This is a genomic window from uncultured Sphingomonas sp. (assembly GCF_964244265.1).
Classification (GTDB): domain Bacteria; phylum Pseudomonadota; class Alphaproteobacteria; order Sphingomonadales; family Sphingomonadaceae; genus Sphingomonas.
Genome location: NZ_CAXTHV010000010.1, coordinates 1 through 56604, shown reverse-complemented (window position 1 = coordinate 56604; position 56604 = coordinate 1). Strand labels below are relative to the sequence as shown.

51 protein-coding genes and 1 pseudogene (1 of these 52 only partly in view) are annotated in these 56604 nt (G+C 67.4%); 24 read left to right on the top strand and 28 right to left on the bottom strand.

Annotation, left to right across the window (positions count from 1 at the left end; translation table 11 throughout):
* Positions 1–258: the start of an oxygen-dependent coproporphyrinogen oxidase gene (gene hemF / locus ACFE7K_RS05940; protein WP_375397251.1), read on the bottom strand. Its footprint begins 585 nt before the window's first position; 258 of the gene's 843 nt are visible here — the first part of the coding sequence; its start codon is at positions 256–258; the stop codon falls past the left edge of the window.
* Positions 259–376: 118 nt separating this feature from the next.
* Positions 377–823 (bottom strand): tRNA (cytidine(34)-2'-O)-methyltransferase, encoded by a 447-nt coding sequence (locus ACFE7K_RS05935; protein WP_375397289.1) that lies wholly within the window; start codon positions 821–823, stop codon positions 377–379.
* 174 nt (positions 824–997) lie between these two features.
* Here ACFE7K_RS05935 and petA point away from each other — a divergent pair, with 174 nt between their 5' ends.
* From petA to ACFE7K_RS05910, 5 genes are all read left to right on the top strand, one after another.
* Positions 998–1582, top strand: a complete 585-nt coding sequence (gene petA, locus ACFE7K_RS05930; RefSeq protein ID WP_375397250.1) for a ubiquinol-cytochrome c reductase iron-sulfur subunit — start codon at positions 998–1000, stop codon at positions 1580–1582.
* 14 nt (positions 1583–1596) lie between these two features.
* Complete coding sequence (locus tag ACFE7K_RS05925) at positions 1597–2886, top strand: cytochrome bc complex cytochrome b subunit (protein WP_375397249.1); 1290 nt, start codon at positions 1597–1599, stop codon at positions 2884–2886.
* Between the two features lie 24 nt (positions 2887–2910).
* Entirely contained in the window at positions 2911–3774 is an 864-nt protein-coding gene (locus ACFE7K_RS05920) for a cytochrome c1 (RefSeq protein WP_375397248.1), read from the top strand.
* Between the two features lie 111 nt (positions 3775–3885).
* On the top strand, positions 3886–4422 hold the full coding sequence (locus tag ACFE7K_RS05915; RefSeq protein ID WP_375397247.1) for an adenine phosphoribosyltransferase: 537 nt from the start codon (positions 3886–3888) through the stop codon (positions 4420–4422).
* A 102-nt stretch (positions 4423–4524) separates the two neighbouring features.
* Positions 4525–4902 carry a hypothetical protein gene (locus ACFE7K_RS05910; protein ID WP_375397246.1) on the top strand — a complete coding sequence of 126 codons (378 nt, stop codon included), beginning with the start codon at positions 4525–4527 and terminating at the stop codon, positions 4900–4902.
* A gap of 20 nt (positions 4903–4922) precedes the next feature.
* Here the strand turns inward: ACFE7K_RS05910 and ACFE7K_RS05905 are convergent, their stop codons facing one another.
* From ACFE7K_RS05905 to ychF, 3 genes are all read right to left on the bottom strand, one after another.
* The gene (locus ACFE7K_RS05905; protein WP_375397245.1) at positions 4923–6143 is read right to left on the bottom strand and encodes a hypothetical protein; all 1221 of its coding nucleotides are present in this window, start codon (positions 6141–6143) and stop codon (positions 4923–4925) included.
* 216 nt (positions 6144–6359) lie between these two features.
* Entirely contained in the window at positions 6360–6674 is a 315-nt protein-coding gene (locus ACFE7K_RS05900; protein WP_375397244.1) for a hypothetical protein, read from the bottom strand.
* A 58-nt stretch (positions 6675–6732) separates the two neighbouring features.
* The gene (gene ychF / locus ACFE7K_RS05895; RefSeq protein ID WP_375397243.1) at positions 6733–7830 is read right to left on the bottom strand and encodes a redox-regulated ATPase YchF; all 1098 of its coding nucleotides are present in this window, start codon (positions 7828–7830) and stop codon (positions 6733–6735) included.
* Between the two features lie 410 nt (positions 7831–8240).
* Here ychF and ACFE7K_RS05890 point away from each other — a divergent pair, with 410 nt between their 5' ends.
* Positions 8241–8636, top strand: coding sequence for a hypothetical protein (locus tag ACFE7K_RS05890; RefSeq protein WP_375397242.1), 396 nt, complete (start codon positions 8241–8243; stop codon positions 8634–8636).
* A gap of 44 nt (positions 8637–8680) precedes the next feature.
* On the opposite strand, the gene ACFE7K_RS05885 is transcribed toward ACFE7K_RS05890, so the two are convergent.
* The 6 genes from ACFE7K_RS05885 to ACFE7K_RS05860 form a co-directional block, all read right to left on the bottom strand.
* Positions 8681–9259 (bottom strand): TIGR02466 family protein, encoded by a 579-nt coding sequence (locus tag ACFE7K_RS05885; RefSeq protein ID WP_375397241.1) that lies wholly within the window; start codon positions 9257–9259, stop codon positions 8681–8683.
* 46 nt (positions 9260–9305) lie between these two features.
* A complete protein-coding gene (gene cyoD / locus ACFE7K_RS05880; RefSeq protein ID WP_375397240.1) occupies positions 9306–9686 on the bottom strand; it encodes a cytochrome o ubiquinol oxidase subunit IV in 381 nt (126 codons plus the stop codon).
* Positions 9683–10318, bottom strand: coding sequence for a cytochrome o ubiquinol oxidase subunit III (gene cyoC, locus ACFE7K_RS05875; RefSeq protein WP_375397239.1), 636 nt, complete (start codon positions 10316–10318; stop codon positions 9683–9685). Before cyoC ends, cyoD begins: the two co-directional genes overlap by 4 nt.
* Positions 10315–12318: a cytochrome o ubiquinol oxidase subunit I gene (gene cyoB / locus ACFE7K_RS05870; RefSeq protein WP_375397288.1), complete on the bottom strand. Its 2004-nt coding sequence runs from the start codon at positions 12316–12318 to the stop codon at positions 10315–10317. The genes cyoC and cyoB overlap by 4 nt, the downstream gene beginning before the upstream one ends.
* Positions 12318–13190, bottom strand: a complete 873-nt coding sequence (gene cyoA, locus ACFE7K_RS05865; protein ID WP_375397238.1) for a ubiquinol oxidase subunit II — start codon at positions 13188–13190, stop codon at positions 12318–12320. The genes cyoB and cyoA overlap by 1 nt, the downstream gene beginning before the upstream one ends.
* A 71-nt stretch (positions 13191–13261) precedes the next feature.
* The gene (locus ACFE7K_RS05860; protein ID WP_375397237.1) at positions 13262–14071 is read right to left on the bottom strand and encodes an ABC transporter permease; all 810 of its coding nucleotides are present in this window, start codon (positions 14069–14071) and stop codon (positions 13262–13264) included.
* A 108-nt stretch (positions 14072–14179) separates the two neighbouring features.
* Between ACFE7K_RS05860 and ACFE7K_RS05855 the strand changes: the two genes are divergently transcribed.
* Together ACFE7K_RS05855 and dacB are read left to right on the top strand one after the other, a co-directional pair.
* Complete coding sequence (locus ACFE7K_RS05855; RefSeq protein WP_375397236.1) at positions 14180–14845, top strand: GcrA family cell cycle regulator; 666 nt, start codon at positions 14180–14182, stop codon at positions 14843–14845.
* 16 nt (positions 14846–14861) lie between these two features.
* Positions 14862–16301, top strand: coding sequence for a D-alanyl-D-alanine carboxypeptidase/D-alanyl-D-alanine-endopeptidase (gene dacB / locus ACFE7K_RS05850; protein ID WP_375397235.1), 1440 nt, complete (start codon positions 14862–14864; stop codon positions 16299–16301).
* On the opposite strand, the gene ACFE7K_RS05845 is transcribed toward dacB, so the two are convergent.
* Positions 16298–17329: a serine hydrolase domain-containing protein gene (locus ACFE7K_RS05845; RefSeq protein ID WP_375397234.1), complete on the bottom strand. Its 1032-nt coding sequence runs from the start codon at positions 17327–17329 to the stop codon at positions 16298–16300. The two genes, dacB and ACFE7K_RS05845, sit on opposite strands and share 4 nt — an antisense overlap.
* Positions 17326–18864, bottom strand: coding sequence for a permease (locus tag ACFE7K_RS05840; RefSeq protein ID WP_375397233.1), 1539 nt, complete (start codon positions 18862–18864; stop codon positions 17326–17328). The genes ACFE7K_RS05845 and ACFE7K_RS05840 overlap by 4 nt, the downstream gene beginning before the upstream one ends.
* 251 nt (positions 18865–19115) lie before the next feature.
* Between ACFE7K_RS05840 and ACFE7K_RS05835 the strand changes: the two genes are divergently transcribed.
* Positions 19116–22151, top strand: a complete 3036-nt coding sequence (locus ACFE7K_RS05835; RefSeq protein ID WP_375397232.1) for a TonB-dependent receptor domain-containing protein — start codon at positions 19116–19118, stop codon at positions 22149–22151.
* A gap of 78 nt (positions 22152–22229) precedes the next feature.
* Here ACFE7K_RS05835 and ACFE7K_RS05830 read toward each other — a convergent pair whose 3' ends face one another.
* Positions 22230–23480, bottom strand: coding sequence for a dicarboxylate/amino acid:cation symporter (locus ACFE7K_RS05830; protein ID WP_375397287.1), 1251 nt, complete (start codon positions 23478–23480; stop codon positions 22230–22232).
* 216 nt (positions 23481–23696) lie between these two features.
* On the opposite strand from ACFE7K_RS05830, the gene ACFE7K_RS05825 reads away from it, so the two are divergent.
* The 3 genes from ACFE7K_RS05825 (at position 23697) to ACFE7K_RS05815 (ending at position 26611) form a co-directional block, all read left to right on the top strand.
* The gene (locus tag ACFE7K_RS05825) at positions 23697–25436 is read left to right on the top strand and encodes a DEAD/DEAH box helicase (protein ID WP_375397231.1); all 1740 of its coding nucleotides are present in this window, start codon (positions 23697–23699) and stop codon (positions 25434–25436) included.
* Complete coding sequence (locus ACFE7K_RS05820) at positions 25433–25906, top strand: YaiI/YqxD family protein (RefSeq protein WP_375397230.1); 474 nt, start codon at positions 25433–25435, stop codon at positions 25904–25906. Before ACFE7K_RS05825 ends, ACFE7K_RS05820 begins: the two co-directional genes overlap by 4 nt.
* Positions 25907–26029: 123 nt before the next feature.
* A complete protein-coding gene (locus ACFE7K_RS05815) occupies positions 26030–26611 on the top strand; it encodes a DUF1993 family protein (RefSeq protein WP_375397229.1) in 582 nt (193 codons plus the stop codon).
* A gap of 149 nt (positions 26612–26760) precedes the next feature.
* Here the strand turns inward: ACFE7K_RS05815 and ACFE7K_RS05810 are convergent, their stop codons facing one another.
* Positions 26761–28632 (bottom strand): ABC-F family ATP-binding cassette domain-containing protein, encoded by a 1872-nt coding sequence (locus tag ACFE7K_RS05810; protein ID WP_375397228.1) that lies wholly within the window; start codon positions 28630–28632, stop codon positions 26761–26763.
* Positions 28633–28826: 194 nt separating this feature from the next.
* Between ACFE7K_RS05810 and purE the strand changes: the two genes are divergently transcribed.
* Positions 28827–29309, top strand: a complete 483-nt coding sequence (purE, locus tag ACFE7K_RS05805) for a 5-(carboxyamino)imidazole ribonucleotide mutase (protein WP_375397227.1) — start codon at positions 28827–28829, stop codon at positions 29307–29309.
* A complete protein-coding gene (locus ACFE7K_RS05800) occupies positions 29306–30391 on the top strand; it encodes a 5-(carboxyamino)imidazole ribonucleotide synthase (RefSeq protein ID WP_375397226.1) in 1086 nt (361 codons plus the stop codon). The genes purE and ACFE7K_RS05800 overlap by 4 nt, the downstream gene beginning before the upstream one ends.
* Here the strand turns inward: ACFE7K_RS05800 and ACFE7K_RS05795 are convergent.
* On the bottom strand, positions 30384–30686 hold the full coding sequence (locus tag ACFE7K_RS05795) for a hypothetical protein (protein WP_375397225.1): 303 nt from the start codon (positions 30684–30686) through the stop codon (positions 30384–30386). The genes ACFE7K_RS05800 and ACFE7K_RS05795 overlap by 8 nt on opposite strands.
* 161 nt (positions 30687–30847) lie before the next feature.
* Between ACFE7K_RS05795 and clpB the strand changes: the two genes are divergently transcribed.
* Positions 30848–33427, top strand: a complete 2580-nt coding sequence (clpB, locus tag ACFE7K_RS05790) for an ATP-dependent chaperone ClpB (RefSeq protein WP_375397224.1) — start codon at positions 30848–30850, stop codon at positions 33425–33427.
* Positions 33428–33506: 79 nt separating this feature from the next.
* Here clpB and ACFE7K_RS05785 read toward each other — a convergent pair whose 3' ends face one another.
* The 4 genes from ACFE7K_RS05785 to xseA form a co-directional block, all read right to left on the bottom strand.
* On the bottom strand, positions 33507–36548 hold the full coding sequence (locus ACFE7K_RS05785; protein ID WP_375397223.1) for a TonB-dependent receptor plug domain-containing protein: 3042 nt from the start codon (positions 36546–36548) through the stop codon (positions 33507–33509).
* Positions 36549–36821: 273 nt separating this feature from the next.
* Complete coding sequence (locus tag ACFE7K_RS05780) at positions 36822–37730, bottom strand: M23 family metallopeptidase (RefSeq protein WP_375397222.1); 909 nt, start codon at positions 37728–37730, stop codon at positions 36822–36824.
* Positions 37727–37927 carry a DUF2093 domain-containing protein gene (locus tag ACFE7K_RS05775; RefSeq protein ID WP_375397221.1) on the bottom strand — a complete coding sequence of 67 codons (201 nt, stop codon included), beginning with the start codon at positions 37925–37927 and terminating at the stop codon, positions 37727–37729. The genes ACFE7K_RS05780 and ACFE7K_RS05775 overlap by 4 nt, the downstream gene beginning before the upstream one ends.
* Before the next feature lie 43 nt (positions 37928–37970).
* A complete protein-coding gene (xseA, locus tag ACFE7K_RS05770; protein ID WP_375397220.1) occupies positions 37971–39356 on the bottom strand; it encodes an exodeoxyribonuclease VII large subunit in 1386 nt (461 codons plus the stop codon).
* A gap of 62 nt (positions 39357–39418) precedes the next feature.
* On the opposite strand from xseA, the gene ACFE7K_RS05765 reads away from it, so the two are divergent.
* The 4 genes from ACFE7K_RS05765 to ACFE7K_RS05750 all read left to right on the top strand — a co-directional run bounded on the left by ACFE7K_RS05765 (position 39419) and on the right by ACFE7K_RS05750 (position 43986).
* Positions 39419–40105 (top strand): hypothetical protein, encoded by a 687-nt coding sequence (locus ACFE7K_RS05765; protein WP_375397219.1) that lies wholly within the window; start codon positions 39419–39421, stop codon positions 40103–40105.
* 125 nt (positions 40106–40230) lie between these two features.
* Positions 40231–41538 (top strand): phosphoribosylamine--glycine ligase, encoded by a 1308-nt coding sequence (gene purD / locus ACFE7K_RS05760; RefSeq protein ID WP_375397286.1) that lies wholly within the window; start codon positions 40231–40233, stop codon positions 41536–41538.
* A gap of 43 nt (positions 41539–41581) precedes the next feature.
* Entirely contained in the window at positions 41582–43339 is a 1758-nt protein-coding gene (locus ACFE7K_RS05755; RefSeq protein WP_375397218.1) for a von Willebrand factor type A domain-containing protein, read from the top strand.
* Between the two features lie 101 nt (positions 43340–43440).
* On the top strand, positions 43441–43986 hold the full coding sequence (locus ACFE7K_RS05750) for a hypothetical protein (protein ID WP_375397217.1): 546 nt from the start codon (positions 43441–43443) through the stop codon (positions 43984–43986).
* A gap of 25 nt (positions 43987–44011) precedes the next feature.
* Here the strand turns inward: ACFE7K_RS05750 and ACFE7K_RS05745 are convergent, their stop codons facing one another.
* The 4 genes from ACFE7K_RS05745 to ACFE7K_RS05730 all read right to left on the bottom strand — a co-directional run bounded on the left by ACFE7K_RS05745 (position 44012) and on the right by ACFE7K_RS05730 (position 47321).
* Positions 44012–45316 (bottom strand): hemolysin family protein, encoded by a 1305-nt coding sequence (locus tag ACFE7K_RS05745; RefSeq protein ID WP_375397216.1) that lies wholly within the window; start codon positions 45314–45316, stop codon positions 44012–44014.
* A 127-nt stretch (positions 45317–45443) separates the two neighbouring features.
* A complete protein-coding gene (locus tag ACFE7K_RS05740; RefSeq protein WP_375397215.1) occupies positions 45444–46514 on the bottom strand; it encodes a hypothetical protein in 1071 nt (356 codons plus the stop codon).
* Positions 46515–46599: 85 nt separating this feature from the next.
* The gene (locus tag ACFE7K_RS05735) at positions 46600–47028 is read right to left on the bottom strand and encodes a nucleoside deaminase (protein WP_375397214.1); all 429 of its coding nucleotides are present in this window, start codon (positions 47026–47028) and stop codon (positions 46600–46602) included.
* Between the two features lie 44 nt (positions 47029–47072).
* Positions 47073–47321, bottom strand: coding sequence for a hypothetical protein (locus tag ACFE7K_RS05730; protein WP_375397213.1), 249 nt, complete (start codon positions 47319–47321; stop codon positions 47073–47075).
* Between the two features lie 149 nt (positions 47322–47470).
* On the opposite strand from ACFE7K_RS05730, the gene rpmB reads away from it, so the two are divergent.
* Positions 47471–47770 carry a 50S ribosomal protein L28 gene (gene rpmB / locus ACFE7K_RS05725; RefSeq protein ID WP_375397212.1) on the top strand — a complete coding sequence of 100 codons (300 nt, stop codon included), beginning with the start codon at positions 47471–47473 and terminating at the stop codon, positions 47768–47770.
* A gap of 22 nt (positions 47771–47792) precedes the next feature.
* Here rpmB and ACFE7K_RS05720 read toward each other — a convergent pair whose 3' ends face one another.
* From ACFE7K_RS05720 to ACFE7K_RS05705, 4 genes are all read right to left on the bottom strand, one after another.
* Positions 47793–48770, bottom strand: a complete 978-nt coding sequence (locus ACFE7K_RS05720; protein WP_375397211.1) for an esterase-like activity of phytase family protein — start codon at positions 48768–48770, stop codon at positions 47793–47795.
* A 304-nt stretch (positions 48771–49074) separates the two neighbouring features.
* Positions 49075–49797, bottom strand: a complete 723-nt coding sequence (gene phbB, locus ACFE7K_RS05715; RefSeq protein ID WP_375397210.1) for an acetoacetyl-CoA reductase — start codon at positions 49795–49797, stop codon at positions 49075–49077.
* 49 nt (positions 49798–49846) lie between these two features.
* On the bottom strand, positions 49847–50854 hold the full coding sequence (gene hemH, locus ACFE7K_RS05710; protein WP_375397209.1) for a ferrochelatase: 1008 nt from the start codon (positions 50852–50854) through the stop codon (positions 49847–49849).
* Positions 50851–53031, bottom strand: a complete 2181-nt coding sequence (locus ACFE7K_RS05705) for a molybdopterin cofactor-binding domain-containing protein (protein ID WP_375397285.1) — start codon at positions 53029–53031, stop codon at positions 50851–50853. Before ACFE7K_RS05705 ends, hemH begins: the two co-directional genes overlap by 4 nt.
* Positions 53032–53229: 198 nt before the next feature.
* Between ACFE7K_RS05705 and lgt the strand changes: the two genes are divergently transcribed.
* The 4 genes and pseudogenes from lgt to pgeF all read left to right on the top strand — a co-directional run bounded on the left by lgt (position 53230) and on the right by pgeF (position 56491).
* A complete protein-coding gene (gene lgt / locus ACFE7K_RS05700) occupies positions 53230–54150 on the top strand; it encodes a prolipoprotein diacylglyceryl transferase (protein ID WP_375397208.1) in 921 nt (306 codons plus the stop codon).
* Position 54151: 1 nt separating this feature from the next.
* Complete coding sequence (locus ACFE7K_RS05695; RefSeq protein WP_375397207.1) at positions 54152–55213, top strand: class I SAM-dependent methyltransferase; 1062 nt, start codon at positions 54152–54154, stop codon at positions 55211–55213.
* On the top strand, positions 55210–55719 hold the full coding sequence (locus tag ACFE7K_RS05690; RefSeq protein ID WP_375397206.1) for a GNAT family N-acetyltransferase: 510 nt from the start codon (positions 55210–55212) through the stop codon (positions 55717–55719). The genes ACFE7K_RS05695 and ACFE7K_RS05690 overlap by 4 nt, the downstream gene beginning before the upstream one ends.
* Positions 55716–56491, top strand: a pseudogene (pgeF, locus tag ACFE7K_RS05685) (peptidoglycan editing factor PgeF). The gene ACFE7K_RS05690 and the pseudogene pgeF overlap by 4 nt, the downstream one beginning before the upstream one ends.
* Positions 56492–56604: the final 113 nt, after the last annotated feature.

The window sequence follows — 56604 nt, the reverse complement described above, 5'->3', positions numbered from 1 at the left end:
GCCGAAATCGCGGTCCAACGCGCCGCCGACGGTAGAGACGTTGACCCCGACCTTCTCGAACACGCGGCCCTTCATCACCCCGCGCACGCCGCCCCCGCCATCCGCGCCTGAGGGCTCCTCGCGGTCCCACGCGATATAGTCGAACTTTGCATCCGACCCCGCCTCGCGTTCAATCGCCTCGAACTCCGCGCAAATGAGGTCACGGAGGTGTTCGAACCACGTGCGGGCGGCGGTCTGATCGGCGTCGAGGGGGAGCATCGCGCTTCCTTGCCGCCGCCGCGGCATGGAGTCGAGCGGTCAGCGTCTGTTTGAAAACGCGCTGAAGGCGCGTTTTACGGTGCTCAAAACTCGCTTTGTCGCGCTTTCAAACGGTCTCTCAGGCCGGCCAGCCCGTCTGGCGGAGCGCCTCGCCCAGTGCCATCGCCGCCGCGACCGAGACGTTGAGCGATCGGAACCCGGCGCGCAGCGGGATCACCACGCGCAGGTCGGCGCGGACATGGACGGGATCGGGCACGCCAGCACTCTCGCTGCCCAGCAATACTATGTCGTGGGGGTCGAACAGGGTCTGGTCCAGTCGTGTCGCGCCGCGCGTGGTCATCAGCACCAGCCGGCCGCTCGCCTGGCGTTCGAACGCGGCCCAGTCCAGGTGTCGCGTGACCTGAACGTCTCGGACATAATCCATCCCCGCGCGCGCCAGCGAGCGGTCCCCGAACGCGAAGCCCATCGGCTCGATCAGGTCGACGCCGATTCCCAGGCATGCCGCGGTGCGCAGGATCGTGCCGACATTGCCAGCTATGTCTGGTTGATAGAGCGCGACGCGCATCGCATGTCCCGTCCGGGCGGCCAAGTGCCGCGACCTGTGTCAAAAACCCGTTGGCAAAGCATCGTGCCCATGTCTATCAGGCCCGCAACCTCCATGGCACCGGAGGCATTGCGCGGGGCAGCTTTTTCCCCGATCCGGCGAGCAGCTGACGAAGACGAGTGCAAGGGCAGGTGAATGGCAACTGTTGACGATGCTGTGCCGGCGGGTGAATCGCCCGACCCCTATCACGAAGTGGTATCCGATCCACGGCGCCGAGACTTCCTGAATATCGCCGCCGTCGCTTTCCCGGTCGCCGGTGTGGTCGCGGTGGTCGCACCCCTGGTCTATCAGATGAACCCGTCGGCCGACGTGCTGGCGCAATCGTCGACCGAGATCGATCTGTCGAAGATCGAGCCGGGACAAGGCGTGATCACCTCGTTCCGCAAGCAGCCGCTGTTCGTCCGCAACCTGACGCCCAAGGAAATCGCCGAGGCCGAAGCGGTGCCGGCAGCGAGCCTGCGCGATCCGCAAACGCTGGAGCAGCGGACCAAGGAAGGCCACAAGAACTGGCTGATCACGCTGGCGGTGTGCACTCATCTGGGCTGCATCCCGCTGGGCATCAGTGAAGGTGAGAATCGCGGCAAGTTCGGCGGTTATTTCTGCCCGTGCCACGGGTCACAATACGACACCGCCGCCCGTATCCGCCAGGGACCGGCACCAAAGAACCTCCCCGTTCCCGATTACAAGTTCACGTCCCCGACCAGCGTCCTGGTCGGCTGAGGGATAATAGAAAGATGAGCTTTCCCTGGGCCAAGCAGTATGAGCCGAAGGTGCCGCTGATGCGGTGGATCGACGAGAAGCTGCCGTTGCCGCGCCTGGTCTACAACGCCGTGGGCGCCGGCTATCCGGTGCCGCGCAACCTCAATTATTTCTGGAACTTCGGCGTGCTTGCCGGCGCCGCGCTGGCGGTCCAGATCATCACTGGCATCGTCCTGGCCATGCACTATCACTCGGCCGCGGGCGGGGCGTTCGATTCAGTCAACGGCACGATCATGCGCGACGTCAATGCCGGCTGGTTCCTGCGCTATGCGCATGCCAACGGCGCGTCGATGTTCTTCATCGTAGTCTACACGCACATCTTCCGCGGCCTGTATTACGGGTCTTACAAGGCGCCGCGTGAAATGATTTGGCTGCTCGGCGTCACCATTTTCCTGCTGATGATGGCTACTGCGTTCATGGGTTACGTCCTGCCCTGGGGCCAGATGAGCTTCTGGGGTGCGCAGGTCATCACCGGCTTCTTCTCGGCGATCCCCGGCGTCGGCGAGACCATCCGCATCTGGCTGCTTGGCGGCTATGCGCCCGACGATGCCGCGCTCAACCGTTTCTTTTCGCTACACTATCTGCTGCCGTTTGTGATCGCCGCAGTCATCATCCTCCACATCTGGGCGCTGCATATTCCGGGGTCGAACAACCCGACCGGGGTCGACGTCAAGGGCGAGCAGGATACGGTGCCGTTCCACCCTTATTACACCGCCAAGGACGGCTTCGGTCTGGGCATCTTCCTGCTGATCTTTGCCGGGCTGGTGTTCTTCTCCCCAGATTATCTGGGGCATCCGGACAATTACATTCCTGCCAATCCGCTTTCGACGCCCGCGCATATCGTGCCGGAATGGTATTTCTGGCCGTTCTACGCGATCCTGCGCGCGTTCACGTCGGATTTCATCCTGCCCGCCAAATTATGGGGCGTGCTGGCGATGTTCGGCTCGATCTTGCTCCTGTTCTTCCTGCCGTGGCTCGACCAGTCGCCAGTGCGATCAAACAATTTCCGCCCGGCAGCGCGGATCGCCTTCTGGGTACTGGTCGCCGACGTGCTGGTCCTAGGCTGGTGCGGGGGGTCGCCTGCCGACCCGATCTACGTGATCCTCAGCCAGGTATGTGCGGCCTATTACTTCCTGCATTTCCTGGTGATTCTGCCGATCATCTCTCGCGCCGAGCGCCCGCGTCCCCTGCCTACCTCGATCACCGAGGCGGTGTTGAAGGGTAAGGGCGGGACTAGCCCGGTCGATACCGCGCTGGCGCACTGAGCGAACAAGGGACACGAGAAAGACATGGTTCGCTGGATCGCCTTCATCGTCGGCATCGCCTTTGCCGGCGTCGTCGCCATCGCACTGTTCTCATCGATCTACGGCCTGGCAACAGACCCTACGCCGAAGCTATGGTCCGGCGCGCCGCAAAGCGCCGAGACCGAATTTCACAAGCACCCAAAGGATCTGTCTCTCGAATCCGATGGCGTGACTGGCAAGTTCGATCGCCGCCAACTGCAGCGCGGTCTCCAAGTGTACAAGGAGGTCTGCTCAGCCTGCCACTCGCTCAAGTTCGCGTCGTTCCGCGACCTGAAGGGCATCGGCTACAGCGATGCGCAGGTGAAGGCGATCGCCGCTGGCTGGTCGATCGAGACCCCCGCCCCCAATCCCGAAACGGGTGAGATGGCGACGCGCAAGAGCCTGCCGTCGGACCGCTTTCCGCTGGTGTTCGCCAACGACATTGCGGCGCGCGCGGCCAACAACAACGCGGTACCGCCGGACCTTACCTACATCACCAAGTCACGGCACGGCGGCGCGGCGTACATCTACTCGCTGCTGACCGGCTACGCCATGCAACCGGCCGACCTGCTTGCCAAGTTCCCCGACGTGAAGACACCCAAGGGGCTGTACTATAATCCCTATTTCGCCAACCTCAACATTGCCATGCCACCGCCCCTGAAGCAGGACGGCCAGGTCCAGTACCAGGATGGTACCAGATCGACGGTCGACCAGATGGCCAAGGACGTCGCCGCCTTCCTGGTCTGGACCGCTGAGCCCAATCTGGAAACGCGGCACCAGGCGGGGTTCGCGGCGATCATCTTCCTGCTGATCTTCTCGGCGCTATGCTGGGGCGCGTACCAGAACATCTGGCGCGGGGTGAAGCACTAGGGGGCGCTTTGACAACTCGCCGGGGCGCGTTTGAAACGGACGCTAGGGCCGCATCGCGGCCGGACGATCCACCCGTCAATGGATCGGTACGCCGAAACCTGGGAGTGCGCGATGGCCGCCAATGACGACCTGAAGGCCCTCGTGCGCACCATTCCCGACTTTCCCCGACCCGGGATCATGTTCCGCGACATCACCACGCTGCTGCTCGATGCGCACGGTTTTGCCGAAACCGTCCGCCGCATGGCCGCCGCTACCGCCGGCTCGGTCGACATGGTTGCGGGGATCGAGGCCCGGGGGTTCCTGTTCGCCGCCGCGCTCGCCATGCGGTTGGCGGCGGGCGTGCTCCTGATCCGCAAGGACGGCAAGCTGCCCGGCGCGACGATCGCCGAAGACTATGCGCTGGAATACGGTACCGACCGCATCGCGCTGCATCACGACGCGATCGTCCCCGGCCAGCGCGTGCTCCTAGTCGACGACCTGATCGCGACCGGCGGCACTGCGCGCGCGGCGATTCGACTGCTGCGCAAGGCAGGCGCCGTCGTCGAGCAGGCCCAGTTCGTCATTGACCTGCCCGATCTAGGCGGCGCCGCGGCGCTTGCCACGGACAATTTGACGGTCTCCACGCTGTTCGCCTTTGCGGGGCATTGATCGTCGTCGCCACGTACGACCGACAAGGAACCGTCATCTGCCGGCTACGTTCTTCCCGTTGCGGCGCGTCTTGCCGCTCGCTCCTCGTATCGGAGACAGGTCATGAAGATCCGCACGATTGTTTTCGCCGCGGTCCCGTTCCTGGCACTTGCTGCGTGTAGCCAGGGCTATGGCTATTCGGACGTATCGGTCGGCTATGGTACTGCCGGCTATTATGGCGATTTCTACGATGGCGCGTACGGCGCGCCTTATTATGGATGGAATAGCGGCTATTATTATCCGGGGTCGGGTTATTACGTCTATGACCAGCAGCGCCGCCCGATGCGCTGGACCGATGGCCAGCGCCGTTACTGGCAAGGCCGCGGTAACAATTGGCGTGGCCAGGGTGCGCGTAACGAAGAATGGCGCGGCTTCGATCGCGGCCCGTCGCGTGGTGGCGGTGACGGCTATCGTGGCCAGCGCGGGCGCCAGCGGCGCTGAACGTTTCCGGTTTTGATTCGTCAGGGCATTGTCATCGGTTTCATCGCCGTCATTTCGCTGCCCGCCGATCCCGTAAGGCTGAGCTTGACGAACATGGTCCATCCCGTCGGCGTCCTGCCATAGATGGGGTTCAGAGCGGCCGGCTTGACCAAAACGAAGCCGCTGGCACCGATGGCGGCGGCCAGCGGGCCGGCGAGCCGCAGACGATGCGCATAGCCCAGCTCGCCCCGCGTGATGCGGAACGTGCGGCCCGCCAGCGGGCCGGGCGTGTCCCCGAACAACTCGTCATTGGCGACATTCTCGATGCGACCGAAGAGCGCGTGATTACGGCCGATGTTCCAATTCGCCTCGCCGATCCAAGCGGTCAGCGACGGGCCCGGCAGTTTCGACTTGATGGAAAAGCCGGCCAGCGCGGACAGGCCGCCGCGCGCATATTGGACGGTGGCGATGGTCCGCGCCTCGTCGATCGCGGGCTCCAACGCCTCGGGGCTGGTCAGGCGTCCATGGCTGATCTGTAGTGCCCAGTAAGGCGACGGCGTCCAGGTCGCGCGCAGGCTCCACGAATCGAGCCTCGGCCGCTCGATGTCCCAGCGGCGCTGGTCCGGCTCGCGCCCGCGAAACGCGGACCCCTCGACCTGCCAGCGATTATCATAGAAGCCCGCGGTGACCACGCCATAGGTGATGTGGGTGCTGTCGAACCAATGGTGCGTGATCGGCGCGAGCGGCAGGAACTGTGCCGACCGGCGATGCATGAACGCGCTTGGGCCGAGCGCCGGCTCGGCGACCGGCCCGCCGTACACGAAGCCGGTGACGCCCCCACCCAACGGCGCGTCGAGCCGAGCCGACAATTCCATGAACAGATCGTGGGGGTGCTGCCGGTCGACCAGGGGCCTGACGCCGTCGGCGGTCTCCCCGGTCGCGAACAGGCTGGGATAACCCTTGGCGCCCATCAGCGGCTCTAGGCTGAGCATCCCGCGCAAGGCCAGCGTTGCGCCGCCCAGGTCACGGCTGCCCTCGATCATCGCCATCGATTCGACGAACGCCTCGCGACGCCCGCGTGGCCCCGATTGTTCGGTATAGGCGCCCCAGGCAAAACCGTGGACCATCACCGTCCAGCCGCCAGCCAGGAGGTGCAGGCCCGGCATCATGCCTTCAGCGGCGGGGAGCCGCGCCGTGCCCGAGCCGCTACCGGCAGCGGACGATCCGGTCATGGCCATGTCGCCCATGGCGTCGAACGTCATGGAGGGTGATGGCGCAGGCGCAGGCGCAGGCATCGGCGCATTCGAGGACGGAGAGGGTGAGGGACTGGCGGCGGGTTTGTCCGGCATCGTCATGCCGGGCATCGATTGGCCGGAGACGGCAAGGGCAGCCCGCCCGCGGCGATGGCCGCGAACAATAGAGGACGGTTCATGTGCATGCTCCAGGAAAGGGGGTTACGGCGGCCGGTCGGCCGGCGGTCAGCCGATTCTGGGCGGGGGCGGTGCAGGTCTCGCGTCGCGGCCCTGGACGAAGTGCGCGGTCGTTCGCGTCGGTGCCAGCGCGCGTGCCGGCATTGGCGTGACCAGCCGCGAGCCGGTCCAGTCCCCCGCCGGGATGCAGCCGATGCAGAAATGGCACGATGCCGCCTCACGAGGCATCTTGCCGGGAACGGCCATCCTGTGACCGGCGCCCCCGGCAAGCGTCGCCTCGGCATTCATGGCATGGCAGGACGGCACGGCAACTGCCGGTGACGTGCCGAGCATCAGCAGGACAGCGATGAGCAAGCGCCACATACGCCCGCCATAGCGCACAACCGCCGCGCGCGCCAATCCGTCCACAGCTGAAGAGCGCTCAACTGTGAAGGAAATGCATTACGTCGCCGTCCTGGACGATGTAATTCTTGCCCTCGGCGCGCAGCTTGCCGGCCTCACGCGCGCGTGCCTCGCCGCCCAGCGCGACGAAATCCTCGAACGCGATCGTCTCAACGCGGATGAAGCCCCTTTCAAAATCGCTGTGGATCGCGCCCGCCGCCTCGGGCGCCGACGCCCCGGCATGTACGGTCCAGGCGCGCGCCTCCTTGGGCCCGACGGTGAAGAAGGTGAGCAACTTGAGCAGTCCATATCCGGCGGTGATGACCCGCGCCAGCCCAGTCTCCTCCAGTCCGAGTTCAGCCAGGAAGTCGCCGCGTTCGTCGGCCGGCATTGTCGCGATCTCCGCCTCGATGGCAGCGGAAACGACTACCGCCTCGGCGCCCTCTGCCCTGGCCTTAGCGAATACCCGTGCTGAACGCGCGTTGCCCGTCGCGGCGTCACCCTCATCGACGTTGCAGACATAGAGTATCGGCTTGGCGGTTAGCAGCTGGGCCTGGGCGAAAACGCGGCCCTCCTCGATGTCGCGAGGCTCCGTCAGCCGGGCGGCCTTGCCGGCGCGCAGCAAGTCGAGCGCCTGGCCGAGTACGGCAGCGGCGACCTTTGCTTCCTTGTCCCCCTGCGCCGCCTTCTTGGCGAAATTGGGCAGCCGCTTCTCCAGGCTGTCGAGATCAGCGAGCATCAACTCGATCTCGACCGTCTCGGCATCGGCGATAGGATCGACGCGGCCCTCGACATGGGTGACGTCGCCATCCTCGAAACAGCGCAGGACGTGGACGATCGCGTCGACCTCGCGGATGTTGCCCAGGAACTGGTTGCCGAGCCCTTCGCCCTTGGACGCGCCGCGCACCAGCCCGGCGATGTCGACGAATGACAGCTGGGTCTCGATCACCTTTGCCGACCTGGCGATCGCGGCGAGCTTGTCCAGCCGCGCGTCGGGCACGCCGACATTCCCGACATTAGGCTCGATCGTACAGAAAGGATAATTCGCCGCCTGCGCCGCAGCGGTCTCGGTCAGCGCGTTGAAGAGCGTCGACTTGCCCACATTGGGCAAGCCGACGATGCCGCATTTGAAGCCCATGGTCGCTCGCTTTGCAATCGAAAGGCGGCCATCTAGGCAGTGCGCGCGTCGAAATCCACCCATGGCTGAAGCATGGCTAGGCTGGATGGAGCAAGGATGGCTCAGTCCGAGCGTTAACCGCCTTATTCGATCGTCAGGCTCATAGGTTATTGTATCGCTAACCAAATTGTGGCATATTTGTGTTGGTCGATCGGGGGCCGTGATCGACTTGACCGGGGGGTTGGCAGATGATTCGAACGATTATTGCAGGCATCGTGGCTTGTACGTGTCTGTGGGCCGTTCAGCCGCTAACCGCGCAGATGCGGCGCCTGTCCCCTCTGCCACCCGTCCGCGCCTCCGCGCTCAAGCCGCATTCAGCCCGGCTGGGCGCGCGATTGCCGATCCGGGGAACCTTCCAGCCGTTGGGAGGAATGATTCGCCCGCGCTTCAGCGGGGGCATGGCGGACATCTATCCAGTGGCGTCTTCGGGTTGGCGCTTCTCCGTGGGATCCCGCTATTTCTCCAAGACCAACTTCTGGGTCGCGGCGGAACAGGCGACCAACGGCAAGCTGGTCGACGTGCGCGGCCCGCGCGGCGGTCGTGGGCTGGCGCGTGGATTCAGCCGCTTCACCCCCGCAGCAACGATGGGCTATGATTTCGAACTGGTTGCGGGCCTAGTTGCCGGTATCGAAGGCGGCGCGCTGATGGGGCGCGCCTATGCGATACCTCGTCCCGGCAGCGCCTATCGGGCCGGTGAAGGCGGCGGCACCGGTATGCGTGGCAAGCTCAACCCCATCGCCAACGTGGCGCTGCACTACGCCTTCTGAAGATCGGCCCTTCTGACTGTCGGCGGCGGTCGGGCGGCGTCCGGTTATCGATAGTTGAAGCTTATGCTGATCCGTTCGGCCCTGGCATTGTTCGGCATCACTTCATGGCGCAGCCAGCTTTCCCATAGCAGCACGCTTCCCTGCCGTGGCGCAACATGGACGAACGTGTCGGGCCGCGATGGCGCCGCCATCATCAGCGGCAGGCGCGGATCCTCCAGCCGCAGCGCGCCCGATCCCGACGGCACTGCCAGATAGACGGTACCTGACACTACGCTGTGCGGGTGGATGTGCCCCGAATGCGTGCCACCGGGCCTGAGGATATTGACCCACAGACTGTCGAGCTTCAGCTTCTTGCCCAATTCGAACCCACAATCGCACGCGAACGCCGCGACATGGCGGTCGAGCAGCCGAACGAGGCCAGCGATCCGCGGATCGCGGCGCGGCAAGTCGTTCAGCGAGGCATAGGAAGTATAGCCGCGATACCCATGCGCGCGCGACCAGCGCCGCCCGGCGCGATCGTCGCGGGCAAGATCGCGGCAGGCATCGGCCAAGTCGGCAACCAGCGCATCGTCGTCCAGCGACCCTTCGTACAATTGCGTAGCGAAGAGCATGCGCGAGGCCATGGCGCCGTTTTGGCCGCAGGGTCCGCACTTGCCAAGGCGCTAACTCCTAACGCTGCATCCGGCTGAGATCGCTCATCGGCATCATCGCGTGATTGAGATGGGCCATGATCCAGATCGATCCGATCAGCACCAGCCCGACGATCAGCAGCCCGAACGCCAACGCCAAGACATTGTTGGTGTTGTCGGGACCGGTCGTGATGTGGAGGAAGAATACCAGGTGCATCCCCATCTGGCCAATCGCCAGCGCGACCAGCGCAACGGGCACCGCGGGCCCCCAGACCAGCCCGGTCATCGGCAGGACGAACGCCGCCGCGGTCAGCAGCGCGGCCAGCGACAGCCCGATCGCATAGCCGCCGATCGCCTTGCCCACCGATGTCCCGTCCTTGTCCCCGGGAGCCTTTCCGACCCGCGCCATATCGTCGCTCATGCGTTCGCTCCCAGCAGGTAGACCATCGTGAACAGCGCCACCCAGATGATGTCGAGCGCATGCCAGAACAGCATGAAGCACGCGATACGGCGCCGGATGTCGTCGCGAAATCCCTTGGCCTGGACCTGCGCCATCATCGTCGTCAGCCATACCAGCCCGAGCATCACGTGCAGCCCATGACAACCCACCAGTGCGAAGAAGGCCGACAGGAACGCGCTGCGCTGCGGCCCGTGGCCAGCGGCGATCAAATGGGTGAACTCGTACAATTCGATCGCCAGGAACGTCGCGCCGAGCAGCGCGGTGACCGCCATCGCCGCCTGGAACCAGGCGCGCGAACCTGCCGTCGCCGCGACGCCAGCCAGCCCGCAGGCGAAGGACGACAGCAGCAGTGCGGCGGTCTCGACCGCGACCAGCGGCAGATCGAAGATGTCGCGCCCCGCAGGGCCCCCGGCGGTTGCCGGCGTCAGCACCGCATAAGCGGCGAAGAAGCCGGAAAACAGGATGAAGTCCGACAACAGGAAAATCCAGAAGCCGTAAGCGACGACGATCTTCTGCGGCGCGGGGCCGCGCTCGCTGATCGGGACGTCGTCGCCATGTCCGAGCTTGTGGGGGTCGGCGGCCTGGGCGCTCATGCCGATCCCTCGCGCAGGTCGAGCAGGGTCGTCTGACCGGGACGGCGACGGCGGTCGATCCGTTCGACTTCAGCGGCGGGGATCGTTCGGTCGCTCTGGTCGCGCCAGGCAAATACCACGAAGGTCGCCCATGCGCCGACAAAACCGACCCCGAGCAGCCACCAGATGTGCCAAACCAGGGCAAAGCCCATCAAGCTCGCGAAGAACGCGCAGATGATCCCAGTCGCCGAATTGCGCGGCAGGTGGATGTCCTCATAGGCCGGCAGATCGCCTGGCTGGCGTTGTTCACGCGCCTTCGCCTTTGTCCCCCAATAGGCATCCTCGCCTTCGACATTGGGTATGATCGCATAGTTGAAGGCATGGGGAGGCGACGTCGTGCTCCATTCCAGCGTCCGCCCGTCCCACGGGTCGCCGCTGGTATCGGCAAGCCGCTCGCGGTCGCGGATGCTCCTCCAGATCTGGATGATCTGGCAGGCGATGCCCGCGGCGATCAGCACCGCGCCGGCCCCGGCGACGAGCAGCCACGGATGCCAGCCGGGCACGTCATACCGCTGCAGCCGGCGGGTCATTCCCATCAGGCCAAGCACGTAAAGCGGCATGAAGGCGACGTAGAAGCCGGTGATCCACAACCAGAAGGCGCGCTTGCCCCAGGTCTCGTCGAGCTGAAAGCCGAACGCCTTGGGCCACCAGTAAGCGAGGCCCGCAAACGCCCCGAACAGCACGCCGCCGATCACCACATTGTGGAAATGCGCGACCAGGAAGACCGAATTGTGCAGCTGGAAATCGGCCGGCGGCACCGCCATCAATACGCCCGTCATCCCGCCGATCACGAACGTCACCATGAACCCGACCGCCCATAGCATCGGCGTCGAAAAGCGGATCCGCCCGCCGTACATCGTGAACAGCCAATTGAAGACCTTCACCCCGGTGGGTACCGCGATGATCATCGTCGTCACGCCGAAAAAGCCGTTGACGTCGGCGCCCGCGCCCATCGTGAAGAAATGGTGCAGCCAGACCATGAACGACAGGATGCAGATCGCCATCGTCGCCAGCACCATCGAGCGGTAGCCGAACAGCGGCTTGCCCGAAAAGGTCGCGACCACCTCGCTGAAAATGCCGAAGGCCGGCAGGATCAGGATGTACACCTCCGGATGGCCCCAGGCCCAGACCAGGTTGATGAACATCATCGCGTTGCCGCCAGCTTCGTTGGTGAAAAAGTGAAAGCCGAGATAGCGGTCGAGCGTCAGCATGCCCAGCGTCGCGGTCAGGATCGGAAAGGCGGCGACGATCAGGAGACTGCTGGCCAAAGCGGTCCAGCAGAACATCGGCATGCGCAGATAGCCCATGCCGGGCGCGCGCATCTTGAGGATGGTGGTGACGAAATTGACGCCCGTCAGCAGCGTGCCGACCCCCGATATCTGGATCGCCCAGAGGTAGTAATCGACCCCGACCCCGGGTGAGAAACGCAATTCGGACAGCGGCGGGTAGACCACCCAGCCGGTCTGCGCGAACTCGCCGATGAACAGGCTGATGTTGATCAGCAGCGCGCCGCTCGCGGTCAGCCAGAAGCTGACCGAATTGAGCGTCGGAAAGGCGACGTCGCGAATACCGAGCTGCAACGGCACGGCGAAGTTGATCAGCCCGATCATGAACGTCATCGCGACGAAGAAGATCATGATCGTGCCGTGCGCCGAGAACACCTGGGCATAATGATCGGGGGGCAGATAGCCGTCATTGCCGAACGCGATCGCCTGTTGCGAGCGCATCAGCAGCGCGTCCGAAAACCCGCGCAGCAGCATCACGCTCGCCAGGAGGCAATACATCACGCCGATCCGCTTGTGGTCGACGCTGGTGATCCATTCGCGCCAGAGGTAAGGAAAATGTCCCGCGCTCCAGACCCAGACGAGCATGCCGGAGATCGCCAGCGCGACGACCAGCGACGCGATCGTCGGCAAGGGCTGGTCGAGGGGAAGGGCATTCCAGCCGAGCTTGCCGAACATCACCTGGCTTTCCCGTCGACCGCGACTCGCGCCGTGCGCGTGCCGCTGTCCCTGACGACGGCGTCGAACAGGCCACCGGCGACCGCGCGATAGGTATAGGGCGCCACATTCTGGCTGTCCCTGAGCAGGGTCATGTAATTGCGGCCGTCGAGCACCGGCCCCTGCCGCCGGGCGCCGGCGATCCAGGTGGCGAACTGCCCGGTCGGGAGGGCATAGACGGTAAAGGCCATGCCCGGAAATCCCTTGCCGCTGTAATTGGCCGACAGGCCCCGATACGCGCCCGGCCGGTCGGCGCGCAGGTTGAGCACGGTGGTCATGCCGGCCATGGTATAGATCTGGCTGCCCAGCCGGGGGACGAAAAAGCTGTTCATGACGGTCGCCGAGGTCAGCCGGAAGCTCACCGCCTGCCCCGCGGGGACGACCAGCCGGTTGACGCTGGCGACGCCCAGGTCGGGATAGATGAACAGCCATTTCCAGTCGAGCGACACGACCTCGACCCGCAACGCCCGCCCGCCCGCGATCGGCCTGGCGGGATCGAGGTCGTGGCTGCTGATCCAGGCGATGCCGCCCAGGAAGATCACGACCAGCGCGGGCACAGCCCAGACCAGCAGTTCAAGCCGCCCCGAATAGGACCATTCAGACCGGTATCGCGCCTTGGCATTGCCGCTGCGAAACCACCACGCAAAGCCCAGGGTCGCGACGATCACCGGCACGACGATCGCCAGCATGATCGCCAGTGAATCGATCAGGATAAGATGTTCGCCCCCGGCGACCGGCCCGACGGGGTCGAACACGCCGGGCTCACAGGCAGACAGCAGCACCGCCGCACCAATTGCCGGCACGGTCCGCGGCAGCGGGCGCCGAATATGCATGCGTGGCCCTCCAGTCTCCAGTCGCCGCCTCTCCAACCGTTGGTGTCGGCGAGCGTTCCGGCCGGCCGCGATCAGTTCTTGATCTTCCAGCCGCGCGCCAGCAGCACATAGCACAGGATCGCCAGGCCGGTATCGAGCAGCAGGACCGCCACGCCGCCGACCAGGATCGGCGAATCGGACGTGCCCAGAAAACCATAGCGAAAGCCCGAGATCATGTAGAAGAAGGGATTGGCATGGCTGATCGCGCGGAACGCCGGCGCCAGGCGATCGACCGAATAAAAGGTGCCCGACAGCAGGCCCAACGGCACGACCACAAAATTGGTGACCGCGGCGGCATGGTCGAACTTGTCCGCCCAGATCGACGTCAGCACGCCCAGGAACGACAACAGCGCCGATCCCAGGAAGCCGAACCACAACACCGCCCACGGATGATACGGCCAGACCCCGACGCCATAAGCCGCCATCGCCAGCCACACGATCGCACCGACGATGAACGCCCGCGTCATCGCCCCTGCGACCAATGCCGCCAGCAGCTCGGCGGTCGATAGCGGCGGCATCAAATAATCGACGATCGTCCCCTGCATCTTGCCCGCCAGCAGCGAGAAGCTGGCATTGGCGAAGGCCGGACCCATCATGCCCTGGCTGATGATCAGGCCGGGGGCGATGAAGTCGGCGAAAGGCACCGCCACGCCGCCGACCATCACCGCGCGGCGCGCACCGGTGGCGAGGGTGAACACGATCAGGAACAGCAAGGTCGTGATCGCCGGTGCCCAGATCGTCTGGAGGTGCACCTTGAAGAAGCGGCGCACCTCCTTCACATAGAGCGTATACAGACCCTCCCAGTTGACGCTCCGGATCACGGGCACGCCGGGGGCGGTCATCAACGGCGGATTTTCGTCAGGAGTGGTGGGGGCATCCATTGGCCAAGCGGGTAGTCGCTGGAGCCGTCGCCCGCAACCGCACCCGGCATCAACACGGGAAGGATTTGCATGAGTTGGACCGATGACCGCATCGATACGCTGAGGACGATGTGGGAAAAGGGCATGACCGCCAGCCAGATCGCCGAGGCGCTGGGCGAGGTCAGCCGTAATGCCGTAATCGGCAAGGCGCACCGCCTGGGGCTTCAGGCGCGCCCGTCGCCGGTTAAGCCCAACGAGCCCGAAATCGTGGTCGCCCCTTCCGAACCGGAGCCAGCGCCGATTGCCGCCGCGCCGCCGCCGCCGCCGGCCCCCCGGCCCGCGCCGCCGGTCGAAGAGCCGCGCGAGGCGGCCGTCGAATCGCCGTCCGCCGCCGCCCCGGCGCCCGACGCGCCGCCCCAGCCGGTCATGCGGTCGGTCGGTCCGGGCGGGTTCCTGCGCCAAGCCCCCGGCGAGCAGCAGGCGCCGATCGCGCCAGCCCCGCCGCGCCGGCTGGTCCCGGCAAAGCCGTCGGCCGATGTCGCAGGCAAGACCGGGCTGCTCGACCTCAACGACCGCATCTGCAAATGGCCGCTCGGCCATCCCGGCGAACCCGACTTCCACTTTTGCGGCGAAAAGGTGAATCCGGGCTTCCCCTATTGCGTTGCTCATTGCGGCCATGCCTATCAGGCCCAGCTGCCCCGCCGCGATCGCCGCCCACCGCCGCCGCTGCCGTTCGGCGGCCCGCGCGTCCGGTAGGCGGGCCGATCGGCGCATGAACTTCCACCGCGCCGCCACGCTGCTTGCCCTGTTTGCCATCCTGCCGGGCGCGGCGGGGGACGGCGACCTGGCGGCGCGGATTGCCGGGCGGCTCGCCGCGGCCAGTCCCGGCACACGGTTCGGGCTGGTCGTTGCCGATGCCGACCAGCGCGACATCGTGGCGATCCTGCCCGATCAGCGCTTCATCCCCGCGTCCAACACCAAGATCTTCACCACTGCCGCGGCGTTCGCCACGCTGACCGGGCTCGACGAGCCCGACACGACGGGCGGCGCCTCGGTCCGGCTGGAGGGGCGCGACGTGGTGCTGGCGGGCCATGGCGACGCGCGGCTGTCGAGCGCCGACGATTGCGCGGTCGATTGCCTGGCGACCTTGGCAGATGCCGTCGCCGCCCGGGCGCGCATCGTCGGCGACGTGATCGGCGACGACAGCCTGTTCCCCGACGAGCGCTGGAGCCCCGGCATGAGCTGGAACAACATCCCGACGCGGTCGGGCACCGGCATCTCGGCGCTGACCCTGGACGACAATGAACTGGCGGTGACGGTTATCCCGGGGGCGGCGGGGACAGCGCCGACGGTGGCGGCGCCCGCTTACTACACGATCGACAATCGCCTGACGACGACCGCGACGGGCAAGAGCGCGTTGGGCTTCGACCGCGCGCCCAACGCCTATGCCGTGCGGCTGACGGGCATTGTCGCGGCGGGCGACGGGCCGGTGCGGCTGCGGATGGGGATCGACGACCCGGCGCGCTATGCGGCGTGGCGGCTGGCGGCGATGCTGCGCGCGCGGGGCGTGCGCGTGACCGGCGCGATCGGCGTGCGCCACCGCCCGCCGACCGCGGCCGACGATCCGGCGACGCGGGGCTCGGCGCCGGTCGCGCGGCCGAAGCGCGCGATCGCGCTGGCGACGCTGACCCCGCCGCCGATCGCCGCCGACATCGTGACGATCAACAAGGTCAGCCAGAACCTCCACGCCGAATTGCTGCTGCGGCGCATCGGACTGGCGGCGGGCAGCGGATCGATCGCCGACGGGCTGGTCGCGATACGCGGCATGCTGGCGCAAGCGGGGGTGCCGGCGGCGGGGGTCGACCTGTCCGACGGATCGGGCATGTCGAGCTATAACCGCGTTTCGCCCCGCGCGATGGTCACCCTGCTCGGCTGGATCGCACGCCAGCCCTGGGGCGCGCGATGGCGCGCGAGCCTGCCGGTCGGGGGCGTGGACGGCGCGATTGGCCGGGCGTTCAGGGGCACCGCGCTCGACGGCAGGCTGTTCGCCAAGACCGGTACGCTCAACGCGACCAACGCGCTGGCGGGGTACATGGTCGCGAAAAGCGGCCGCACGCTGACTTTCGCGCTCTACGCCAACGACGTGCCGGGCGATGCGGGGGCGACGCAGACGATGTACGCGGCGTTACTGGCGGTGGCGGAGGGAAGTTAGGGTGCAGACCCCGCGCGCCGGATCGACGCCGCTACCGCATCGCCCGTTGCTGGCCGCAGCGCGAAGATCGAGGCCGCCGCACCGCCGTGCCGCGTCGGATGGACACGGTTGGTGAGCAGCGCCCACGCCACGCCACGCCCGAAATCGACCCACAGCCCCGTGCCGGTAAAGCCGGTATGGCCGATCGTGTCCACCGAACACGCATCGCCGCCGGGCCAGCCGGAATGCGCTGCGTCCCAGCCGCAGGTGCGGTTGCCGTTGGCGCGTTCGCGGATCGCCGCCAGGATCGCGGGTGACGCGCCGCTGCCGTCCAGCAGCCCCCGGGCGAAGTCGAGCACGCCCGCGATGGTGCCGAACAATCCGGCATGGCCGGCCTCGCCGCCCAGCGCGGCGGCATTCTCGTCATGCACCTCGCCCTTCAGGATGCGCCCGCGCCAGGGGCAGTATTCGGTCGCCACCGCCGGCGCTCCCGGCGGCGGGCCGTAGCCCAGGCCCTCGCCCAGCGGCCAGGCCGACAGCGGCGCGCCGGTCAGCCGCTCGATCGCGATGCCGAGCAGGATGAAGTTGATGTCCGAATAGACTGCCGGCCCCAGCCGCCATTCGCGCTGGAGGACGAAGGCGCGCAGCCGGGCCGGATCGTCGCCATGGGTATAGATCGGCTCGACCGCGGGCAGCGGCGTGGCGTGCGCCAGGCACGCGCGGAAGGTCAGCGTGCGCTCGACCGCGCCGGCGACGTCATATTGGCGCAGATCGGGGATCGCGTCGGTCAGCGGACGGTCGAGGTCGATCCGGCCCTGCCCGGCGAGCGCCAGGATCATCGGCGTCGTGGCGATGACCTTGGTCAGCGAGGCGAGGTCGAACCAGTGATCCGCGGTCAGCATGTCGGGCGCGGGCACCACCGCCGCGTGCCCCGCCAGGCGCACCGCCCGCTCGCCGCCGGCCGTCACCATTCCCAGGGTCGCGCCAGGCACCAGCCCGCCGGCGACCGCCGCGGCGGCGGGCGCGAACGCGGCGTCGATGTCGATCACGCGTCGTCCGGCCGCGGCTTGACCCCGGCCAGCACCGGCAGGAAGAGCAATGCGGCAAGACTGATCACGCCCGAGGCCAGGAAGAAGATGTCGAACCCGTTGAGCCCCACCCGGTCGAGCTGGCTGACCATCGTCCCGCCCGCACCCGACAGCAGCCGCGACAGCAGGAACGCGAAGCCAGATAGAAAGGCATATTGCGCGCCCGGATATCTGGGGTTAACCAGCATCGACAGATAGACCACGAACACCGCGCCCGCCATGCCGTTGCCGAACTGGTCGAGGCCGGTCGCGACATAGAGCGTCAGCTCGTCGCGCGGCATATGCGCCAGCCAGACGAAACCGAAATTGCCGATCGCCGCGAACACCGCGCCGATGCTGAGCGTCACGCCCGACCGCCAGCGCGTCACCATCCAGCCGCCCAGCCCGACCCCGACCACGCTGGACGCCAGCGCGACCAGGCCGTCGGCGCGCCCGATCTCGCTCTTGGTATAGCCCAGGCCCAGGATCATCGGCTTGGACAGATTGAGAGCCAGCACGTCGCCCATCCGATAGACCGATACGAAGCTCAACAGCATGATCGCCATGAAGCCGTAGCGCCAGAAGAAGTCGACATAGGGCCCGATCGCCGCCGACGCCCGGATCGGGTCGGTGGCGCGCGCCGCGCGGATCCTGGGCAGCGCCACCGCCATGATCAGGAAGGGCAGCATCGAGATCACCAGGACCCACGGCGTGACGTTGGTGTCCGCGCTGATCCCGGCCCCGGCCGCCGCGTTCAGGACCAGCCAGCCGATTACCGCGGTCGCCAGCGCCGCGACGCCCAGGATGATGGCGCCGGCGATCAGCCCGGTGGCCAATGCGGTCCAGCGGCCGCCCGCATGCCCAGGATCGGGGCGCATGCCGGCCAGGATCGGGAACGGCACGAACGCCGCCGCCGCGATCAGCAGATAGGCCCCCGTCCATCCCCATTGGGGAATATCTGCGACCAGCAGCGCGCCACTGCCGGCCGCGACCATCGCGGTGCGATAGCCCCACAGGTTCGCCGCAGCGATCGGGCCCTGCTCCTCCGGGGTCGGCGCCAGCTCGATCCGCCAGGCATCGGCGGCGATTTCCAGCGTGGTGGTCCAGAACGCCAGCAACACCGCGAACAAGGCGGTGACCGCCAGGCTGCCGTCCGATGCGGTGACCGTCATCGCCAGCATCGAGGTGAAGATGCCAAGCTGCGCGAGCATGATCCACCCGCGCCTTTTTCCCCAGAACCGCCCGAATCCGGGGACGTCATAGCGGTCGAGCAACGGCGCCCAGAGGAACTTGAAGGTCGGCAGCAATTGCACCCAGGCGAAGAAACCGATCACCGCCAGCGCGACGCCGTGCTCCTTCAGCCGTGCCGACAGCACGGTCGAGAACATGTAGAAGGGCAGCCCCGCCGAAAAGCCGAGCAGGACATAGAGCGCCATGCGCGAAACGCCGGTGCGCACCGCCGCCGGCGCCGCCGGCTCGGCGCTCGCGACGGGCTGTGGCAATACGACCGATGACATCGGGACTCCCTCGCCGGCCAAGCTGTCGCCGATGGCGGCCGGCGTCAATGGCAGCACTGTTGCACCGGCGCAACGCTTGGCCGCCGATCGACCGCCGCGCGCTGCAACGTCGTCGTGCCACGTCAAAGAATCGATGGCGGGATGCAACAAAAGTGTCTCTTATGATGCCGCGTCGCGCCGGGGGAGCGCGACTTTGGGGGGCTGAATACATGCGCGGATCAGGGGTAAAGTCGTTGCTGGCATCGGCGAGCATGCTCGCCGCGTTCATTGCCGTGGCGCCGGGCGTGGCGCACGCCCAGACCGCGTCGACCGACGACCAGACCACGCCGCCGGCCGCAACGCCGACCGGCGCGGCGACGCCGATCAGCGCCGATCCCGCCAACCGGGGTGACGGCACCGGCGACATTCTGGTAACCGGATCGCGCATCAAGCAGGATCCGAACAACAGCGCGCTGCCGCTGCAGATCATCACCACCCGCGATCTCAGCCGCGAGGGCATAAGCAATCCCGAACAACTGATCTCGTTCCTGGCGAGCAACGGCAACGGCGCCGACAATCTTGCATCGAATTCCGACGTGGTCAGCGGTGCGGCGCGCGGCACCAACGGACTGTCGGCGGCGAACCTGCGCGGCCAGGGCAGCGCGTCGACGCTGGTCCTGCTCAACGGCCGCCGGGTCGCCGCGCACGGGTTGCAAGGATCGGCGGTCGACGTGAACCAGATCCCGTTTGCCGCGATCGACCGCATCGAGATCCTCAAGGACGGCGCGTCGGCGATCTACGGCACCGACGCGATCGGCGGCGTGATCAACTTCATCACCAAAACCAACTTTACCGGCATCGACCTCAACGGCTTCACCGACATCACGCAGGAGGGCGACAGTCCGATCTATCGCCTGTCGGGCACGGTCGGGTTCGGCAAGCTCGACGAACAGGGCTTCAACTTGATGGGCGCGGTCAGCAAGAGCTGGAACGGGGCGCTGTTCGGCCAGGATCGCGACTTCGTAAACGGCAACCAGCCCAGGCGCGGGCTGTCGATCGACACGCGCGGCACGCCGATCGCCACCGCCTTTCCGATCAACCCGACCGCCGCCGGCGTCGGTATCACTCAGACCGGCACGCTGCTCGGCGGCACGACCGGTGCGACGTCGCTCGCCGCCAATCCCGGCTTCTTCATTCCCGGAACCACGATTCCGGCCTCGGGCGGCGTAAATTACCTGCGGCTGCCCGGCGGAGCAGGCTGCGATTCGGTCGATGGCGGGATGAATTACGATTCGGCGCTGTGGGCGACGCCCACCGCCGCGCTTGCCTGTTCATGGGACACCGGCCGGGCGGCCACGCTGCAACAACCGATCGATACGCTGACCTATTATGGCCGCGCCACGGCGCGGATCGGCGGACGGCACGAAATCTATCTTGAGGTCACGGGATCGGACGCCAAGTCGAGCAAGATCTTCTCGAACAACCAATACAGCGCCAACAACACCACGCTGCCGATCGCCTATCCGCTCAACGCGCTGACCGCGACGACGTATAACGACGTTTATTCCCGCCTGGTTGCAACCTTGCCCGCAATCGCCGGCAATTACGGCAAGCCGATCGCCTTCCGGTACCGCTGCATTGCCTGTGGCCCGCGCGAGTACCAGACCGACACGAAGACGTTCCGTGCCGCGCTGGGCGTCGACGGACCGTTGTTCGCGGGCTGGGATTATAATGCGGGCGCGTCCTATGCCAGCAGCACCGCCAGCTCGGTGCTCGGCTCGGGCTATCAATATCGCGGCACCTTCGCGAGCGCCGCGGCCGCCGCAGCTTCGGGTATCGCCGGCGCGGTGGCGGGCGGTGCCGACCCGCGCGCGCCGACCGCACCCGGCGCCAGCGCGCCCGGCATCGTCGGCCTGTTCAACAGCGGCATCATCAACCCGTTCTCGCTGACGCAGACACCCCAGGCGCTTGCCGCGCTCGACGCAATCTCGGCGCGCGGGGTAAAGCTCTATGGCGGCAAATACGAGGTGCGCCAGTTCGACGCGTCGGTGTCGGGCGGCCTGTTCAGCCTGCCCGGCGGCACGGTGCGCGTGGCGCTCGGGGTGGATTATCGGCGCGAAAGCTACAAGTTCGACGGGTCATCGGCAGGCGCCATCTCGTCACCCGACATCTTCAACGTCGCGTTCGACAATATCAATGCGCTGAGCAAGGTGACACGCGACGTCAAGGCAGCCTTTGGCGAAATCCTGTTCCCGATCTTCAAGCCGCTTGAAATCAGCGTCGCGGGCCGGGTCGACGATTATACCGGCTTCGGCTCTACCTTCAATCCAAAGGTCACCGCCAAATTCCAGCCGGTCGACTGGCTATTGTTCCGCGGGTCGTACAATACCGGTTTTCGGGTGCCGACCTTCAATCAGATATTCAACGGCGTCACGCAATCGCCAAACCCGGGCAATACCTTGGTAGACCCGACCACCTGCCCCGGCGGCGCGGTCAATCCGGCGGTCGCGGGCTGTGCCGCGATCACCCCCGATTCGCTGAGCGGCGGCAATCTGACGGTCGGGCCCGAAAAGTCGAAACAATATAGTTTCGGCGGGGTGCTCCAGGTGTCGCGCCGCTTCAGCCTGTCGGCCGATTACTGGTCGATCGCGGTCGACAACGTGATCGGCACGATCACCATTCCGCAGCTGTTCGCCAACATCGCCGCGTTCCCCGAACGGATCACCCGCACGAACGGCATCATCACCCTCGTCGACCTGCGCACCGGCAACTTCGGATCACGCCGGACGCGCGGCATCGATTTCTCCGCGCGCGGCAATGTCGATGCTTTGGGCGGCGTGTTCTCCGCGGGGTTCGACGGCACCCTGCTGCTTGCCAAGCGCGAAAAGCTGCTGCCCAATTTGCCTTATACCAACCTGCGCGGCGTGTTCAGCCTGGCCGGCGACCTGGGGCTCAAGTGGAAGCACAATGCGTTCGTGTCGTATGAACGAGACGGTTTCGGGCTGAGCTTTTCGCAAATCTATCGCGACGGCTATGCCAACCAGGCGCTGCCCGGCATCGCCAACGGCACCGTGGTGCGCCCCGATTACAACCCGCGCGTCAAGTCGTACATCATCTACAACGCGACGATTTCGCAGCGGATCGCCGAGGGCATGACGCTGGTCGCGGGTGTGAAGAACGTCTTCAACACCGACCCGCCGTTCGCGATCACGTACGATTCCAACACCGGCTCCGGCAGTTCGTGGGAACCGCGCGTCGCCGACCCGCGCGGGCGGTCGTTCACCATATCGGCGGAGGTGAAGTTCTAGGAGTCCGTCTGGAAACTCGCCGAAGAGCGAGTTTCGGTGCTCAGCACGTTTCCAAACAGATGCTAAGGACGCGGACCCTTACGTGTCCCGCACCGAGCGATAGGCGGCTTCGTCCAGCTCACCCTCCCATTGTGCCACCGTTGTCGCCACCGCCAGATTGGCGCTGGCGCTCGGCACGGTGCGGGTCATGTCGAGCAATCGGTCGAACGGCAGGACGAAGCCGACCACCAGCGCCGTCTGGTCGGGCGCGATGCCGACCGCCGACAGCACCGCCGCCAGCATGAACAAGGACGCCGACGGCACCGGCGCGGTGCCGAACGCGGCGAGCGCCCCGGTCAGCAGCACCGTCGCATACACCTGGGGGCTCATCGCGACCCCGAACGCCTGCAGCGCGAACAGGCTGAGCAGCCCGACATACATTGCGGTGCCGTCCTTGCCGATCGACGCGCCGAGCGGCAGCACGGTCGAATAGACCGGGCGCCCGATCCCCAGATTGTCGCCGGCGACGCGCATCGCCACGGGTAACGTCGCCGAACTCGATGCCGTCGAGAAGGCCACGACCAACGCATCGACGATCCCGCGGAAGAACGGCAGCAGCGGCAACCGCGCGGCGACGCGCAACAGCACGCTGTGGACGATCGCGATCTGGAGCAGCGATCCGACGACCACCGCCAATGCGAGCCAGCCGACATTGACGAACACCGCCGCCCCATTCGCGGCAATTGCGTTGGCGATCAGCGCGAACACACCGAACGGCGTCGCCTCCATGACGATGCCGACGATCCGGAGCAGTACCGCTGACAGCGACTGGAGCAGGGTGGCGACCGGCTTGCCCGGCTCGCCCGCGATCACGGTGCCGACGCCGACCAGGATCGCGACGAAGATCAAGGCGAGCATGTCGCCTTTAGCCAGCGCGTCGACGATGTTGAGCGGGACGATGCCGACCAGCTGGTCATAGGGTGTGACCGCCGGCCCCAGCGGATGCGCCGCCGCCGTCCCCAGCGGCGCGCCGATGCCCGGTCGGATGACGCTCGCCACCGTCATGCCGATTGCGACCGCGAGGAAGGTGGTCGTGGCGAACAGGGCGATCGTCCGCCCGCCCAGGCTGCCCAGCCGCTTGGGATCGGCCAGCGTGGTAATGCCGGCGGCGATCGTCACCAGGACGATCGGCGCCACCAGCATGCGGATCGCGCGAACGAACAGGTCGCCCAGGAACGCCACATACGGTGCGGCGCCAGGCAACAGGAAACCGAGCGCCAGCCCCAGCGCAAGCCCGCCGAGCACACGCCGCCACAGCGGCACCGCGAACCAGGCGCGCACCGCGACTATCGGCCGATGCCCCGGCGGCGAGCGCGGGCGGCAAGCGCGGATCGGGCACCCAGGAATATCATCGCGCCAGCCTATGGCACCGACACGGCGACCGCCAGCCTCCATCGCCCTCCGCCGGGCGGCACGGATGCCCTCGCCAAACAGCGCATTTTGTGGCATGGGGACCGCAACAATAGCGCCCGCCCGTCGTTCCGGCGCGCCCAACCTGGAATTCTCATGCCGTTCTCCACCCTTCCGCCGCCGCTGGCCGCGGCGCTCACCGCGCGTGGCTATGCCGCCCCGACCCCGGTCCAGGCCGCCGTGCTCGAGCCCGACGCGATCGGCCGCGACCTGATCGTCTCGGCGCAGACCGGCTCGGGCAAGACCGTCGCGTTCGGCCTGGCCATGGCCGCGCAGCTGATCGAGGGCGGCCAGCTGCCCCAGCCGCGCACGCCCCTGGCGCTGATCATCGCGCCGACCCGCGAACTCGCGCTCCAGGTCAGCCGCGAGCTCGGCTGGCTCTATGCCGGGATGGGCGCGCGGATCGCCACGTGCGTCGGCGGGATGGACGCATCGAAGGAGCGCCGTGCGCTGGCCCAGGGCGCGCATGTCGCGGTGGGTACGCCGGGGCGGCTGCGCGACCATCTCGAGCGCGGGGCGCTCGACCTCTCGGCATTGCGCGTCGCGATCCTCGACGAGGCCGACGAGATGCTCGACATGGGATTTCGCGAGGATCTCGAGCAGATCCTCGACGGCACCCCGGCCGCACGCCGCACATTGCTGTTCTCCGCGACGATACCCAAGCCGATCGTCGCGCTGGCCCGCCGCTATCAGCGCGACGCGCTGCGCCTATCGACCGTCGGCGAGGATCGCGGGCATGGCGACATCAGCTATCGGGCGGTCGCGGTGTCACCGTCGGACATCGAGCATGTCGTGATCAACCTGTTGCGGCTGCACGAGGCGGAGACGGCGATGCTGTTCTGTGCGACGCGCGACAATGTCCGCCACCTCCATGCCAGCCTGGTCGATCGCGGGTTTGCCGCGGTCGCCCTGTCGGGCGAGCATTCGCAAGGCGAGCGCAACCATGCGCTCCAGGCGTTGCGCGATCGCCGCGCGCGCGTCTGCGTCGCGACCGATGTCGCCGCGCGCGGCATCGACCTTCCGACGCTGAGCCTGGTCGTGCATGTCGAGTTGCCGCGCGACGCCGAAACGTTGCAGCATCGCTCGGGACGCACCGGCCGCGCGGGCAAGAAGGGCGTAGCGGTGCTGATCGTCCCCTATCCGCGCCGCCGCCGGGTCGAGGCGATGCTGAAGGGCGCCCGGATCGCCGCCGAATGGATCGATGCACCGACCCCGGACGCGATCCGCGCCAATGATCGCGAGCGCCTGCTCGCCAAGCTGCTCCAGCCGGTCGAGGTCGACGACGACGACCGCGCGCTGGCGGAACGGCTGCTGGCCGAGAAGACGCCGATCGATATCGCCGCCGCCCTGGTCCATGCCCATCGCGCGGCAATGCCCCAGCCGGAGGATTTGCTGGACGCGAGCCCCGAGGCACGCCGCACCATGCCGACCGAGCGCCACCGGCCCGGCTTCGACGACATCATCTGGTTCCGCATGGACATCGGCCGCCGCCAGAATGCCGATCCGCGCTGGGTCCTGCCGCTGCTGTGCCGGCGCGGGCACATTACCAAGGACGAAATCGGCGCGATCCGCATCGGCCCCGACGAGACGCTGTTCCAGGTGCCGCGCGCGGTCGCGGACAGGTTCCAGGCGGCGGTGGCGCGTTCCGCCAATGCCGAGGGCGAGGACGAGAACGGGATCCGCATCGAGCCCGCGGAAAGCGGCCCCGGGCCCGGGAACGGGGCTGCGGCCGCTCCACGGCGCACCACGCTCCACCGCGCCGCGCCGGGCAACGGCCCGCCCCGCTCGCCGCGTCACCAGGCCAAGCCGTTCCGCAAGGCGCCGCGCGGGCGGTGACCGCGCCCTCGGCGAACGAGCCGCGCATCCTGGTCGATGCCGATGCCTGCCCGGTCAAGGACGAGGTCTACAAGGTCGCCTGGCGTCATGCGGTGCCGGTGACGATCGTCAGCAACAGCCATCTGCGCGTGCCCGTCCATCCGCTGGTATCGCGCCAGGTGGTGAGCGATGGCTTCGACGCCGCCGACGACTGGATCGCGGCCGCCGCCGACGCGTGCTGCGTCGTGATTACCGCCGACATCCTCCTTGCCGACAATTGCCTGAAATCCGGGGCGGCCGTGCTGTCGCCGACCGGCAAGCCATTCACCACCAGCTCGATCGGCGGCGCCGTTGCCACCCGCGCGATCATGGCCGACCTGCGCGCCGGCGGCGACCAGCTCGGCGGCCCCGCGCCATTTGCCAAGGCGGATCGCTCACGGTTCTTGCAGGCGCTGGACAGGGCGGTGGTGGCGCTGAAGCGACGGGGATGATCGCTGGTCCCGGCCGGATGATCGGGCCGCCGTCGCAGCTATGGCGTCGACGCCCGGTAAAGCCTATCGGGCCATGTATACGGGAAGCATACGCCCAGCTTCCTTCCGGAAAGAGAGACCAACGTGACGCTGACGGACATTCTTGTCCCGACCTATGTGCAGATGCTGAAAGCGTTGTCAGGTTGGCTTGGCAAGGCCCAGGCCCAATTGCCGGACGGCGCGGCGGAAGCACTTCTTTCCGCGCGTCTCGCCCCCGACATGTTTCCGCTGTCCACGCAGATCCGGTTTGCTTGCGTCCAGGCCCAGGAAGGCGTGTTCCGGCTGAAGGGAGAGGCTTTTCCCGCATCGATGGATGTTCTGCTTGACGAGGGGCGGAATGCAGGGGGGCATCCCGGATCAATCGCCGACGCGCAGGCCAGAATTGCAGAAACCATCTCGCTCGTCGAATCGGCTGCTGCGGAAGCGTTCGATGAAGACCCGGAAAGAGCGATCGCGCACAGCCTTCCCATGGGCATGGTCTTCGATCTCACGGCGGAACAATATGCTCGCGACTGGGCACTGCCTCAATTCTACTTCCACCTGATGATCGCTTACGCAATCTTGCGTGGCGGGGGAGTGGAACTCGGCAAGGCTGACTATGTTGCCCATATGTTTGCTTACTTGCGCCCGGGCACCATGCCTTCGAGCGGTCACAACCCGCGCTAAGTCCGTTGAAACTCGCAAAAGAGCGAGTTTCGATACGGTGCCGGCCCGCTCCCCCACCCGGCCTCCCACAGCGTATTCTGATTGGGAGGCCGGGTGGGGGAGCGGGCCGGTACCGCAAAACGCGCCCTCAGCGCGTTTTCAAACAGTCACTAAGCCGCCAGCCGCTCCAGCGCCTCGCTCATCTCCAGCCATGCCGCCTCGGTCGCGTCGATCTGTCCCGCGATTTCGGCGCGGCGTTTCATCAGGTCGGACATCGTCAGTTTCGCAAGCGCGGCGTCGGCGTTCGACGGATCGAACATCGCGCGGTCGACGGCGCTCTTCTGCTCGTTGAGTTTCGCCAACGCCCGTTCAGCCTCCTGCGCGCGCTTTCTCAAGACATTGCCCTTTTCGCGCGCTTCGGCGGCGGCGCGCCGCGCCTCCTTGCGGTCCGCCTTGCTGCCGCCCCTGGCCGCGACGTTATCGTCCTTGGTCAGGACGAACCTGATGTAATCGTCCAGGGTGCCGTCGAAATCCTTCGCGGTGCCGGCGTCGACCAGCACCAGGCGGTCGGCAGTCATCTCCAGCATGTGACGGTCGTGGCTGACGATCACCACCGCGCCGGAATAGGCGTTGAGCGCCTGGATCAATGCCTCGCGCGCGTCGACGTCGAGGTGGTTGGTCGGCTCGTCGAGGATCAGCATGTGCGGCGCATCGCGGGTGATCAGCGCCAGCGCCAGCCGCGCGCGCTCGCCACCCGACAATTTGCCGACCCTGGTCGTCGCCTTGTCGCCCGAAAAGCCGAAGCGCCCCAATTGCCCGCGTACCGCCGACTGGCTGGCGCCCTTCATCAGCAAGGTCATGTGCTGGAGCGGGGTCTCGTCGCGGTCGAGCTCCTCGACCTGATATTGCGTGAAATAGCCGACGCGCATCTTGCCCGATGCCGCCATCGCGCCGTCCATCGGCTTCAACTGCGCCGCGAGCAGCCGCGCCAGCGTCGTCTTGCCGTTGCCGTTGCGGCCCAGGAGCGCGATGCGGTCGTCGGGATCGAGCCTGAGGTTCAGCCGGCTGAGGATCGGCGTCGCGCCGTAGCCGACGCTCGCCAGGTCGAGCGTGATCAGCGGCGGGCGCAGTTCGTCGGGATCGGGGAAGTCGAAGGTCAGCGAGGGATCGTCGACCAGTTCGGCGATCGGCTGCATCCGCGCCAGCGCCTTCTGCCGGCTCTGCGCCTGCTTGGCGGTCGAGGCGCGCGCCGAGTTGCGCGCGATATACTCCTTGAGCTTCTCGCGCTCGGCCATCTGCCTGGCCTTGGCCGACGCCAGCTGCGCCTGGCGCTCGGCACGCTGGCGCTCAAACGAATCATAGCCGCCCGGATAGAGTGTCAGCTTGCCGCCCGACAGATGCAGGATGTGGTCGACGACGTTGTTGAGGAAGTCGCGTTCGTGGCTGACCAGCACTATCGTCGCCGGATAGGTGCGCAGGAAGTCCTCCAGCCACAGCACCGCCTCAAGGTCGAGGTGGTTGGACGGCTCGTCGAGCAGCAGCACGTCGGGCGCCGAGAACAGCAATGCCGCGAGCGCCACGCGCATCCGCCAGCCGCCCGAAAAGCCGTCGAGCGGGCGGTGCTGCGCGTCTTCGTCGAAACCAAGCCCGATCAGGATCCGCGCCGCGCGCGACGGCGCGGCATGCGCGTCGATCGCGTTCAGCCGCTCGTGCAGCTCGCCGAGCCGGTCGGGATCGTGGCTGTGCTCGGCCTCCGCCAGCAGTGCGGCACGCTCGATATCGGCGGCGAGCACGGTCTCGAACGGCGTCGCCTGCCCAGCGGGCGCCTCCTGCGCGATATAGCCGAGCCGGCTACCGCGCGGCATGTCGGCGCTGCCGGTATCGGGCTCCAGCATCCCGGCGATCACGCGCACCAGCGTCGTCTTGCCCGCGCCGTTGCGGCCGATCAGCCCGACACGGCTACGCGGCGGCAACTTCGCGGTCGCATTATCCAGGATCGTGCGCCCCCCCAGACGCACGGTGATGTCGGTCATGTTGAGCATGTGATGCGGCGCTTGGAGTCCGTGGGAACTTGCGGGAAGAGCGATCTTGGTGCGCCCTGAACGCTTTTTCAGACGACCTTTAGCATTGCGCCGGGCATTTCCCAAGGGGGCGACGCCACCGTACCGGCTCGCGATTTGCCGGCCTGCCCCGGCCGGCGGTTGCCCTTGTCGACGCTGCTCGCTACGTCCGCACGATGACGCACGCGCTGGTCGGGATCATCATGGGATCGCGGTCCGATTGGGACACGATGCGTCATGCCGCCGCCGCGCTCGACGACCTGGGCGTTGCGCAGGAAACGCGGGTGGTCAGCGCGCACCGCACGCCACAACGGCTGTACGACTATGCGGCGGGCGCCGCCGATCGCGGGCTGAAGGTAATCATCGCGGGCGCCGGGGGTGCCGCCCATTTGCCGGGGATGGCGGCGGCGCTGACCCATTTGCCCGTGCTGGGCGTGCCGATCGAGAGCAAGGCGCTGGCCGGCGTCGACAGCCTCTATTCGATTGTCCAGATGCCGGCCGGCGTGCCGGTGGGGACGCTGGCGATCGGCAAGCCCGGCGCGATCAACGCCGGCTTGCTCGCCGCCGCGATCCTGGCGATCGGCGACGACGCGCTGGCCGAGCGGCTGAAGGGGTGGCGCGCGGCGCAGACCGACGGCGTCGCCACCGTCCCGGCATGAAGACGCTGCCGCCCGGCGCGACGATCGGCATCCTGGGCGGCGGCCAGCTCGGGCGGATGCTCGCCTCGGCGGCGGCGGCACTGGGCTATCACACGCACATCCTTGCCCCCGATGCCGAGAGCGTCGCGGCGCAGACCGCGTCAAGCTTCACCCGCGCCGATTATCACAGCCGCATCGTCCTCGACGAGATGGCCGCGCGGTGCGACGTCGTCACCTATGAATTCGAGAATATCGCGATCGATCCGATCGACTATCTGGCGACGCGCGTGCCGGTCCACCCCGCCCCGGCCGCGCTGGCCATTGCGCAGGACCGGTCGGCGGAAAAGAGCTTTGTCGAGGCGCTGGGCGCACGCGCGGCGCCCTGGAGACGAGTCGAGACGCGCGCCGAACTCGACGCCGCGATCGCGGCGATCGGCACGCCGGCGATCCTGAAGACGCTGCGGCTGGGCTATGACGGCAAGGGCCAGATGCGGATCATGGCGGCCGATCAGGTCGGGGCGGCGTGGCACGCGATCGGCGAGCGCCCGGCGATTGTCGAACAACTAATCGATTTCAGCCATGAATTCTCGATCCTGCTGGTCCGCCGCGAGGATGGTGCGATGGTCAGCTACCCGCCGCCCTGGAACCGACATGTCGACGGCATCCTGGCGCGGTCGTCCCTGCCCGCGCCGATCGAGATCGCGCGGCATTGGGGTGAGGCCGCCGCGCTCGCCGGGCGGATCGCCGACATGCTGGGCTATGTCGGCGTGCTGGCGTGCGAATTTTTCGCTACCGAAGACGGCCCGATATTCAACGAAATGGCGCCCCGGGTCCACAATTCGGGACATTGGACAATCGAAGGCGCGGTGACCTCGCAATTCGAGAACCACGTACGCGCGATCTGCGGCCTGCCGCTGGGCGACACCGCGCCGACCGCACCGCAAGTCGAGATGGAGAATCTGGTCGGCGCCGCCGGCGATCGCTGGGCCGACATCCTCGCCGAACCCGGCGCGCACCTCCACCTCTATGGCAAGGGCGATGCCCGCCCCGGACGCAAGATGGGGCACGTGACACGGCTCGCCCGAAAGGACGAGATCAGCTGACCCGCGTGCCGGTCATCGGAAAGCTGCCCAGCACCCCGGCGGTCACCGTGCCGGTGATCGTGTCGACGTCGACCGTCGCCTCGCAGGACAAGGTCATCGGCATCGGGGTGGTCACCCGGATCGCCCATTTGATGATGTTGCCGTCGACCGAGCCGTCGGGGATGTCGACCGATCCCATTGCCCCCGACTGGCTACCGGTCCAGCCGCCGACCTTGCTCTTTACCGTCAGAACCGCCTTCTGGTCGCCCAACGGCGTCTTCGTGACCGTGTCATAGGTTCCGTCAATGCCCGGCATAGGTCCTCCGCGTCCGCCGGAAGGCGCGGCGGGCCCACAATTCCGTCGGTGGGAGGCCGGCGCTTGTCAAGCGAGCATCCCGTGGCCAATTTCTCGTGAGACTACCCTTGTGTTGTACAATTGCAACACTAGGTGATCGCGGAGGCTGACAGGACATCCAAATGAATCTCGAAAAGTTTACCGATCGCGCCAAGGGCTTCCTTCAATCGGCGCAGACCGTCGCGATCCGCATGAGCCATCAGCAGATTGCGCCCGAACATCTGTTGAAGGCGCTGCTGGAGGACGAGCAGGGCATGGCCGCGGGGCTGATCAAGGCGGCGGGGGGGGACGCCGGGCGCGCGACGACCGAGACCGACATGGCGCTGGCGAAAATCCCCGCGGTCAGCGGATCGGGCGCGCAGGCGACGCCGGGCCTGGGCAACGACACCGTGCGCGTGCTCGATCAGGCCGAGCAGATCGCGCAAAAGGCCGGCGACAGCTATGTCACGGTCGAGCGGTTGCTCGTTGCGCTCGCGCTCAGCCTGAACACCCCCGCCGGCCGGGCGCTCCAGGCGGCCGGCGCGACCGCGGACAAGATCAATGCCGCGATCAACCAGCTGCGCGGCGGCCGTACCGCCGATACCGCCGGCGCCGAGGACCGATATGACGCGCTCAAGAAGTTCGCGCGCGACCTGACCGAGGTGGCGCGCGCCGGCAAGCTGGACCCAGTGATCGGCCGCGACGAGGAAATCCGCCGCACCATCCAGATCCTCGCGCGCCGTACGAAGAACAATCCCGCGCTGATCGGCGAGCCCGGGGTGGGCAAGACCGCGATCGCCGAGGGTCTGGCGATCCGCATCGCCAATGGCGACGTGCCCGATACGCTGAAAGACCGGCGGCTGATGGCGCTCGACCTGGGCAGCCTGATCGCCGGCGCCAAATATCGCGGCGAGTTCGAGGAGCGGCTGAAAGGCGTGCTGGACGAAGTCAAGGCGGCGGACGGCGACATCATCCTGTTCATCGACGAGATGCATCAGCTGATCGGCGCGGGCAAGACCGACGGCGCGATGGACGCGTCCAATTTGCTCAAGCCGGCGCTGGCGCGTGGCGAGCTGCATTGCGTCGGGGCGACGACGCTCGACGAATATCGCAAATATGTCGAAAAGGACCCGGCGCTGCAGCGGCGTTTCCAGCCCGTATTCGTCGGCGAGCCCACCGTCGCGGACACGATCTCGATCCTGCGCGGACTCAAGGAAAAATACGAACTGCATCATAAAGTGCGGATCACCGACGCCTCGTTGGTTGCCGCGGCGACGCTGTCGAACCGCTACATCACCGATCGCTTCCTGCCGGACAAGGCGATCGACCTGATGGACGAGGCGGCATCTCGGATCCGCATGGAGGTCGAATCCAAGCCCGAAGAGATCGAGACTCTCGACCGCCGCATCATCCAGCTCAAGATCGAGCGCGAGGCGTTGAAGCGGGAGCCCGACGCGGCGTCGAAGGAAAGGCTGGCGACGCTGGAGAGCGATCTTGCCAATCTGGAGCAACGATCGGGCGAGCTGACGACGCGCTGGCACGCGGAAAAGGAAAAGATCGGCGCCGAGGCCAAGTTGAAGGAGCAGCTGGACACCGCGCGTATCGCGCTCGACCAGGCGCAGCGTTCGGGCGACCTCGCCAGGGCGGGCGAGCTGTCATACGGCACCATCCCGGCGCTCGAAAGACAGCTGGGCGATGCGGCGGGCGCGACCGCGGGCGCGATGCTGCGCGAGGAAGTGACCGCCGAGGATATTGCGGGCGTCGTCAGCCGCTGGACCGGCATTCCGGTCGACCGCATGCTGGAGGGCGAGCGCGCCAAATTGCTGCAGATGGAAGAGCAGCTCGGCAGGCGTGTGATCGGCCAGGCCGAGGCGGTACGCGCGGTGTCGACCGCGGTGCGCCGCGCCCGCGCCGGGTTGCAGGATCCCAACCGGCCGCTCGGCTCGTTCCTGTTCCTGGGGCCGACCGGCGTCGGCAAGACCGAGCTGACCAAGGCGCTCGCCGAGTTCCTGTTCGACGACGCGTCGGCAATGGTCCGGATCGACATGAGCGAGTTCATGGAGAAGCATTCAGTCGCGCGGCTGATCGGCGCGCCCCCGGGCTATGTCGGGTATGAGGAGGGCGGCGTTCTGACCGAGGCGGTGCGGCGGCGGCCGTATCAGGTCGTGTTGTTCGACGAGGTAGAGAAGGCACATGGCGACGTCTTCAACGTGCTGCTCCAGGTACTCGACGACGGGCGGCTGACCGACGGCCAGGGGCGCACGGTCGACTTCACCAACACGATCATCGTGCTGACCAGCAACCTCGGCTCGCAATTCCTGACGAGCCTGGCCGATGGCGAGGATGTCGCGGCGGTCGAGCCGCAGGTGATGGAGATCGTCCGCGAGCATTTCCGCCCGGAGTTCCTCAACCGGCTCGACGAGATCGTGCTGTTCCATCGCCTCGGCCAGAGCGAGATGGCGCCGATCGTCGACATCCAGGTGGCGCGCGTCGCGAAACTGCTGCGCGACCGCAAGATCGCGATCGACCTGACCTCCGCCGCGCGCGACTGGCTGGGCCGCGTCGGCTACGATCCGGTATATGGCGCCCGCCCGCTGAAACGCGCGGTGCAACGCCATCTGCAGGACCCGCTTGCCGACCTGATCCTGCGCGGCGACGTCCGCGACGGCCAGACGGTCGCGGTGGACGAGGGCGATGGGCAGCTGGAGCTAAGTGTCGGCTGACACGCAAGGTAAGGTCACAGGCAAACAAAAAGGGCGGCTCCGTAGGGAGCCGCCCCGATCTTGTCGTGCAGGCTTCTGACTAGAAGCCGAACTTCGCACCGGCCTTGAAGTAACGGCCATTGAACCCATTGCCGGCCTGGACAAGGTTGAAGCCGGTGATGCCATAGCTGGCGGCCGGATCGAACGGCGGCAGACGGTTCGCGATGTTGTTCACGTTCACGTAGAAAGTGAACTTGTCCGTGACGCGATAGGCCAGCTGGATGTCGTCGGTCAGGTACGACTTGGTGTGGCAAGTCGTGTAGCTCGTGTTGAGACCGCAATCCATGTACAAGGTACCAGCGTCAGTCGCCGACTTGTCGTAGCCGCTGACATAATTGACCGTGTTGCTGATCGTGAAACCGCCGAAATCGACCGTGGCCAGCCAGTTGCCACGCCACTTGGGCGTTCCCGAACCCGCCGTCGGCGACTGCGGCCCCAGCGTACCGTCGAAACGCTGCTCGACCCCGTTCACCGTCGTCGAGAGGAGGAGGATGTAGCTGGCCTCGAGCGACGTGTTAAGCTTGACGCCCGAGGTGATATTGAAGTCCGCATTGACCGCGAAGTCGATGCCTTCAGACCTGATCGAGTCCGCGTTGATGTACGGCGCCTGGACGAAGGCGACACGCGGCTTGGCCAGCGGGTTGTTGGGATCGGGCGAATCGGGAACGACGTTGATCCCGGCCGGAATGGCGGCTCCCGCATAATAGGCGGCCGCCGCGGCCGCCAGATCCGGGCTCGCAATCGCACCGGTCTTCTTGATGTTGTAATAGTCGACGGTGAACGAGACATTCCGGATCGGCTCGACCAGGATACCCGCCGTGAAGCTGCGCGACTTTTCCGGCTTGAGGTTCGGGCTCGCCAGCGTGGTCTGACCATAGCTGCTGGTTGCGTTGATATAAGCCGGGCACGCAGTGGAATAGGTAGCCTTGGTGCAGCCATACTGTGCCAGGTACGCATCGGTGAATAGCGCGGCGTTGTTGTTGACATAGCCCGTGGTCGGCAGGGCGTTGGACTCGCCGAACGACGGAATGCGGAAGCCGCGCGAATAGGTACCGCGCAGGGTCAGCTGACGGAACGGCTTGAAGACGATGCCCGCCTTCGGCGAGAAGGCGTCCTGACCGCTGGAATATTTGTCGTAGCGGCCGGACAGATTGACGGTCAACGCCGTGACGATCGGTGCATTCAACTCGCCGAAGGCCGAGAAGATGAACCGATGACCCTTGGTGCCGAACGCGTTGAGCGTGAAGTAGCGCTGCGTCGGGCCGTTGAAGTCATCGTTCGCCGACGGTGAGTCGACCGCTTCGTACCGCTCCGACAAGCCGACCGCCAGCTCCAGCGGACCACCCGGCAGATCGACCAGTCGACCGCGCAACGAGCCCTGGAGCTGATACTGGTCCGACGTATCGTTGTTGATCTTCGTTGGCGTCAGATAATTCCGCACAGCGGCGGTCGTCGCCGACGGATTGATGAAGTTATAGGTGCCGTCGTTGATCACGTCCAGCAGGTGCTGGATGTAGACATAGCCGGTATAGGTCTGGCGCAGATCGATGTGCATCAGCGTACCGCTGACGTCAAAGGCGATGCGATCGGTGATATCCCCGCTGACCCCGAATGCGGCCCGGTAGGACCGCGACCGGGTCGAATTGGTCGGGATCGTGCCGAAGCTGTTGTCGGTACCGATCAGCAACGCGACGTTACCGGCGGCGGCAAACGGGTTGTTCGGGTTAAATCGGCGATCAGCGGCCGTGGCGCAATTAACGCGGGCGGCGCAGACGAAGACCGGCAGGTACAGGTTGAACGAACCCGGCGCACGGAGCGCGGAATTCGTCGACGTGTCGAACTGAGGATAGTTGATGCCGGTCGGCGCAGCACCACGGAAAGTGGCCGGCGCACGCGCGGTGAAGAAGGTGTTCGACTGGGTGAAGTTGAACTCGCCATATGCCTCGATCGAATCGGTCACCTTCGCGGTCACCCGAGCCGACAAGCCGAACCGATCGATCGGAGACGTGATGTTGCCGTAAAGGTTGCGACGATCGAACTGGCAGACCGTGCGCGGCGCGGTGGCAGCCGCGGCGAACTGAGCGTCGGTCAACGTATAGGGCGTGCCGATGCCGCAGTCGCTGTTCAAATTCTGGTAACGGGTGCCGGCGACCGCGACCGGGGTGGTCGCGTTGGTCAGCGTTGCCGGACGGACCTCGAAATTGCCGCCGGTGCTCAGCGCAAAAGTACCGGCCGGGGTAACGCCGTTGATCACACCGTTGGGGCCGCCAAGCGCACGATAATCGGCGGTGTTGAACGGGAACGCCCGGGCAGAGGCCCTGATGCCTTCCTGCTTGATGTAATAGCCGCTGATGTAGGCGTTATAGCCTTGCTCATCGAGGTCGCCGACGCCGGCGGTCAGCGACAGCCGATATTGCTGGCCGTCGCCATATTGCGACACGCCGCTTTCGGCGCGGCCCATGACGCCCTTCACCTGGCGCTTGGTGATGATGTTGACCACGCCCGCAATCGCGTCGGCGCCGTAGCTCGCGGACGCGCCGTCGCGCAGCACCTCGACCCGATCGACGATATCGTCGGGGATGTTGTTCAGGTCGACGAAGTTGCGCGTACCGTCATCGGCCAACGGATAATAAGCGGCGCGAAGACCATCGAACAGCACGAGCGTCGAGTTGGTCGATAGACCGCGCAGCGAGATCGCCGAAGCGCCGCTCGCGAATGCGCCGTTGGCGGTGAAGTTGTTGGTCAGCGCAGGACCGTTGTTGGACGCAAGTGCCTGAAGGCCGTCCTGAATGGTCGAGATGCCGCGGCGGTCGAGCTCGTCGGTCGAGACCGTCGTAACGGGCGACGGGGTCGCCTCCCTCGACTTGAACAGCGTGCCGGTGACGACGATGTCGCCGCCCTGATCCTGCGCCGTGGGATCCTCTGTCGAGGCGGCCTTCGTGTCGCCCTGCGCGCCGGTGGGCGCCGGCACCGGCGTCGGCTGCAGGTCCTGCGCGAAGGCAGGCGTGGCGAAAGCGAGCACCAGCGGCGTTGCGGTGGCGAGCAGGAGGGCCTTCTGCGCGAATCGGGTGGAGTTGGTCACCAATGTGTATCCCTTCTTGGCCTGCCGCTGTCTGATCGACGCGTCCACAGGAGCGTTGCCGCACCTCGTTCATGGAGCGCGAACGAGCTGCCCCGGAGGTATGAGCGGGATGGATGGCGGAGGCCCCGGAGACTGTAAAGCTGGTATTCATGTTTGGCCCAAGGATTTCGGGCCCTGTATCCCAAATGACACATATACGTTATTGTTGCGCAACAATCGCCACTTAGACTAGTTTGTCGCAGCTCAGAAGGCAGTCATACGCCATGGTCCGCGTCATCGCGCGGCCGGCATCGCGCCCGCGACCAGCAACGGATCAACCTTTGCGTTGCGCCATCTGAGGCCCCAGTGAAGGTGCGGTCCGGTCACGCGGCCGGTTGCCCCGGAATAGGCGATCACCTCGCCGCGGGTCACCCCCGCGCCCACCGTCACGACGATCCGCGACAGGTGCATGAACGCGCTGCCCAGCCCCATGCCGTGGTCGATCATCAGCAGGTTTCCCTCCAGCAGGAACGGACGGTCGGAGGCCAGCACGACGACACCGTCTGCGGGCGCCCGCACCGGGGTGCCGGTCGGCACCGCGATGTCGATCCCGGAATGATAGGATCCCGCCTCGTCGTTGCGATAGATGCGCTGAGCCCCGAACAGCGTCGATATCCGTCCTGTGGCGGGCCACAGCAACGGCTGGCGCCACCCGGCGGCGTCGGTCGCGATGCGGCGCGCGGCGGCGATCGCGGCGAGCTCGGCGGGGCGCAGGCGTTCGAACTGCGGCAACGGTACGGGGTATTTGGGCAGGCTGCCCAGCCGCGAGATGTTCCAGGCGCGCGGCGCCACGGCCAGCGCGCGCGTGATCCGCCGGCCGCCGTCCAGTACCGCCGTCAGTTGCGCCGAAGGCGCCGCATCGCGGTCGAACCCGATCAGGAAGCGGCCGTCGCCGGCGATCGGGACCGCCGCGCCGTCCAGGGTCAGCGCGACGGCGCCGGCGGGCGCGGTGCCGATCACGATGCCGCCCTGAATCAGGCTGCCGGCCAGGACGAAGTCGGCGGGGCGCGGCGGCATCGACGGGGTTGGTGCAGGGCCTGGCTCGGGCGCGGCGGCCGGCCCTGCCGGCGGCGACGGCGCGACGCAGCTGCCCAGGATCACCAGCGCCACCCCCCCGCCAAGCCAGCGGCGCAACCGGTTCATGCCCGCCGCTCGGCCTCGAGCGCTTCGGCCGCGCCAGCATAGGGCTCCTGCCGCGCGACGCTCCAATAACGCAGCTCGTCGATCGGGATCTGCACGCCCGATACCGCGCAGGAGACATGCCCGCCCGGGGACAGCACGCGAAAGCCATTGGCCATGTAGCGCAGGCGCGCCGGGCGGTCGGTAGTGGACATCAGCATGGTCGCGCCCCTGCGGATCGTACCGCCCGCCTGTCCGGGTCGGTCAGAACAGCGTCGGCTGTTCCGTCTTGGTGCGACCATAGGATTTGCCGCCGGCTTGCTCAACCCGCGCGTCGACCTGGCCGTCCCCGAAATGGAGCACCAGCGCCCCGGCACGGCGCGCGGCATCGGCCGACGTCAGCACCCCGCCGCCCGGCCGCGCGCCGACCCAGGCATAGCCGCGATCGAGGACATGGCCGGGATTGAGCGCCTCGACCAATTGCCATTGCGCCGCCAGCCGGTCGCGCGCCGCGCGCAGCCGCTGGTCGAGCATCGCCGGGCGCAGGCCGCCAGCAGTCAGGTCGAGCCCGGCGCGCGCGCGCGCGATCCGCCGTTCCAGCCCGCGATCCAGCCGCTGGCCTGCATCGTCGGCGCGCTGGCGCTGCGGCCCGAGCAGCGCGTCGTGCCGCGGCAGCATTCGGGCGAGCGCAGCGGTGCGCTCGCGCCCGCGCTCGACATGGCGGCGCGCGCAGCGCTCGCTACGCTGGCCCAGCGCGGCGACACCCAGGCGCAGGTCGGCCAGCACCGGCACCGCCAGCTCGGCGGCGGCGGTCGGGGTCGGCGCGCGAAGGTCGGCAGCATGGTCGCTCAGCGTCGTGTCGGTCTCATGCCCCACCGCCGAGATCAGCGGGATCGAGCAGGCGGCGATCGCGCGCACGACGCGCTCGTCATTGAACGACCACAGATCCTCGATCGAGCCGCCGCCGCGCGCGACGATCACCAGATCGGGACGCGGCACCGGGCCGTCGGCGGCAAGCGCGTCGAACCCGCCGACCGCCGCGGCGATCTCCGCGGCCGATCCCTCGCCCTGGACCTTGACCGGCCAGACGATGACCCGGGTCGGGCAGCGATCGGCGAGGCGGTGGAGGATATCGCGGATCACCGCGCCGGTCGGCGACGTCACCACGCCGATCACGCGCGGCAGGAACGGCAGCGGTTTCTTGCGCGCGGCGTCGAACAGCCCCTCTGCGCCCAATTGCGCCTTCAGCCGTTCGAGCAGCGCCATCAGCGCGCCTTCGCCGGCCAGTTCCAGGCGGTCGATGACGATCTGGTATTTCGATCGTCCCGGATAGGTCGTGAGGCGCCCGGTCGCGATCACCTCGATCCCGTCCTGTGGCGCAAACGGGAGGGCGGCCGCCTGCCCCTTCCACATCACCGCGTCGATCACCGCCTGGTCGTCCTTCAGGCAGAGATAGGCGTGGCCCGACGCGGCGCGCTTGTACCCCGAAATCTCGCCGCGCAGCCGGACATGGCCGAATTCGCCCTCGACCATGCGCTTCAGCCGGTTCGACAACGCCCCCACGGTTTCCGCCGGGGCATTGTTCCCGGGCACGGGAACGGCAATAAGGTTCCCGGGCGCGGGAACGGCAATAAGCCGGTCGTCGATCATCGGCTGGACTCCGTGCTACGCTCGATTGTAGCTCTAGGTGTCGTAACAGTTCGGGGGAAGTGGTGGCAGACAACGAATCGAGAAACGCGCCGGCACCGCCGCCGGTCAAGAAGGACCATACGGTGCTGGCCGTCACGATCAGCGGCATCGCGACCGTCGCGGCTGCCGTCAGCGCGGCGTATGTCCAGGGATCGATGAACAATGCCGGCAAGCAGCCGGTCGCCCCGCCGGCGGCGGCATCGACCACGCCGTTCAGCTTTCCGACGTCGATGGCGGGCACCGCGAGCGACGACGGCAAGGGCAGCGCCGGCGTCCCCGCCGCCCCGCCGCCGGCCGATGCCGGGTCCGTCGGGCTGCACCAGATCAACATCAAGAACAGCTGCGACAAGCCCTATACCATCATGTTCTATTACCACACCGCCGCGGGCTGGACCGCCGAGGACGGCGCGATGTGGGAATATACCGGGGGCGAAAACGACTATCCGGGGCGCGACAACAAGCACCTGATGACCGACAGCAAGGAGATATATTTCTACGCCAAGCTGAAGGACGGCACCGGCGAATGGAGCGGCGACCGCGCGGTCAGGGTTGGCGACCAGACGGTCAGCTTCAAGAAGGCGGCGGTCGACGAGATGGCCAATGGCGACTATCAATTGGAGATCACCTGCTCCGACCCCGCCGCGACCGACGATACGGCGGGATCGAAGACGCCGGCGGCGGCCGACGGCAAGCCGTTGATCGGTCATTGAGCAACACGATGACGGTCAGCGCGACGATGGTTGGCGCGACGATGGTTGGCGCGACGATGGTTGGCGCGACGATGGTTGGCGCGATGATGGTTGGCGCGCGGCCGGCCCTCGGCTGAGCCGGCATGATCGACATCCTGCTGATCGGATCGGGCGGTCGCGAACATGCGCTCGCCTGGAAGCTGGCGCGATCGCCGCTGCTCGGCCGGCTATATGCCGCGCCGGGCAATCCGGGCATCGCCGGCCATGCCGAACCGGTCGCGCTCGACATCGCCGATCATGGCGCGGTCGTGCGTTTCTGTCGTGATGCGGGCATCGGGCTGGTCGTGGTCGGGCCGGAGGCGCCCTTGGTCGCGGGCCTGGCCGACGCGCTGATCGCCACCGGCATTCCGGTTTTCGGGCCGACCGCCGCCGCCGCCCGGCTGGAGGGATCGAAGGCGTTCACCAAGGCGCTGTGCGACCGCGCCGGCATCCCCACCGCCGGCTATCGCGCGGTCGCCACGCCGGCCGCCGCGCGCGACGCACTGGCGGCGTTCGGCGCGCCGGTGGTGGTCAAAGCGGACGGCCTGGCCGCGGGCAAGGGCGTGACGGTGGCGATGACGATGGCCGAGGCCCAGGCGGCGGTCGACATGCTGTTCGGGCATGCGGGCGCGAGCGCGGTGATCGAGGAGTTCCTCGAGGGCGAGGAAGTCAGCCTGTTCGTCCTGACCGACGGCGCCACGATCCTCCCCTTCGGGTCGGCGCAGGACCACAAGCGCGTCGGCGACGGCGACACCGGCGCCAATACCGGCGGCATGGGCGCGTACAGTCCCGCGCGCGTGCTGACCCCCGAGTTGGAGGCGCGCGCGCTCGCCGAGATCATCGCGCCGACCGTGGCGACGATGGCGGCCGAAGGCATGCCCTATGCCGGGGTGCTCTATGCCGGGCTGATGCTGACCGCCCAGGGGCCCAAGCTGATCGAGTATAATGCCCGGTTCGGCGATCCCGAATGCCAGGTGCTGATGGCGCGGCTGGACAGCGACCTGGTGCCGCCGATGCTGGCGGTCGCCCGAGGCCGGCTGGCCGAGGTGCCGCCGCCGGTCTTCGCCGACGACGCGGCGCTGACAGTGGTGATGGCCGCGCGCGGCTATCCCGGCGCGGTCGAAAGCGGCGGGTCGATCGCGGGCATCGCGGCGGCGGAAGCGACGGGCGCGATCGTCTTCCAGGCCGGCACGCGCACCGAGGGCGACGCGCTCGTCGCCGCCGGCGGCCGCGTCCTCGCGATCACCGCGACGGGCGCCAGCGTCGGCGAAGCGCAGGCCGCCGCGTATCGCGCGGTCGCCGCGATCGACTTCCCCGCCGGCTTCTGCCGCCGCGACATCGGCGCGCGAGAGGTCGTCAGGGAGTCGCAAATCGCCGGTTCATCCTGCGGTCAGGACCGCGGCGCAAATATCTGACCGCCCGGAAAACTGTCCGGGCATCGGGACGAGGGGAATGATCGTGCAGTCGAGACCCGCCTTGGCCGTCGGCCTTACCGCGATGCTGCTGACCTCCGCTGCGCCCGTGCCCGCACCGGCCGGGCAGCGCGCCGCACCGCCGCCGCGTGGCGTTCGGTCGCCCGTTCGCTGCACCCCGTCGGTCGCCGATATGCCGATAGCACCGATGCCGACGGGCGGCGTCCGGGGCAGCGCGGCGCCCCAGCCGATCCCCTTCCCTGCCCCACCGCCCGCCTCCCCTCCGCCGCCGGCCCCCTATGCGGTCGCGCCGGGCGCGGCGGACGTGATCGTCACGGCGCAGCGGCGCGCCGGCGGAAGCTACGTCGCCAAGGCGCGCGCGCCCTACGGCAGCCGGGAGAATACCGAGCGCTATGACGGCAGGGCGGTCGCCTCGGTCCTGGCGGTCGCCGACCAGCCGGTCTCGACCTTTTCGGTCGATGTCGACACCGGCGCCTATGCCAATGTCCGCCGCTTCCTCAACGATGGCGAATTGCCCCCCGCGGAGGCGGTGCGCACCGAGGAACTGATCAACTATTTCCGCTATGACTACCCCCGTCCGCAGGATCGCGCCCAGCCGTTCAGCGTCACCACCGACGTCGCGCGCACGCCGTGGAATCCGGCGACGCGGCTGATCCGCATCGGCCTGCGCGGCTATGACGTGGCCGGCGCCGAGCGGCCGCCGGCCAATCTGGTCTTCCTGGTCGACGTGTCGGGATCGATGGACGAACCCGCCAAGCTGCCGCTGGTCAAGGCCGCGCTGGAGATGCTGGCGGACCAGTTGCGCCCGCAGGACAAGGTCTCGATCGTGGTCTATGCCGGGGCCGCCGGCATCGTGCTGGATCCGACCAGCAACAAGGCCGACGTCCGCACCGCGCTCGATTGCCTCGGCGCGGGCGGATCGACCGCCGGGGGCGAGGGACTGAAGCTCGCTTATGATGTCGCCCGCGCCAATTTCATCAAGGACGGCGTAAACCGCATCTTTCTGGCGACCGACGGCGACTTCAACGTCGGGGTCAGCGACACCAAGGCGCTGGAGGCGATGGTCAAGGCGCAGCGCGAGGGCGGCGTCACGCTGACCACGCTCGGCTTCGGCGCGGGCAATTACAACGAGGCGATGATGGAGCGCATCGCCGATGTCGGCAACGGCAATTACGCGTATATCGACAGCGCGATGGAGGCGCGCAAGGTACTCGACGAGGAGCTGTCGGCAACGATGGTGACGATCGCCAGCGACGTGAAGGTCCAGGTCGAGTTCAACCCTGCGGCGGTCAGCCAGTATCGCCTGATCGGATACGAGAACCGCGCGCTGGCGGAGGAGGATTTCGCCAACGACACGGTCGACGCCGGCGATATCGGCGCGGGCCACCAGGTGACCGCGCTGTACGAGGTGGTGCCCGCGGGCGGCGCCGGCTGGCTGCCGTCCCGGCGTTACCCGGGCAATGCGCGGGCACCCGGCAGGGCGGCGGGCACAAGCGAGGCATGTTTCGTCAAGCTGCGCTACAAGCTGCCGGGCGAACGCGCCTCGCGGCTGATCAGCCGACCGGTGGCGGGCAACCTGCTGGCGGGCGCGGGCGCGCCGCAAGGCGACATGGCGTTCGTCGCGGCGGTTGCGGCGTTCGGCCAGAAGCTGCGCGGCGACAAATATCTGGACGCCTATTCCTATGCCGATGCCCGCGCGCTGGCCGGATCGCCCCAGGGCTATTGGCGGCAGGAATTCGTCAAGCTGACCGAACTGGCCCAGCGCCAGCGACCGTCGGAATAGACTGAGGGACGGGCTGGCGCTTGGCTGGTCGCCTGCCTAGGGTACGGATCAACAAGTTGCGTTAATCCTCATCCTTTTCGGAAAACCAGATACTTATGGGTATGCAGCCTTCTCCCCTGCCGCCGACTGCCGCGGCCGCCGCGTACATGCCGCTGACCATCGCGCAACTGGTGCTGATCGCGATTGGAGTCGGCGTGGTTATCATCGCCATCTGGTGGGGCATGCGGCTGGCCGCCAGGCGCCGCGCCGCCGAACAGGCGAACGAGGATCGCGTTAACACGGGCGACAGCCTGCCCGCGCCGGAGATTGTCGCCACACCCTCCGGCGACGGGCCCTTGTCCGGCAACGCGCCGGCGCCCGCTTCCTCTCCTCCGCCGGCAACCGGCAGCGAGTTCCCGCTGACGACGATCAAGGGGCTGGGCCCGAAGATCGCCGACCAGTTGACCGCAATGGGCATCACCTGCGTCGGCGAGATCGCCGCTTTGTCCCTCGCCGAGGCCGAGGCGCTCGATGCCCGGCTGGGGACGTTCAGCGGACGCATCGCGCGCGACAGGTTCGTTGCCCAGGCCAAGCTGCTCGCGGCCGGCGACCGCGCCGGTTATGAGGCGGCGTTCGGCAAGCTGGGGCAAGGGGAAACGGACAGATGACCAACCCAGCCCAACGCGGCCATTTCTATCCTTCCCGGCTCACCAGCAGCTTGTCGATGCGCCGGCCATCGAGATCGACCACCTCGAACCGCCAGCCCTGTTCGACGATGCTCTCGCCCTCCGCCGGCAGGCGGCGGAACTGGGCGAGGGCGAAGCCGGCGGCGGTGGCATAGTCGCGGTCCTCGGGCAGATCGAGGTCGAGCCGCTCGGCGAGCAGGTCCGCCGCCGTTGTCCCGGCGACGAGGAACGATCCGTCGTCGCGGTGGACGATGTCGGGCGACCCCCCGGGGTCGATATCCGAGCGGAATGCCCCAGCGATCGCCGCCAGCAGGTCGGCCGGGGTAACGATTCCTTCGAAATGCCCGTATTCGTCGTGGATCAGCGCCATCGGCACCTCGGCACGGCGCAGCTTTACCAACGCGTCCATCGCGTCGAGCTGGTCGATCACCACCAGCGCCGGGCGCATGAGCGCCCGCAGGTCTAGCGGACCACCGCGCAACACGGCGCCGACGATGTCGCGGGCCTGGACCACCCCGATCACGGCATCGACCGATCCTTCGGCGACCGGCAGGCGGGTATGCGGCGACATGATCAGCCTGGCGCGAATGCCTTCATCGTCGAGATTGACGTCGAGCCAGTCGACTCCGGTCCGGGGCGTCATCACCTCGCGCACCGGGCGGTCGGCGAGCCGCACGACGCCGGAGATGATCGACCGTTCGTGCTCCTCGATCACCCCGGATTTGGACGCCTCGGCGACGATCAGGTGGAGCTCCTCAGCGGTGACATGCTCCTCCGACTCGCGGTCGAGCCCGATCAGGCGGAAGATCAGCCCGCTGATATTGTCGAGCACCCACACCAGCGGCGCGGCAAGACGCGCCAGCCAGGTCATCGGGATCGCCATGGCGGCGGCGATCGGTTCGGGCGTGCGCAGCGCGATCTGCTTGGGCACCAGTTCGCCGAGGATCAGCGAGACAAAGGTGGTGACGCCGATCACCAGCACGAAGCCGACGGTCTGCGCGGTCTCGTGCCCCAGGCCCAGCGGCTCCAGCCGGTCGCCGGTCGGGCCGCCCAGCGCCTCGCCTGAATAGGCGCCCGACAGCACGGCGATCAGGGTGATGCCGACCTGCACCGTCGACAGGAACTTGCCGGGATCGGCGGCAAGATCGATCGCGGCGCGCGCGCCCTTGCTGCCGGTCCGCGCCATTGCCTCCAGCCGCGCCTTGCGCGACGAGGCGATCGACAGCTCGCTCATCGCCAGCACACCATTGACCGCGACGAGCGCGAGGATGATGACAACATCGATCCAGGGATAGGGCTGGAGGGGCGGCATGGCGTGCGGCGACCCTATACGGGCAGGAGCTCGGCGTGCAACTCGATGGACAACCGGACGCCGACATTGCCGAGGTTCCGTGAGCGCGTCGGGAAGGCTCTCGCCATGGCAGGCGTGGGTCTGCGCCCTAGCCGGGTGCCACTCGGCGGCCAGTGACGGCTGAATCTACGGGACCGTCGATATAATCGTTCGGGTCCTTGTTTATCTCGGCAAAGATGATTTCCTCGATCGGGCCGACGAGTGCCTTGATCCTTGTCTCAAAGGCGTCACGGCTTTCATGACCGCAATATGGCGATATCTCGAAGTCCTGATGGAGCGCCTGTAATTTCGCGACCGAACTCTCTTCCCAGACATGATCGGGGATTGCGTACTGATAATGCGTTTTTACCCGGGCCCGCATTTCGACGACAACTGCGGCAAACTCGGTCATGAACGGTGCCCACCACATGTACCATTCTCGAAAAAGGTGCAGGGCATGGTCCTTGTCGACCAGATCACGATCCATGAGAAACTTCACGTTGCGCCAGAACCTTACCCAGGTCGCAAACGCCAGGCTCTCGGACAATTCGGTGATGACGGCAGTTTTCCCGGGATCGGCGTTGTTCTCGTCTTTCTTGTAGGGGATATCATAAGGCTGGTAATGAGGGTGCGTCCGCGGATTGTTTTCGGCGATCGTCAGGCCTCTCGCCCGGCGCCGATAGTTCATCGGCATCCGCATTTCCGCCCCGACTACCTGCGCTCGATAGGCATCAATGCCAGGTAGTGTGGGATCCATCCATTTGAGGGCGACTTCCCAGGCCGGGTACATCACCTTCAGGTAGAATTGCGTGTCGACCAGCTTTTCCGAAAGGCGCACGAGCTCACGGCTTCGTTGCTCGTCCTTGCTTTGTTGCGAGCGTGCCTCCTGCTCCGCCTGCTTCTGCCGCTCCAGACGCCGGGCAAAAACTACCGACAGCAGAAACGCCCAGGCAAAGGTCGCGATACCCAGCAACGACTGGACGACAAAGCCCATGAACGTCGCGAAACTGGCCCAGTCACCTAAAGAATTGCTGTTTGTCAGGAGTGAGTTGAAACTGTGGAAGTACCACAAGACACTCGCCATGGATAATAATGCTATGACTGCGGACAGCACGGCCAGAACCGTTAAAAGAGACGCCGCCCATCGGGACTCTTCCTTGATTTCCTGCCATGGGTTCATGCCATTCCCTGTCAGCCAGATATCGATCTGACCTGATGCCCTCTCCAACATCGCTGCGCAACGGCTAGGCTGGCGACTGAAGCGGTTACCGTCGCGCGGCGAAGAAGTCCCTGAGCAACGCGGCCGCTTCCGCCTCGCCGATGCCGCCATAGACTTCCGGCCGATGGTGGATCGTCGACTGGCCGAACAGGCGCGGCCCGTGGTCGATCGCCCCGCTTTTGGGATCGCCCGCACCGTAATAGAGCCGCGCGATGCGGGCATGGGCGATCGCGCCGGCACACATCGCGCAAGGCTCCAGCGTCACCCACAGGTCGCATTGCCCCAGCCGATCGTCGCCGATCGCCTGCGCCGCCGCACGGATCGCCAGCATCTCGGCATGCGCGGTCGGGTCGTGCAGCGCGCGCGGGGCATTGGCGGCGGTGGCCACGATCGCGCCGTCGAGCACGACCACCGCACCGACCGGCACCTCCCCAGCCGCCGCTGCGCCACGCGCCGCATCAAGCGCGGCACGCATCGGCGCTGGCAGGGGAAAGGCCATGGCCGAGGGCGCGACCGCGGCTATTGCGTATTGGTCACGGGCGCGGGCTCGCCCGGCTTGGTCAGCGTAATCTTGGGCACCGCGATGGTCTTGTTCTCGCTGCCGACATCCAGCGTTGCGACATTGGCGGTCACCTGCGGCGCGCTTCCGCCCTCGACCTTGACCGTCGGCAGCGTACCCGCAGTGCCGTCGAGACGAACCAGGCCGAGCGCCAGCAGGCCGACAAGGACCAAAGCGGCAAGGCCGATCAACACTAACAAGGCGCGCATGAAGTCGTCTCCAGGATCGAATCGTCAGCGTAATAACGCACGCCGCGGGTCGCTGGTTGCATGGTAAAGCCGAGCCGGTTGACCCGCGGGCCTTATCCGGCTATCCGCGCCACCTTTACGGGCTCGGCCCGAAATTCAGGATCCGAATCATGTCGCGTATCTGCGAGCTGACCGGCAAGGGCCGGCAGGTGGGCAACAATGTTTCCCACGCCAACAACAAGACCAAGCGCACGTTCCTGCCCAATCTGCAGAACGTGACGCTGATCAGCGACGCGCTGGAGCGCAGCATCAGGTTGCGCGTGTCGACCCATGGGCTGCGCTCGGTCGAGCATGTCGGCGGGCTCGACAATTGGCTGCTCAAGAGCAGCGACGACGATCTGTCGCTGCGTGCGCGTCGCCTGAAGCGCGATGTCCGCAAGAAGCTGGGCACCGCCGCCGCCGCTGCCTGACGCGGCGGGGCTTCGGCAGCAGTCACGGCTCAAGCCGGAACTTGAGCAGCAATGTCCGCTCCAACGGAAAGAGGTTGTCGTCGCTGACGATCCACAGGATCGTCGCCCCGCCCTCGCGCGTCGCCGCCAGCCCTTCGAAATTGTCGACCGTCAGGGGCGGCGCCAGCCGCGCGATCTCGCGCCCGCGCACGATCGCGCCGGGGCGGATCCCGGCCGGGTCGATCAGCGTCAGCGCCGCCGACCAGGCGAGCGGCGGGGCGAGCCGCCGGTTGAGCACCATGATCCGTCCGTCGGGCAATTGCGTGGCATCGCTCGGGTCAAACCCGGCGGGCGGCAGATAGCCGAAGCGAACCCCGCGACGCGGCATCGCCACCGGGTCGCTGGCGAACATCAGCGCGACGCGCGCCTCGCTGCCGGGCAGCTGCTGGGTCTCGGCGATGGTCAGCATGCGCCCGTCGCGCAGGCGGACCAGCGATTCCGGCCCGCCATTGCTGTCCCATTTGGCCATTGCCGGCGGCGCCGCCCCCACGGCGGGCAGGCGCAAGCCCGGAGCATAGCGCCAGATCTCGTTGAAATTCTCGAACCCGATCCAGGCGCGCCCCGCGGGATCAAGCGTCATCGATTCGCTGTCGCGGCTCCTCTTCGACCAGCCCCGGCCGGGCCCGGCGGGCAGATTGTCGAACGCGACGTCGCCGATCGCAAACCGCGCATCCATCCGGAACCGCACGATATTGCCGCCATCGCTGAGCAACACGAAGCGGTCGCCGCGCACCGACAGCGACGAGAAGCCGCCGAACGCGCCGTCGTCGCTGTGCAGCGCCACCCCGCCCAAGAAGGTCAGCGATCCGATCCGGCGCTCATCCGGCCGGCCGGGATAAAGGTCGACCCACGTCGCGCTCATCCCCGATCCGGCGCTGAGCAAGGGTCCGCGTGACGGCCCCGAATAGCTCTGGACCAGCGCGAGCGACAGGAGAATTAGGAGCTTTGCAAGACGGAACACCGCCGACCGTCATAGCGACCGTCGGCGGCAAGGCGAGCGCTGATCCGCCTGCCAATGCCTGCCGGATGCTGAACGTCCGATAACGACGTCATTCAGCCTCCGCTCAACGCGGATCGGCCAGAACCGGATATCGATTGCAAGGCTCCGGCCGCACGATTTCTCCCGCGTCTCGTATTCCGGGAGTATCGAGCCCTCGCGTAGCGTTGGAGGGCGGAGGGTCGGCTCGCGAGAGCCGACCCTCTTGTTATGAGCAGGGCCGGCACCGCACGAAACTCGCTCTTCCGCGATTTTCAAACGGACTCTCTCAATACATGTGCTGGCCGCCGTTGATGCTCAGCGTCGATCCGGTCACGAAGCCGCCGCCGTCCGAACACAGGAACGCGACGCCGCGCGCGATCTCGGTGGCCTGGCCCAGGCGGCCGACCGGGATCTTGGCGACGATCTTTTCCAGCACGTCGGGGGGCACCGCCGATACCATGTCGGTGTCGATATAGCCCGGCGCGATCGCATTGACGGTAATCCCCGCCCGCGCGCCTTCGAGCGCCAGCGCCTTGGTAAAGCCGTGAATGCCGGCCTTGGCCGCGGCATAGTTCACCTGGCCATATTGCCCGGCCTGGCCGTTGATCGACCCGATATTGACGATCCGCCCCCATTTGCGATCGCGCATGCCGGGGAAGACCGCCTTGGCCATGTTGAAACACCCGCCCAGATTGGTGTCCATGACCTCCCTCCACATTTCATGGGTCATCTTCATCAGCGTGCCGTCGCGGGTGATGCCGGCATTGTTGACGACGACATCGACCGGGCCCAGTTCGGCCTGGACCCTGGCGACACCCTGCTGGCAGGCATCGTAATCGGCGACATCCCATTTATAGGTGGCGATGCCGCTGCGGTCGGCGAACGCGCGGGCACGATCGTCATTGCCGCCATAGGTGGCGGCCACGGCCATGCCCATTTCCGCCAGCGCAAGGCTGACGGCCTCGCCGATCCCGCGCGTTCCTCCGGTAACGATTGCGACCCGAGCCATCTGTCTCTCCCGCCGCCCATGATTCGGGCTGTTCCAGTCCATCCAGCCGCTAAACGGCGGCGATCCAGCCGGCAAGCTGTTGTGCAACGATGCTGCGCAGCATCGCGGCACCGTTGTCGCTGTCGTTGAGGCAAGGGATATAGGCGAAGTCCGTGCCACCTGCGGCCAGGAAGGTCTCCTGCCCCCGGATCGCCAGTTCCTCCAGCGTTTCCAGGCAATCGGCGGCAAAGCCTGGCGCCATGATCGCGACGCGCGTCACGCCCTGCGCGGGCAGCGCGGCAAGCGTGCGATCCGTCGCCGGCTCAAGCCATTTGGCCCGGCCGAACCTGGACTGAAAGGTGATCGTCAGGTCACGGCCCAGCGCCTCGCCCAGCAGCCGCGCGGTCTTCTGGCAGTGGCAATGATACGGATCGCCCAGCGCCAGCGTGCGCGCCGGCATGCCGTGAAAGCTCGCGATCACCGCCTGCGGCTCGAACGTCAGCGCCGCAATCCCCTCGTCGACGCTGGCCGCGAGCGCCGCGATATAGCGGGGATCGTCGTGATAGGGCGGCAACGTCCTTAGCGCCGGCTGCCACCGCATCCCCGCCAGCGCCGCGAACGCCCGGTCATTGGCGGTCGCGGTCGTTGCTGCGCAATATTGCGGATAGAGCGGCGCGACCAGGATGCGCTCGCACCCCTGGTCCTTCATCGCGGCCAGCCGGTCGCCGATTGCCGGGCGGCCGTATCGCATCGCCCAGTCGACGATCACGCCGTCGCCGAACGCGCCGTCCAGCGCGCGCGCCTGCGCGGCGGTGATCGCCGCCAGCGGCGAGCCGTCGTCGCGCCAGACCTGGGCATAGGCATGCGCCGACTTCCTGGGCCGGGTGCGCAGGATGATGCCGCGCAGGATCGGCTGCCACAGCAGCGGGCTGATCTCTACCACCCGGCGATCGGACAGGAACTCGCCCAGATAGCGCCTGACCGCGCGTGGCGTGGCGTCGTCCGGGGTGCCCAGATTGACCAGCAGGACGCCGATCCGGGCAGGCGGGACGGCCGGGTGGTCGGGCGGGGCAATCATGCGTCGCCGACCCGCAACGGCAGGCTGCGGATGCGCAGGCCCGTCGCCGAACGCAGCGCGTTGGCGATCGCCGGTGCGACCGGGGGCACGGCAAGCTCCGAGACGCCGCCGGGATCGGCCTCGCTGGGGATCATCTCGACGGTGATGTCGGGGACGTCGGCGAGCCGCGGCAGGCCGATGTCGCCAAACCCCCGCGCGCTGCCCAGCCCCTTGCGCCAGCGCGTCGACGCGCCCAGCGCCGTCGCCATGCCGAACACCAGTCCGCCCTCGATATTCTGGCGGACGATGTCGGGATTGACCTGACGCCCGCAATCGACCGCGGCGACGATGCGGTCGACGCCGATCGTCTGGTCCTCGTCGACCCGCGCCTCGGCCAGCACCGCGATGTGGCTGCCACGAAAGCTGTGGCAGGCGATGCCCTGCCCGCTGCCGGGAATGCCGCCCTGCCAGCCGCCCAGCGCGGCGGCGGTCGACAGGCACCGCGCCAGCCGCGCGTCGCCGCCCAGCATGCCGATGCGGAACGACAGCGCCTCGGTCTGCGCGGCATGCGCCAGTTCGTCGATGAAGCATTCGGTGAAGAAGCAGGTATAGCCGTGTGCCCCGCCGCGCAGATGCCCGGTCGGCACGCCGATCTCTGCGGCATGATGATCGACCGCGTAGGACGGGATCTGGTAGAACGGCACCGCCCCCGCGACCGCATAGCCGTCGCCCTTGCCGGCGATTGCCAGCGCGGCGGCGGCGGCGGGATCGCCCGCCAGCAACCGTCGGGCCAGTTCATGACCCGTCGCGGGCGCCGCGATCTTCGCCAGCCAGCCCAGGATCCGGCCGTTGCCGTCCAGCCGCGCCGCCAGCCGTGCCACCGCCGGCGCGCGCACGGCATCGTGCAGGCTGGTCTCGCCGCGCGACCAGGTCAGTTGTACCGGGCGCTTCAGCCGCTGCGCCAGGATCGCCGCCTGGACCGCCGCCTGGTGCTCCAGCCCGGCGCCGAAGCCGCCGCCGACCGGCATCGGATGGACGATCACCGCACGTTCGCGCATGCCCGTTGCCGCCGCCGCCGCGGCGCGGGCCAGCCCCGGCGCCTGGGTCGGCAGCCATAGCTCCAGCACATTCTCGCGCAGCGCCGCGGTCGCCGTCACCGGCTCGATCGCGGCATGGAGCGCGGCGTCGGCGCGGTAGGTCGCGGTGATCACCTGCGCGCCGCGAAACGCCGCCCCGACATCGCCCGCCGAGGCCATGCGCCGGCCCTCGCCATCGAGCGCGCCGGCCAGGGCACGGTCGATCGCGCGGCTGTCGGCCAGTGGACGTGGCGTCTCGAACCGCGGATGCAGCGCCTCCAGGCCGCGCTGCGCCGCCCAGGAATTGCTGGCGACCGCGGCCACCCAATGCTGGCTTTCGACCACCTCCAGCATCCCGCGCACGCGGTCGGCCGCCGCGCGATCGAGCGCGACCAGCCGGCTGTCGCCGGCCGGCCCCTGGCGCGTCGCGGCAAAGACCATGTCCGGCAGGCGGATGTCGGCGGCGAAATTGGCCGATCCGTCGATCTTGGCCGGGCTGTCGAGCCGCGGCAGCGACCTGCCCGTCAGACGATGCTCGTCGCGGCCGCGCAACGGCAGCGGGTCGGGGATCGCGAACCGCGCCGCCGCCGCCGCCAGGTCGGCGAAGCGCAGCCGCTCGCCGCCATGCGCGACAAACCCGTCGGCGGTGGCGCACGACCGCCAATCGGTATTCCAGCGCGCCGCCGCCGCCTGTTGCAGCAGCGCCCGCGCGCCCGCGCCGGCGAGGCGCAGGTCACGCTCGAACCGACGCAGCGATGTCGACCCGCCGGTCAGCATCAGCGCGGTGCGCGTCGCGTGGTCGTCGCGGACCGCATCCGGCACCCGATCGAACGCGCCGTCGAACAATTCCGCGGCGGCCAGCGGATTGGCATAAAGCGGGTTGAGCGGCGCCGGCTCGACCGCGACCGTCCGCCAGTCGGCTCCCAGCTCATCGGCGACGATCTGCGACAGGGTGGTATAGACGCCCTGGCCGTGTTCGGCCTGGGGCACGGCGACGGTGACGCGGCCGTCCTCGGCGATCTTCAAATACGCGCCGAAGACATGCTCGCCCTCGGCCGGGGTAAGGTTTGCGCGATAGGCGCGCGGCCACGCCGCCCAGGCGACGATCAGCCCGATCCCCATTCCGCCGCCGACCAGCAACTGGCGCCGCGAAACGAACGAGCGGTAGGGTGCGGGGGAAGTCACGGCCACCCGCCGCGCTTAACAGGTCAGGGCGCCGCCGGGAAAGGCTGAGCGTAAGCGTCGGCTCAATCCTCCCCGTGCAAGGGAGAATGCGGACCCCCAATGCGTCTTTACTTGGTCTTGCCGGCCGCGCCGCTTATGGAAGCGGCAAAGCCCTGGGGAACCGCCTTGATCCATCCTGCCCTTGCCGCGCTGGTCACGGCGATCGACTTCAACGCCCTGCACCTCGACCCGGTGCTGCTCCACATCCACCTGTTCGGGCGCGACCTGTTCGACATCAAATGGTATTCGATCGCCTATATCGCCGGGATCGGCCTCGGCTGGGCGTATCTGATGCGGCTGCTGTCGGTGCCGGGGGCGCCGATGGCACCGCGCCATGCCGAGGATCTGGTGTTCTACGCCACCTTGGGCATCATCCTGGGCGGACGGATCGGCTATGTGATCTTCTACGCGCCGCGGATGTTCCTCAACCCGTTCGACATCGTCAAGCTGTGGGACGGCGGCATGTCGTTTCATGGCGGGGTTCTCGGCACGACGCTGGCGATCGTCGTCTTCTCCCGGCGGCGCGGGCTCAATTGGTTGCGCGTTCACGATTACGTTGCCTGCGTGGCGCCGTTCGGGCTGTTCTTCGGGCGGCTGGCGAACTTCGTGAACGGCGAATTGTGGGGCAAGCCGACCGGCACGACGGGCTGGGGCGTCATCTTCCACGGCACCGCCGGCGACATGCCGCGCCACCCCAGCCAGCTGTACGAGGCCGGGCTGGAGGGCATCGTGCTGTTCTCGCTTTTATGGTTCGCGTTCTGGCGGACCCGGGCCCGCTACGAGCCGGGCAAGCTCGTCGGCCTGTTCCTGGTCGGCTATGGCCTGGCGCGGTTCGTCGTCGAGTTCTTCCGTGAACCCGATGCGCAATTTGCCGGCACGTTGTTCGACAATGGCGGGCTGCACATGGGCCAATGGCTGTGTCTGCCGATGATCCTCGGCGGCATTTACCTGGTCGCGACAGCCGCCGGGCGCCGCAACCGCGTCGAGCCGATCGCCGGGAGCGAAAGCGTCGCCTGACGTGACCGACGCGACGACCATGGCCGACGCGCCGCTCGCCGACCGGCTGGCGCGCGCGATCACGCTGGCCGGACCGATCCCGCTGTCGCACTATATGGCAGCGGCCAACGCGGCTTATTACGCCGGCCGCGATCCTTTGGGCGCGGCCGGCGATTTCGTGACCGCGCCAGAGGTCAGCCAGATGTTCGGCGAGCTGATCGGGCTGTGGGCCGGCGACCTGTGGGATCGCGCGGGTCGGCCGGCAATTGCGTGGGTCGAGCTTGGCCCCGGGCGCGGCACGCTGACGATCGATGCCTTGCGCGCGATGGCGACCGCCGGACTGACGCCGTCGGTCCATTTGGTCGAAACCAGCCCGGTGCTGCGCGCGGCGCAGGCAAGGGCGATTCCCCACGCCACCTGGCATGACGACGTCACCACCCTGCCTGCTGATTTGCCGCTGATCCTGGTCGCCAACGAATTCTTCGACGCGCTACCGATCCGCCAGTTGGTACGCGCGACGGATGGCTGGCGCGAACGGCTGGTGGCATGCCAGGACACGCTGTTCCTGCCGATCGCCGGCCAGCCGGTGCCCGATGCGATCATCCCCGAGGACTTGCGCACCGCGCCGGCAGGATCGGTGATCGAGACATCCCCCGCCAGCGTCGCCATCGCCCGCCAGGTCGCTCAACGCATCGTCGCCCAGGGCGGCGCCGCGCTCGTCGTGGATTACGGCTATGAAGGCCCGGCGCTGGGCGAGACGCTGCAGGCGGTGAGCGGCCACGCCTTTGTCAATCCGTTCGAGGCGCCGGGGACGCGCGACCTGACCGCGCATGTCGATTTCGCGACGCTGGCCGCCGCCGTGGCTGCCAAGGGCGCGGTGCCGACGCCGGCGGTCGGCCAGGGCGCGTTCCTGACCGCGCTCGGCATCGATGCGCGCGCCGCGGCGCTGGGCGCAAGGGTTGCCGACCGGGATCGCATCGCCGCCGACCGCGGCCGGCTGGTTGACCCGGCCGAAATGGGGACGCTGTTCCGGGTCGCCGCCTGGCGCGCACCCGGCTGGCCCGATCCGGCGGGCTTTTCATGATTGCCTATCGCGACGCGACCGCAACGGACGGCGACGAACTGGCGGCGATGGCCCGGCGGTGCTTCACCCAGACGTTCGGCAATCTTTATCGCCAGTCGGACCTCGCCGCATTCCTCGACACGACATTCGGTGCCGCAGGGCTGGTCGGCGATCTGGGCGACCCTGATTACGCGGTCCGGCTCGCGACCGAGGACGAGGCGATCATCGGCTATTGCAAGATCGGTCCGGTCGCCTTCCCCGGCGACTGGCCGCCTCACGCGATCGAGCTACACCAGCTCTATGTCCTGGCGCCCTGGCAGGGTACGGGCGTGGCGGCAACGCTGATGGACTGGGCGGCGGGCCACGCCAGGGCTGTCGGCGCGCGCGAGATGATCCTGAGCGTCTATGTCGACAATCACCGCGCCCGCGCCTTCTACGAACGGCGCGGTTTCCTCGAATTCGGCAAATACGTGTTCATGGTCGGCGACCATGAAGATGACGATCGCCTGATGCGGCTGATGCTGTGACTCGGCTGGTCGAGGTGATCCGCGCCCGCGCGCTGGACGGCGTGGCGCACGGCTTCTCGGGCGGCGCGGCGGCGTATCGCGCGGCGCCTATGCCGGGCTCAACGTGGGGCTGGGGTCGGCGGACGACCCCGCCGCGATCGCCGAGAACCGACGGCGGGCGGTGGCGGCGGCGCTGCCAGGCGCCGCGCTGGTCACCCCGTTCCAGATCCATTCGTCCGACGCGGTCACGGTCGTGGCGGCATGGGAGGAGGACGTCCGGCCGCATGCCGATGCCGTGGTTACCGACCGCCCCGGGCTGGCGCTGGGCGTGCTCACGGCCGATTGCGCGCCGGTGCTGCTGGCCGACCGCGAGGCAGGCGTGGTCGCTGCCGCCCATGCCGGATGGAAGGGCGCGCTGGGCGGCGTCACCGATACGACGTTGCTGGCGATGGAGCGGCTGAGCGCGCGCCGCGAGCGGATCGTCGCCACGATCGGCCCGTGCATCGCCCGCGCCAGCTACGAAGTCGACGACGCGTTCCTCCGCCGCTTCGCCGAGGCCGAGGCCGAGGCCGCCAATGAACGCTTCTTTGCCGGCGGCAGGCCCGGCCGCCATCAGTTCGACCTTGAAGCCTATGTCGTCCACCGCCTTGCTGCCGCGGGGATCGGGCGGGTGGAGGCGCTGGGGCTCGACACCTATGCCGACGAGGATCGCTTCTTCAGCTATCGCCGTGCGACGCACCGGGGCGAACCGGCTTATGGCCGGCAGCTCTCGCTCATTGGGCTAAGCGTCTAAGCCGTCATGGCCTCCAGCAGCACGAGACCCAGCGTGTCACGGTAGAAGCCGATCGCACGATTGAACCGCCCCGGGTTTGTCGGAGGCCCTAACTCCTGAGAGGAAGGGGCTAT

Coding starts and splice junctions, on each gene's coding strand:
- ACFE7K_RS05690 (WP_375397206.1), top strand. CDS start 55,210: ATGATTGCCTATCGCGACGCGACCGCAACGGACGGCGACGAACTGGCG.
- ACFE7K_RS05925 (WP_375397249.1), top strand. CDS start 1,597: ATGAGCTTTCCCTGGGCCAAGCAGTATGAGCCGAAGGTGCCGCTGATG.
- ACFE7K_RS05860 (WP_375397237.1), bottom strand. CDS start 14,071: ATGACCGCCCCCGGCGTGCCCGTGATCCGGAGCGTCAACTGGGAGGGT.
- ACFE7K_RS05890 (WP_375397242.1), top strand. CDS start 8,241: ATGATTCGCCCGCGCTTCAGCGGGGGCATGGCGGACATCTATCCAGTG.
- lgt (WP_375397208.1), top strand. CDS start 53,230: ATGGAAGCGGCAAAGCCCTGGGGAACCGCCTTGATCCATCCTGCCCTT.
- hemH (WP_375397209.1), bottom strand. CDS start 50,854: ATGATTGCCCCGCCCGACCACCCGGCCGTCCCGCCTGCCCGGATCGGC.
- cyoA (WP_375397238.1), bottom strand. CDS start 13,190: ATGCATATTCGGCGCCCGCTGCCGCGGACCGTGCCGGCAATTGGTGCG.
- ACFE7K_RS05705 (WP_375397285.1), bottom strand. CDS start 53,031: ATGGGGATCGGGCTGATCGTCGCCTGGGCGGCGTGGCCGCGCGCCTAT.
- ACFE7K_RS05825 (WP_375397231.1), top strand. CDS start 23,697: ATGCCGTTCTCCACCCTTCCGCCGCCGCTGGCCGCGGCGCTCACCGCG.
- ACFE7K_RS05835 (WP_375397232.1), top strand. CDS start 19,116: ATGCTCGCCGCGTTCATTGCCGTGGCGCCGGGCGTGGCGCACGCCCAG.
- ACFE7K_RS05810 (WP_375397228.1), bottom strand. CDS start 28,632: ATGCTCAACATGACCGACATCACCGTGCGTCTGGGGGGGCGCACGATC.
- ACFE7K_RS05910 (WP_375397246.1), top strand. CDS start 4,525: ATGAAGATCCGCACGATTGTTTTCGCCGCGGTCCCGTTCCTGGCACTT.
- purE (WP_375397227.1), top strand. CDS start 28,827: ATGACGCACGCGCTGGTCGGGATCATCATGGGATCGCGGTCCGATTGG.
- cyoB (WP_375397288.1), bottom strand. CDS start 12,318: ATGTTCGGCAAGCTCGGCTGGAATGCCCTTCCCCTCGACCAGCCCTTG.
- ACFE7K_RS05745 (WP_375397216.1), bottom strand. CDS start 45,316: ATGCCGCCCCTCCAGCCCTATCCCTGGATCGATGTTGTCATCATCCTC.
- clpB (WP_375397224.1), top strand. CDS start 30,848: ATGAATCTCGAAAAGTTTACCGATCGCGCCAAGGGCTTCCTTCAATCG.
- ychF (WP_375397243.1), bottom strand. CDS start 7,830: ATGGGCTTCAAATGCGGCATCGTCGGCTTGCCCAATGTGGGCAAGTCG.
- ACFE7K_RS05900 (WP_375397244.1), bottom strand. CDS start 6,674: ATGTGGCGCTTGCTCATCGCTGTCCTGCTGATGCTCGGCACGTCACCG.
- petA (WP_375397250.1), top strand. CDS start 998: ATGGCAACTGTTGACGATGCTGTGCCGGCGGGTGAATCGCCCGACCCC.
- ACFE7K_RS05795 (WP_375397225.1), bottom strand. CDS start 30,686: ATGCCGGGCATTGACGGAACCTATGACACGGTCACGAAGACGCCGTTG.
- phbB (WP_375397210.1), bottom strand. CDS start 49,797: ATGGCTCGGGTCGCAATCGTTACCGGAGGAACGCGCGGGATCGGCGAG.
- cyoD (WP_375397240.1), bottom strand. CDS start 9,686: ATGAGCGACGATATGGCGCGGGTCGGAAAGGCTCCCGGGGACAAGGAC.
- ACFE7K_RS05800 (WP_375397226.1), top strand. CDS start 29,306: ATGAAGACGCTGCCGCCCGGCGCGACGATCGGCATCCTGGGCGGCGGC.
- ACFE7K_RS05885 (WP_375397241.1), bottom strand. CDS start 9,259: ATGGCCTCGCGCATGCTCTTCGCTACGCAATTGTACGAAGGGTCGCTG.
- ACFE7K_RS05775 (WP_375397221.1), bottom strand. CDS start 37,927: ATGCTGATGTCCACTACCGACCGCCCGGCGCGCCTGCGCTACATGGCC.
- xseA (WP_375397220.1), bottom strand. CDS start 39,356: ATGATCGACGACCGGCTTATTGCCGTTCCCGCGCCCGGGAACCTTATT.
- ACFE7K_RS05905 (WP_375397245.1), bottom strand. CDS start 6,143: ATGACGTTCGACGCCATGGGCGACATGGCCATGACCGGATCGTCCGCT.
- cyoC (WP_375397239.1), bottom strand. CDS start 10,318: ATGAGCGCCCAGGCCGCCGACCCCCACAAGCTCGGACATGGCGACGAC.
- ACFE7K_RS05840 (WP_375397233.1), bottom strand. CDS start 18,864: ATGTCATCGGTCGTATTGCCACAGCCCGTCGCGAGCGCCGAGCCGGCG.
- ACFE7K_RS05935 (WP_375397289.1), bottom strand. CDS start 823: ATGCGCGTCGCGCTCTATCAACCAGACATAGCTGGCAATGTCGGCACG.
- ACFE7K_RS05915 (WP_375397247.1), top strand. CDS start 3,886: ATGGCCGCCAATGACGACCTGAAGGCCCTCGTGCGCACCATTCCCGAC.
- ACFE7K_RS05735 (WP_375397214.1), bottom strand. CDS start 47,028: ATGCGTGCCGCGCTTGATGCGGCGCGTGGCGCAGCGGCGGCTGGGGAG.
- rpmB (WP_375397212.1), top strand. CDS start 47,471: ATGTCGCGTATCTGCGAGCTGACCGGCAAGGGCCGGCAGGTGGGCAAC.
- ACFE7K_RS05750 (WP_375397217.1), top strand. CDS start 43,441: ATGCAGCCTTCTCCCCTGCCGCCGACTGCCGCGGCCGCCGCGTACATG.
- ACFE7K_RS05855 (WP_375397236.1), top strand. CDS start 14,180: ATGAGTTGGACCGATGACCGCATCGATACGCTGAGGACGATGTGGGAA.
- ACFE7K_RS05920 (WP_375397248.1), top strand. CDS start 2,911: ATGGTTCGCTGGATCGCCTTCATCGTCGGCATCGCCTTTGCCGGCGTC.
- ACFE7K_RS05730 (WP_375397213.1), bottom strand. CDS start 47,321: ATGCGCGCCTTGTTAGTGTTGATCGGCCTTGCCGCTTTGGTCCTTGTC.
- ACFE7K_RS05740 (WP_375397215.1), bottom strand. CDS start 46,514: ATGAACCCATGGCAGGAAATCAAGGAAGAGTCCCGATGGGCGGCGTCT.
- ACFE7K_RS05780 (WP_375397222.1), bottom strand. CDS start 37,730: ATGAACCGGTTGCGCCGCTGGCTTGGCGGGGGGGTGGCGCTGGTGATC.
- dacB (WP_375397235.1), top strand. CDS start 14,862: ATGAACTTCCACCGCGCCGCCACGCTGCTTGCCCTGTTTGCCATCCTG.